The organism is Lederbergia panacisoli, assembly GCF_024626525.1.
GTDB lineage: Bacteria > Bacillota > Bacilli > Bacillales > Bacillaceae_C > Lederbergia > Lederbergia panacisoli.
In genome coordinates, this window is record NZ_JANJGU010000006.1 from 1 (window position 1) to 57,671 (window position 57,671).

The following is a 57,671-nucleotide window of genomic DNA, read 5'->3' on the forward strand; positions in this document are numbered from 1 at the left end:
ATCTTTCAACCTCTCCTCATGCGAGAAAAGAAGTTATCCGGTATTAGCTCCGGTTTCCCGAAGTTATCCCAGTCTTACAGGCAGGTTGCCCACGTGTTACTCACCCGTCCGCCGCTAACTTTTGGGAGCAAGCTCCCAAAAGTCCGCTCGACTTGCATGTATTAGGCACGCCGCCAGCGTTCGTCCTGAGCCAGGATCAAACTCTCATTAAAGTAGTTTTGAAGTACAGGATGTACTAACAAAGGCGTTGCCACAGGACGTGGCGTTCTTAGCCTTTGTTCCTTAACTCTAGCTGGTCTTGCAAAATTATTTTTAACGCTTCGTTTCGTTCAGTTTTCAAAGATCAAACTTGGTCGCTTTCTGACAGCGACCTTTTTATAATATCACTTTGCGATATTAAAGTCAACCATTATTTTTTTATCGCATTTCGCTAAAATGTTTATGTCCTAGCAGCGACGTTTACTACTATAACAAGATTAATTAAACTCGTCAATAGGAAAGTTAATAAAAAATAATAAAGAATAGAATTATATTTTTATTCGATAGCATCTATGAAATAATCCATGCCCCTTTGTCTCTACTTCTACTACCTGTATGAAGTCCTTTTCAATTAAATATTCAAGTAAAAGACTAAAGTCCACTCCATAATGAACTATTTCAGGATGTTTAAATATTTCATCTATACTCCATTGATCTTGGGTTCCCATTACTTCAAGCAAATGAGCCGCTCCGTCTGATGTTCTTGAAAATATTAAGAATTCACTTGCCAAAAATAAAAGTTCTAATCTTTTTTCAATAGGCTCCTCACTTTTAATTAATTCTTCGTACAGTTTGAATATTTCCGGCTCTATTTGCTTTACTTGATTCCAAACTGTAAGTTCTGGATGAAATCCATTTTCAATTATAGAAAGTCTGCCTAAATGGTGTAATGAATGAACAATATGATTGAAGGCATCCAAATATTGACCCGTTTCGAAAAAGGCTTTCCCATCCATATATCTTCTTATTAACTTTGCAAATTCTAAACCAATTTTAATTTTCCTTCCATAGAAAGGGAAATCTTCAAGTTCGATTTTAAGTTTTTCCAAATAATCATTTCTATCGAATAAAATTTTGCCTTCATATATCCATTCAACAATTTTACGATTAGAACCAAGTAGCAGCCACTCATTAAGTTGTTGTTCAGTAACTATATGCAGTGCAGCCTTTTTGTCTTCATATTGATAATGTTTATTGTAGACCGGTTGTTCTTGTTCTTCGACAATCATCAATAAAATTACATCGAACGTATCTGTTAAGGTAGCAGCTTTATGTTTTTTTTCAATTTTAACTATACCTAGAGTGTTGTCTTGGCTTGCTCTTTCCTGATATATAGGTCTTAGGATGTCTTCCATTTTCAATTCCTCCAATGCATTTTCCTTTTTCATTTCGACAGTCATTTAAGGATTTCCTGCATGTTCAATTAATCGCCTTAATATTGCAAGATGTTTTTAGCTGATTATGATATAGTTTATTTTCGGGAGGGCTTATAGATGGGAAAAAAATATTCAAGTAAAATTAATAAAATACGTACATTCGCATTATCTCTTGTATTTATTGGATTTATTATTATGTATTTTGGGATATTCTTTAAAAATCACGTCGTAATTATGACAATTTTTATGATTTTAGGGCTTTTGGCAATAATAGCAAGTACACTTGTTTACTTTTGGATCGGGATGCTGTCCACTAAAGCTTTACAAGTTGTATGTCCTAACTGCGGTAAGCCTACAAAAATCTTAGGGCGGGTTGATATGTGCATGCATTGCCGCGAACCGCTTACAGTTGACCCTAACCTAGAAGGAAAAGAATTTGATGAAGATTATAATAAGAAAAGAATCGAAAAAGAATAATCTATATTATTGGTGAGATAAATGAACATTTTAAATAGTAGATTATATAGCATACTTGAAGTTTTATCATTTTTCTTCTTATTAAACATTCTGTGGTTTACGATGTGCCTACCAATCGTCACCATTTTTCCAGCTACGGCTGCAATGGTCGCAGTAATCAGGCAATGGGTAATGAAAAAAGATACTGCTATATTAATACCCTTTTTCCGTTTTTTCAAAGAAAATTTCAAGCAGAGTTTTATATTAGGAATCATTTTCTTTGTTTTTGCTAGTATTTTTTACATTGATTTTATGTTAGTTAACACATTCAATCCAAAATTACATATTTTTTTATTTGCATCTTTGTTTTTGTTAGGACTAATCGCCACGTTCACATTAATTTATGTTTTTCCCATGATGGCCCATTATAGGCTATCTATATGGCAGCTTATTAAAAATTCATTTTTCTTTTCGGTTAGGTATATCCTTTCAACTGTTCTATGTATTTTAATTTTAATAACAATGGGCTACTTGCTTTTCCTTATTCCCGTTTTCTTTTTGATTATCTTCAGTTTTACCGCATATCTTATTTTTGCTATTTGTTACGGTAAATTCCGCAAAGAAGAGGAATTGGCTGCAGAATCAAATGGGAAGGAAAAATAAATAAGCAAGCAACCGTATTCCGGTTGCTTGCTTATTTTAATTGTGCTGTGTTAATGACTTCCTTTATCACATTCAGGGCATATACCATATATCTCCATCCGGTGATGCCCCACCTTAAACCCAGTGACGTGGGACGCAAGTTGTTCTACTTCATCTAGTCCTGGATAATGGAAATCAACTATTTTCCCACAATTATCGCATATAATATGATAGTGATCTGAAGTTACAAAATCAAATCTGCTGGAAGCATCTCCATAAGTAAGTTCCTTAACTAATCCGGCTTCGCGAAATACACGCAAGTTATTATAGACAGTGGCCACGCTCATGTTTGGAAATTTATCTTCAAGTGATTTATATATGTCATCTGCCGTTGGATGCGACATTGAATGAATCAAATATTCCAAAATCGCATGACGTTGAGGTGTAATTCGGACTCCCGTCTCTTTCAATGTATGGATTGCTTCTTTTAATTGAATATCTGACACCGCCATGCACCTCTTTTCTAAAGTAAAATTCATTATCTAATAGTAATTCTTATAAAGAGTGTACTAATAAATCGGTTTCTTTGTCAATGATTTCTCCTTATTCATGGAGCTTTAATTCTACCACACCAAGCTTTTGATTAATAAATCGGGCAGCTACAAAAAGGAAGTCCGAAAGTCTGTTCAAATATGAGAGCACTAAATGATTAACATTGTCAATTGAGACAGTAATTCTTTCGGCCCTTCTGATAATAGTTCTCGCTAAGTGAAGAGAAGCTCCCGCTGGATGACCGCCCGGAAGGATAAAATTTCTCAAAGGGGGTAAACCCCCATCTAATTGATCAATCATTTTTTCCAAATCTTCAATTTCTGTTGCTTGCAGCATCCATTTCACTTCTTTTCCAGCTGGTGTAGATAATTCATTTCCAACATGAAAAAGGGTTGTTTGGACTTTATGTAAAAATGAATATAATTCTTTAATTTCGGAGTTTTCGATATCGGTTAAATGGCTTAGAGCAAGACCTATCATAGAATTTGCTTCATCACAAGTTCCATAAGCATCCACCCGAATATCACTTTTTGATACCCTTTCACCATAGACTAATGAAGTTGTACCTTTATCACCTGATTTAGTATATATTTTCAAAATAGCCCCTCCATTACAATCAAGTATATGTATATATATTATCATTAATGAAGATTTAATTCTCAATTATGATTTTTGCATAAAAAAATAGGGCTGTTATTAACAACCCACAATTTTTTTCCTATTGAGGAGGTATGCCCTAATATACATTATGCAGGTAGCCATTTTTAGAATGGACAACAGCCAAGATCTGAAAGAAATAGGCAAATATTTTTTATGCCAATTCCTCTTTCACAAACTGAAGTGCCTCTTCAACATGTCCCTGTACCTTTACTTTTCTCCATTCTTTTACAAGGATGCCTTCTTTATTGATAATAAAGGTTGAGCGTTCAATTCCCATATATTCGTTTCCGAACATTGATTTCAATTTCCATACTCCATATTTTTCAGCAACTTCGTGATTTTCATCAACAAGCAACAAAAATGGCAGATTATATTTATCGATAAACTTCTCATGTTTTGCCAAAGGATCTGGGCTCACCCCTAAAATAACCACATCCAAATCAGAAAAATCTTTATGGAAATCTCTGAAGTCACAAGCTTGTGTCGTACATCCTGGCGTCATATCCTTTGGATAGAAATAAAGAACTACATGACTTTTCCCATGATAGTCTGCAAGCGATACTTGTTCTCCATTACTTGCGGGTAATGTAAAATCCGGAGCTAGGTCGTTTAATTTATACGTCATGATTTTCACCTCCGATTCATACTTATTATATCTAGCCTATCAGATTCCTTCATTTATTTCCGACTCCGAGGTTCATATTCTATAAAAGAACGCACAACAAAAGCAGCGGGGATAGTATATCCGAGAAGAGCTTCAACCATGACAAGCAAACGCCCCAATCCTACCGGAACAACGTCACCATACCCAACTGAAAAAAGTGTAATCGCACTTAAATACAATGATGTACCAAGCCGTTCATTCCAACTTTTATATTGAACAATGGTCGAATCAATAATGATTGTCATCCCTTTAAGCTCAAGCAATAAAAAAAGGAGACCAAAGCCTATCATAATAATTGCATATGTGCACCCGAGGAAGGCAAAGTTTTCAAAAGATACTTGTTTGAATTTAAATCGATCAGGCAAAAACAATATTCTTAGCGCCATAAGTATACAAATAATGACTGCAAAAAAGATGATGTACCAAATAAGAAATCACCTCTTTATTTCTTGTCCATTTATTTTACGTAAAGCAGTTTGCACATAGACCAAGCATGCCAATAATTGCACAGAATTCGTTGAACGACTACAATGAATAGAAGCTTATAGTATAAGGAGAGGCAGTTATGAAATTTTCACAGTCAGATGAATTACATAAGGAAGCATTAGAACATATTGTCGGGGGCGTAAATAGCCCATCGCGGTCTTATAAAGCAGTGGGAGGCGGCTCCCCCGTAACGATGGAAAAGGGAAAAGGCGCCTATTTATACGATGTTGATGGAAATCGCTATATAGATTATTTAGCAGCTTATGGCCCAATTATTACCGGTCATGCGCATCCACATATTACTGAAGCAATTAAGCAGGCAGCCGAAACAGGGGTATTATACGGAACACCAACTCCACATGAGGTAAAATTCGCCAAAATGATTAAAGAAGCAATCCCTTCTCTCGATAAGGTGCGTTTCGTCAATTCCGGAACCGAAGCTGTTATGACAACCATTCGCGTAGCAAGAGCTTATACAGGCAGAGATAAAATCCTGAAATTTGCTGGATGTTATCATGGACATTCAGATTTGGTATTGGTCGCCGCCGGTTCTGGTCCTTCTCAGCTTGGCATGCCCGATTCTGCCGGTGTGCCTGAAAGTATTGCAAAGGAAGTCATTACGGTTCCTTTTAATGATTTCGAAACTTTCGAAGAAGCAATGAATAAATGGGGTAGTGAAATTGCGGCAGTTTTAGCAGAACCTATTGTAGGGAATTTCGGAATTGTTGAACCTCTTCCAGGTTATCTTGAAAAGGTTAAGGAAATGACACACGCAAAAGGAGCATTGCTCATATTTGACGAAGTCATTACCGCATTCCGTTTTATGTACGGAGGAGCACAAAATTTACTTGGGATTACACCTGATTTAACAGCTCTCGGAAAAATTATTGGAGGCGGACTTCCAATCGGTGCTTACGGAGGCCGTAAAGAAGTTATGGAAAAGGTAGCTCCTCTCGGACCCGCTTACCAAGCTGGAACAATGGCGGGCAATCCAGCATCGATGCTTTCTGGTATTGCTTGCCTTGAAGTTCTTCAGGAACCAGGAATATATGAAAGACTTGATAAATTAGGAGCCATGTTGGAAGAAGGAATATTGAATGCAGCTAAAAAATATAATGCCCCGATTACGATTAACCGCTTAAAAGGAGCATTAACCATTTATTTTACAAAAGAAAAAGTGATAAACTACGAACAAGCTGAAGCAACTGATGGAGAATTATTTGCGTCATTTTTCAAAAAGATGCTACATCAAGGCATTAACTTAGCTCCTTCAAAATACGAAGCTTGGTTTATTACAACCGCCCATTCTGAAGAAGACATTATAGAAACAATACAAGCAGTTGAACATGCCTTGAAAGAAATGAAATAGGTTTTAGGAAAGGAATTTATAATCATGAAGCTTGGTGCCCGCATGCTTAAAACGGGAATAGCCATTATTTTAGCGCTTTATGTTGCAGAGCTTCTCCATATCCCGGCGCCAGTATTTGCCGGGATTGCAGCTATTTTTGCTATACAACCGACTATCTATCGTTCATATTTATCCGTATTGGAACAAATACAAGGCAATATTATTGGGGCGATCCTTGCCATTGTTTTTGTATTAACATTTGGAAATCACTTTTTAATTATTGGTTTTGCTGCTATCATCGCCATTATCATTATGGTTAAATTAAAATTGGAGAACGCAATACGACTTGCTCTTGTTACCATTATTGCCGTCATGTCGGCTCCTACTGAAGATTTCCTTCAATTTTCGGTTATTCGGTCATCTACTATTTTACTTGGAATCTTGTCTTCTTTTGCAGTCAATCTCGTCTTTTTGCCTCCAAAATATGAAACGAAGCTTTTTCAAGGAATTTCTGACGTTTCTGAAGATATTATTAAATGGATGCGGCTTTCAACAAGATTTGCGTCAGAAGATCGACTCCTAAAAAAAGAGCTTGGTACAATGAAGGATAGAATTGGCGGCAATAATCAATTATATTCCATGTATAAAGAAGAACGCAGATATTTTAAAAAAAGTGAGTATTCCAATGCTCGTAAGCTTGTCATATATAGACAGATGATCCAAGTCAATCAAAAAAGCTTTGATCTTTTAAAGCTTCAACATCGTTATAAAAATATTTTGTTTGAACTTCCTAGCGCTTTACAAAACAGCACACGTGAAAAACTTGATTATTTATTAAGTTATCATGAACAACTGCTGCAAAAATTCATAGGGCGAGTCCCTCAAGAATTTGAACTTTTTAATGAAAATATTTTTAACAGAGAACAATTGATGAATGCATTTTTAAAAGAAATTAAAAATAATGAAGTGGAAGATGAATTTCAACCTTTTCATTTAATGCATATTCTTTCGGCGATTGTTGAATATGAGGAACAACTTGAGCATTTAGATAAAGTGATTCGCATATATCAAAAATATCATCATAATAATAAAAAGCTCTGAGGCAGACATTCTCCTCAGAGCTTTCCTATTAATCTCTAATTATCTAATTGCTGCACTTGGAATAGCTGATAATATTTTCCTTGCTTTACCATTAATTCCTCATGTGTTCCTACTTCAGCAATTTCCCCATGTTCAATTAAGACTATTCTATCTGCATGGGTAATGGTCGAAAGTCTATGGGCGATGATTAATGTTGTCCTATCTTTGGCAAGCTTCTCTAGCGCACCTTGGATAAGGTGCTCACTTTCCAGATCAAGAGCAGATGTAGCTTCGTCCAAAATGAGGATCGGCGGGTTTTTCAAAAACACGCGTGCAATCGCTACTCGTTGTTTCTGTCCTCCCGATAGCTTCACCCCACGCTCACCGACTTTAGTGTCATAGCCATAAGGCAAATCCATAATGAAATCATGCGCATTTGCCGCATCAGCCGCCAAACGGACTTCCTCATCAGAACCGTCGGGTTTTCCAAGCAGTATATTTGATTTGACTGAGTCGCTAAATAAAATATTATCTTGAAGAACCATACCAATTTTATCGCGGAGACTGCGAACTTTAAATTTCCGAATATCGATCCCATCCAAAAGTACTCGTCCGTCGCTCACATCATAAAATCTTGGGATAAGACTAACGAGTGAGGATTTCCCGCCTCCACTCATACCAACAAATGCGATCGTTTCCCCAGCTTTTACATCAAGATTGATATTACGTAAAATCGGTGCCTCTTTTTCATCGTAAGCAAATGATACATTTTCTAACTTAATATTTCCTACAACATTTTTTAATTCAATGGCATCAGGAGCATCGTCAATATCATACTTCTCATCTATTAGCCCAAATACCCGATCCATTGATGCAATTGATTGTGTAAGTGTTGTAGATGAATTTACGAGTCGCCTCAATGGATTATATAATCGTTCCACATAACCCATAAATGCAACTAACGTACCAATCGAAAGATTTCCGTATATAACTTGATATCCTGCATACGTAATGACGATAAGCGGTGCGACGTCCGTAATCGTATTGACGACGGAAAAAGCCTTCGCCGTCCAACTAGTATGGGTCAATGCTTTATCGAGGAAATTTGCATTGTTTTTATCAAATTGTTTTTGCTCGTGATCCTCAATCGCAAAGCTTTTAATGATTGACATTCCTGCCACACGTTCATGTAAATAGCTTTGGACTTCTGCAAGAGCTTGTGAACGAGCACGAGTTAATTTTCGCAAGTTCCCGAAAAAATAACGAACTGAAAGCATATATAGTGGAAATACAGCGAGTGATACGAATGTAAGTGGTACATCAAGTGTAATCATGATGGCAATGGCAATAATGACAGTTGCAACATCAAGCCATAAATTCATCAAACCTGTAATGACAAAATCCTTCGTCTGCTCTACATCGTTTATAATTCTGGATATTACTTCACCAGCACGAGTATTTGAATAAAACTTAAAACTTAATTTTTGTATATGTGTAAACATCCGATCGCGTATATCGTACAAAATTTTGCTTGCTGTCCACTGGGCAAAATATTGGCGGTAATATTCAACGGGAGGTCTCACCACTACGAACAATAAAAGCATCGCACCCATTGTCATTAATAATTTTGATGTTTTTTCATCCGCCGATAATTCATTCGCGCCAATCACATCGTCAATCACATATTTCATTAATAATGGAATTAAGAGAGGTATCGCAAATTTAATGATCCCTATCATTAATGTTCCAACAATTCTCCATTTATATGGTTTTACAAAATGCAAGTATCTTCTAATAATACCCAAATTAAAAAATCCTCCTTAAACAATAAATAAAACCTGTTGAAATTGATCAACAGGCCATTAGCTGCGATACATCAAATATCGATCATACCACGTATCAATAAAATCCGGAGAAAACGGACCTTTCCGCTGTCTAATCCACCTTACTAATTTATCCACATTTCTTTTTAAAATATGATCAATTACATCTGGATATCCCATTTGCATCCTATGGTATTCGTATTCATCTTCATCAAGAAGAGTAAACGTCATATCCGGGTAAACTTTTACATCCAAATCATAATCTATATATTTTAAGGCCTCATGATCATATACATACGGGGATCCAAGGTTGCAATAGTAATAAATGCCGTCTTCCCGAATCATCGCGATAATATTAAACCAAATATCGGTATGGAAATAACAAATCGCGGGTTCCCGTGTAATCCACGTTCTGCCATCTGACTCAGTCACTAAAGTGCGATCATTTGCACCAATGACGAGATGCTTTGTCGCTTTTAAAATTTTTGTTTCATCCCAAATCCGGTGTATATGTCCATTATGCTTATAACTATGGATTTGTATGTTATCGCCTTCAATGGGAATACCCATCTTTTCCCCTACTTTCTACAGAAAAGCGCAAGCGCCCGTTTAGCGATGTACAAACTTTTTAAGCTTTTGACAAAATAAAGGAAAGTTTGCTAGTCGCTGGGGCTAGACACAATTGTAATCCGAACACCCTTTTAATGACTTTTTATTATTATAACGTTCTTTACCCGTTTTTAAAACAAATGAGTTTCAACCCATAAAAAAATAAGGATCCAACCTTCACCATTAGAAAGTTAGATCCTTATTATTTCATTACTGTTGGCCGAAATTGCCTGAGTTTTGGGATTTTTTTGCTTCCGCTTGTTGGTTTTGCTTTCTTACTTGTTGTGCATCAGTTTCGCTTCCAAACTCAGTACCAAAATTACCCTGTCCAGTAGCTGATTGTGCGTTTTGTTGTCTTACTTTTTGAACGTTAGTTCCAGATTGTTGCGGTTTTTTCATTTTTCTCACCTCCACGTTTGTTAATGTAACCAGAGGGTGAGAATGTTATCCAAAAAAAATTATTTTTAATAAAAATCTTACACTAGAATAGAGCGACCACCGTCTACAATGATTGTCTGTCCCCTGATCATGGAAGCATCTTCGGAAACGAGGAACATAATTGTTTTTACAATATCGTCAATTTCCACCATTCGTCCAGCTGGTGTATTCTTTCTTGCATCTTCAAGCAATTCTTCACGATTTGGAAAATGCTTCAACGCATCCGTATCAATAGCCCCGCCAGAAACGGCATTAACAACAATATTTTTCGAAGATAATTCCACAGCTAAATAACGTGTTAAAGCCTCCACAGCCGCTTTGGATACGCCAACTGTTGTATAGTTTTCCAAATAGCGTATGGAACCGAGTGAGCTCAGACTGACAATTTTTCCGCCGCCATTTCTGTCCATAAGCTTTGCCGCCTCTTGAGCGCAAAATAATAATGCCTTGCTATTAATGTTCATTGTCCAATCCCAATGTGATTCTTCGAGCTCCATAGCTGGCCTTAATACTCCGGAAGCTGCATTATTGATAAGGACATCCAGGCGTCCAAATTCGTTGTCAATTTCAGTAAACATATTCTTAATCTTTTCAACATCCCCCACATTTGCACGGACAAGGAATGCCTTTCTTCCAAGCTTCTCAATTTCCTCGACTGTTTCAAGTGCAGCTTTTTTGCTTCGGGCATAATTGACGACAATATCATAACCGTCTTTTGCCAATGCAATTGCGGCAGCTTTCCCTACTCCTCTGCTGCTGCCCGTTACAAGTGCCACTTTATTACTCATTAAAAATCCACCTTTCAAATTCAATATGTCTATTTTACCTTTGTAATGAAGATTGAACAATTTTACAGATTGTTTTTTTCCTTATATGTTTTCCAAATCGTTTGATGAGAAACCGGAAATGCATATTCCTCCAATTCTTCTTTTGTTACAAGAAGATAATTGCTAACATCCTCCATTATATCATCCGCAATCGTTCCAGCATAAACGTTGATAGTCCAAGTTAAATGTGAGAAAACATGATCCACTTTAGCAAATGAGCCCGTTTCGAGCCGGGCTTTAATTTTCAATTCATTTTTCAAATAAGTAGATAAAGTAGATCTCATTGGTGAAAAGCTCCCATCCTCAATTGTTGGAAACTCCCATAAATTTGCGAGCAATCCTTTACTAGGTCGCTTACGAATTAAATATCGTCGTCCATTATTAGTTTTTAAAACAGCCGTTAGCAAATCCACATGCTTCGTAGACTTTTTACGTGTTTTTACAGGCAAATCTTTTTCAACTCCTGCCGAAAAAGCTTGGCAATGCTCCCTCACAGGGCATAATAAACATGAGGGAGAAGTTGGGGTGCATATAAGCGCTCCAAGCTCCATTAATGCTTGATTAAAATACGATGGATGTTCACGATCGATAATTTCCCTGACGGCCTCTTCAAAAATTTTACGTGTTGCTGGTTTGGCAATGTCATTATAAATGAGCAAAATTCTAGAAAGAACCCGCATGACATTTCCGTCTACAGCTGGTTCTGGCACGCCATATGCTATGCTTAATACAGCCCCAGCTGTATATGGGCCGACACCTTTTAATTTTGATATATCCCTTAATGAATCTGGAACCTTTCCACCGTAATGATTGACAACTTCTTTTACTGCCGAATGTAGATTTCTTACTCGTGAATAATATCCGAGTCCTTCCCAAATTTTAAGTACAGATTCATCATCTGCATCAGCAAATGCCTCAATAGTAGGAAACTTTTTGAGAAATCGTTCATAATAAGGTATAACGGTGTCAACTCTCGTTTGCTGAAGCATGATTTCCGAAACCCAAACCTTGTAGGGATCGGAATCTTTTCTCCACGGGAGGTCACGCTGCTCACGGATAAACCATTGTATTAAATCCTTTTGAAATTTATTTATTTCCATTTCTTTTAAATTGCGTTGAATTTGTTCATTCATTTCATATCACCCTGATGTTAATCAATAAGAATTTTAGGGAATAACTAATATAATCTTAATAATTGCAAATGAAACATTTAAAAAATATGATGGTAAATATACTATTTACAGCCATCCCTTCTCGAGGAGGATTTAGATTGGATACAGCTACTCACGTCGTTATGGGAATCGCGATCGGCGGACTCGCCACTCTTGATCCAGTAGTGGCTGAAAGTACAGTTAATAGTAACAGTGTACTTGTTGCGGCCATTATTGGATCACAGATACCTGATATTGATACTTTTTTAAAATTGCGCAATAATGCGGTTTATTTACGAAATCATAGAGGGGTTACACACTCGATACCCGCTGTTTTACTTTGGCCGATTGTTGTGACTGCCTTTGTCAGCTTATTTTTCCCGGAAGCCAATATGCTCCATTTATGGATTTGGTCTTTCATTGCCGTCTTCCTACACGTTTTTGTCGATATCTTTAATGCGTATGGAACACAAGCGCTTAGACCATTCTCCGCTAAATGGGTAGCGTTTGGAATTATTAATACGTTTGATCCGATTATTTTCAGTATACACGTTCTTGGTATTATCCTTTGGATATTTGGAGCACCTCCAGGATATACCTTTTTAAGCATGTATATTGTGATCATTCTATATTATCTTCTACGATTTATCATGCAAAGAACGGTTCGGTCGGCATTACTCAAAACAATACCTGATGCAGAAGAAATTATTATTGCACCAACGATGAGCTTCAATCAATGGCGACTCGCGATTACATCGAAAGACAGTTTTTATGTAGGGCGTGCATTTAAACGATCGATTACAATTTTTGATAAATTTAAACGAATACCCGTTCCCGATTCCCCAATCATTCAAGCTGCAAGTAAAGATAAAAATATTTCAGCATTTTTGTCCTTCTCGCCGGTCTATCGCTGGGAAATTGGAGAATTTGATCGTTATTATGAAGTTCGATACATTGATTTGCGTTATCGAAGCAATGGACATTATCCGTTTGTAGCAATCGTTCAGCTTGATTTAAATCTAGACGTCATCGCTTCTTATACTGGCTGGATTTATAGTGAGGAAAAATTAAGGAAAAAATTAAATATCGTGACAGAATAACTCCATGTAAAGCTCCATGGAGTTTTTCGTTATTTCCTCATAATTTCGGCATATAAAAACCATAATATAAAGGCGGGACGGTTTTTCTCGCTTTGTAAAGGAGGCTTCTCATATGGTACGCAACAAAGCAAAAGATTTCCCTTACAAAAACGATAACAAATTCGAGGGAGAGCCACGTGCAAAACCAGAATTTGCTTCCAAACGTGCGAATGGCACAACGAACACAAATCCTCAAGAAAGAATGCGTGCTTCCGGCGCTCGGGAAGATGAAGACCCAAGCTAATCCCATGATGGGACTACAATGAAGGGGGATAATCATGAATAACAATGAGAATTCTCACCTAAATAGACAACTTAGTCCATTTAATCGTGCCCATTATAATCCAAAAAGAATGTTCAACCAGGTTAATGGGCAAACAGAACAATCTCAACAACAAATTATCCTTGAGAATATGGTAGTCCAATATCAAAAAAGATAGCAGTCATAATTGGTCGGCGGAGAATTTTCCCGCTGACCTTTTTATAAAAATATGGACTCTTGGACCTCATCTATTTTAATAAAGAAATGGGAAGAGCTTCTTCTTTTCCTGATCCATTTAATCGATATCCCCATGCAAAAACGCCTTTTAAATAATCAACTTTGAAGTATGTACCAGGAGCCCCTTCAACTGCATATATTTCGCCAGGTTTAAAATCAGCAGGATCCAATAAATACGCCTGCGCCATAACAGCCTTTCTTTCCATCACCGCAAACTCATTTACAATCCCTAATTGCTCAGCTTTACGAGCCTTCTCTTTTAATTGAGCAATCTCTTGTTTAAGCTCTATTTCCGTCATTTGACTGTATCTTTTTTCTTTTTCCATGATCGTTACCACCTTGTGTTCAATGTTGTAAAGTTTTCTTTAGTAGGATTGTTTTCTAATCGTGAATTTTTCTTGTATAAAGCATTTCAATGGGACTGTGAGTGTGCTTTTTTCATTGGCCCGGGCACTTTAAACTGTTCAATCGGACAGAACAAGTGCTTTTTTCGTTGACATGGGCACATTGAAGTCGCCATCGTGACTTGCCCGATGCTTTTTTCACTTACACGGGCACATTGAAGTCGCCATCGTGACCTGCCCGATGCTTTTTTCGCTTACACGGGCACATTGAAGCCGTCATCGTGACCTGGCCGATGCTTTTTTCGTTGACATGGGCACAATGAAGTCGCCATCGTGACCTGGCCGATGCTTTTTTCGCTTACACGGGCACATTGAAACCTCTATCTTGACCTGGCTGACGACTTTTTCTTGGACACGCACATTGAGAATGTAAAGACTCTTCTTGATAATTTCATAAAAATTCCCTAATCATGTTCATTCAAGTATCGTTCAATTAGTTCAATCGGAAAACCCTTACGATATAAGGCTTGTTTCATTTTTTGCTTATATTCAAAGCCGGTGAATTTTTTATATCTCCTATGTGCCTTATCACCTTGTGCTTGCAGGGCATTCCATTCATCATCGTCGTCCTTTTCATATTCAATTTCTTCTATTGCAACTGAAATAATGTTAAAAGGGAAACCTTTTGTCATTAAAAACTGTTCAATCTTTTGTTTAAGAAATGTTTCCGAAAGATTGTTATTTTGACTGGCAAGTTTATTTCCAAGCTGGATGGCATGCTCAATTTGTTTCTCCTCACTATACTCATCCATTGCCTTTTCAATAAACAACTCTTTTATTCCCTTTTGCTTCAATTCCTGCTTAATAGTTAAAGGACCTTTTTTTCCTCCATTTACTTGAGTACGAACATAAGCAGCTGCGAATTCTAAATCGTCAACGTATTTCCGTTCGACTAATTTCATTAAAACGGCTTGAATGACAGGCTCGTCCCATTCCTTTTTCTTTAAATGCTGACGGATTTCATCTTCTGACCTCATTCTGTATGATAAAAAGTTGATTGCTGCATTCAATGCTTTCCTTATTTCGTCTTCATATTGAATTTGGGTAATATCGAACTCGGTCAATTCCTTACCCTTCACCAAATGATAGCGAATCAGAACTTCCTCATCGACGCCAAATGCAAACTTTTCATCTAAATAAATATTATAACGATCAGGACTATTTTTTTGCGTAGTAATTTTCGTGATGATAGGCATTATACATCATCCTCTTATAAACAGGTATTAAAGTCATTTTATCATATTATCTTCTTTGTATGTTTGAGCAGTGAATGGGCAAAACATAAAGGGAGGAGGTGAGTGGGATGAGTAAGCGAAAAGAAATGGAAACGAAAAGTACACTTTCGGCCACGCAGGAAGTGCTTTATAGTAGAGAATTTAAGCGGGCGGATAAAGCTGGCGGATACGCGAATGAGCGAAAATAAAATAAAATAAAAAATACATAGCCATTAAAGGAGGACAAATTACATGGGACGTGACGATAGACGAAGTGCTCGAGATAAGAATAAGCAAAAATTACCGCAAGTTCCGCAAAACATGAAATCTGATGGTCTCGATGTTGAGTTTTCAGAAGAACTTGCTGATCATGATGATAAGGTTGCTCAGGAAAGATCAAAAGCTGCTGATAAGAGGGCGAAACGAAAATAAAAACAACACTGGGAGGGGGAGAAATTCTGCCCTCCCGATTTTTAAAAACGTATCACCTTTTTACAAATAATTGCCTGATATCCTCTGTTCCAGCTACTCCTTTTAATTAATCCAAAACAACCTGTTTATAAGGATTTTTTAAAAATTCAAACAGCATTTTTATCTGCGATTCCGTATTTCTATTCAATGAAAGCGGCGGTAAGTCATTATCTAAAAAAAATTGGACATCATTCGTTTCAAGACCATTGTTTGCTTCCCCACCTATGATTTCACAATGGATAAATATTTTATAATAATGGTATGGTTGTGGCGGATGGGGATGTTGATTGGAATCTAACAATGCGAGCAGCCTCACAACTCGGACATCAAAACCGGATTCTTCCTTTATCTCTTTTACAATATTTTCTGATGGAGAGAATCCAATATCACAAAACCCACCCGGCAACGACCATTTATCGTCGTAATTTTCCCTTACCATCAAAATTTTTCCATCTTTGAATACAGCGCCGCGTATATCAACTTTTGGAGTTTGATAACCGGTTTCGTTTGTAAATAATTCTTTTATTTTATCCAACTCTAAATTAGTATGTACTGCCATAATTTCGGCACTAATATTTCGTAATTCTTCAAAACGTTCAATATCATAAATATCCTTTGAAAATTCCAGTCCTGCTTGGGCTAAAGCTTGTATCCTCTTGGCCCAAGCGAGCCATTGATAATTCATTTATAACACCCTTTACAGACAAGTTTATTCTTACCTTGCTCCCATCATAACACAATGTGCATTTTCCCTTTCCATAAAAAAACAAAAACAGGAGAGCGTTTTTTACGCCCTCCCAATTTTTTATCTCACTTAGTGTGCTGCTGCACCTCGAATTTTTTTAAAGAAGTTTGTGTCTTTAAATTTATTAATTGTTTCTTTTGTTAAGAAGTGGTCAACCCCATAATATCTAGTTCCTTTGATGACGAAGAGAAGGATGACAGCTAATGCTAGTAAAATTGGGTTAGTGCTGATTGTACCTGCAAGGAGGAAGTTCAAGTTCATGAATGCTCCTGCGATCAGTGCTGGTAATGTTAGTGCACCGACGATAAGACCTAAGCCAACTAGAATTTCTCCCCATGGGATCAAGACGTTAATAATTTTTACGTTTGGCAATGCTACATTTTGTAAAAAGTCTGCGTACCAACCTTGAACTGCTGGAAATTCTCCCCCTGCTTTTGCAATGGCTCCTTGAAGGAATCCACCTGCATCAAAAGCTCCTAACTTATGCCAACCTGCTTCTATCCATTGTACCCCTAGCCATATTCTTAATGCTGCCCAAACGATTGCGACTAAACGATTTTCATACCATCTTTTCATTGTTCTCACTCCTAAAGTTTTTGTGAAATACTTGTGAATTTATTCACACATGTTATTAAAAAAATATAAGTTTTTTGTTTGAGAAAATTTATTTATGCCTATTGCTTTTAACTCGCTTAATGCGCTGCCGCACCTCGTATTTTTTTAAAGAAGTTTGTGTCTTTAAATTTATTTATAGTTTCTTTTGTTAAGAAGTGGTCAACCCCATAATATCTAGTTCTTTTGATGACGAAGAGAAGGATGACAGCTAATGCTAGTAATATTGGGTTAGTGCTGATTGTCCCTGCTAGGAGGAAGTTCAAGTTCATGAATGCTCCTGCGATTAGTGCTGGTAATGTTAGTACACCGACGATAAGGCCTAAGCCAACTAGAATTTCTCCCCATGGGATCAAGACGTTAATAATTTTTACGTTTGGCAGTGCTACATTTTGTAAAAAGTCTGCGTACCAACCTTGAACCGCTGGAAATTCTCCCCCTGCTTTTGCGATTGCTCCTTGAAGGAATCCACCTGCATCAAATGCTCCTAACTTATGCCAACCTGCTTCTATCCATTGTACCCCTAGCCATATTCTTAATGCTGCCCAAACGATTGCAACTAAACGATTTTCATACCATTTTTTCATTGTTCTCACTCCTTGTTATATTTGTGTAAGCTCTTTGTGAAATCCCTCACATTCCATCTTAAAAAAATATAATTTCTTTGATCAGCTGATTTTTGTTATTTCCACTTGTGAACAATTTCACATTTTCTTTACACTCTTAATATACAACGCTTTTTCTCTTTTTACAATCCCCTTTGGCGTAATGTCACTAAATTGCCATAAAAGGAGATTTAGCTATTTTCCTTGACGTAATATCCCCTTCGTTGGCGGTTGAAAATCTTATATTCCATTTTTCCCATTCCAATCTTCTAGCCATGTATAGCCAATATATGAATGAGTAATACTTTGTTTTTATCATGGCATTAAAGCAAATTTCCTTTACAGTCAGGAACTTACCTATAGACTATTCCTTGCTAGACATACCAAAAAACAGGAATGCGATTTTCGCCCTCCTGTTTTTATTTAACTCAATGCGCTGGTCGTATTTTTTTGAAGATGTTAGTGTCTTTAAATTTATTAATATTTTCTTTTGTTAATAAGTGATCAATTCCATAGTATCTTGTGCCTTTGATGACGAAGAGAAGGATGACAGCTAATGCTAGTAAAATTGGGTTAGTGCTGATTGTCCCTGCAAGCAGGAAGTTCAAGTTCATGAATGCCCCTGCAATTAGTGCTGGCAATGTTAGTGCCCCAACTATAAGGCCTAAACCAACTAATATTTCTCCCCAAGGGATAAGGACGTTGAAAATTTTAACGTTTGGCAATGCTACATTTTGTAAAAAGTCTGCGTACCAACCTTGAACTGCTGGAAATTCTCCACCTGCTTTTGCGATTGCTCCTTGTATGAATCCACCTGCATCAAAAGCTCCTAGCTTATGCCAACCTGCTTCTATCCATTGTACCCCTAACCAAATTCTTAATGCTGCCCAAACGATTGCGACAAAACGATTTTCATACCACTTTTTCATCTTTCTCACTCCTTGAGTTTTTTTGAATTAATGTGAGGTAATTCACATTCTAGTATAAAAAAATATAGTACTTTAATCAGCTGATTGATTATTTGTATTCCCTTTGTGAAATTATTCACATTTTCTTTACACTCTTAATATACAACGCATTTACCTTTTACACAATCCCTTTTCTTGCATTGTCACTAAATTGCCATAAAGGGAGATTTAGCCTTATTTACACTCTAAATATCCCATTCGCTGACGGTTAAAAACCTCATATCCCATTTTTCCATACCATTCTTCTAGCCATGTATAGCCAATATACGAATGGTTATATCCTTGACTTTTTAATTCCTCATTTATTGCATAAACTAATGAAGCGCCTATTCCATGTTCCCTATATTTTGTCATTACTCCTAGGCAGCCCACTCCTCCTACTTTCCCCTCAATCATATCCTTCCATCTAATATCTTCTTCAGTTAAAATCATTGCACATCCTACAATCAAGTGATTAAAACGCGCTACAATAATGTGATTGAAAGCAAAGTCGTCTATTATGTTTTTATAATATTCGATCCATCCAGACAACTCATCTTCACTTTTAAGTAAACTAATTAAATCATTGCTTTCATGGGGCATAAGTTTTCCTATGTTTACAGGGGCTGTTGGTTCAGAATTCTGCCAATTATTCAAGTTCATCACCATATCAATACTATCCCATGCCCACTGAAAACCTTTTTTCTCTAAAAATTGATCACCGGACCCTATTGGAACCCCTTGCCACCAATATCCTGAACCGATACCGGCAGTCCATTGTTTACCCACATTTTTCATGGCCATTTCAAAAAGCATTCCGCCAATCCCCTTATTGCGATATTGCTCTATAACATGTAATAACCATAGCGCACTTGAATTCCCTTCTTCATTAACAAGGATTCCACAGCATTCACCATCGTTATAAGCAATGTAAAGCCATAAATGTTCCGCTGCATCTTTTGAAAAAGATAATATACTTTTTTCATCTATTATCCAATCAGAAATATGTTTACACCAATACTTGGTTAAAACCTTCTCATTCCCACGAAAAGGATATCGTTTTATATATACATTCATCTTTTTCATCCTCAACATATCATTTTAGTCAGGTTTGTCCTAACTACTGCATACAGTCTTAATATAGGGATTATTGGGAGGTGTAAAAAGTAGCAACTACTCACAAATTAATCCGATATGTAATAGCTTATGTGTTTATCATATCTGGTTTAATGAAACTCGTAAATGAAGATCTTGGAAGCGTGTTTATTCAATTGGGATTGCCATTCCCACTATATTTAATGTATGCTGTTGCCGCCATCGAGGTCGTTTGTGGCATCCTTATTTTAGCTAATAAAATGGTTCACCATGCTGTCATTCCGTTGATTGGAATCATGATAGCTGCCATTTTATTAACAAAAGTTCCTTCGTTACATTCAGGATTTATGCCATTTGCTTTTAATGCGAGACTGGATATTGTGATGTTGGTTTTGTTGTGGGTTCTGTATAAATGGAGGTAGATTAATTTGGTATCTTCTTTAATATAGAACCAATTTTTGAATTCTTCTTTTTAAAGTATGATCGATGGATGATTAGCCAAATTACAAAAACTCCTAAAAAGTTCTTTACTAAATCTATGATCGAAAAGGATCTGAATGGAACAAAATATTGATGAATTTCATCGAACAGCCCATATAAAACAGCAAAGGTAAAACTAATAGCTTCCATTTTATTATCTAGTGGCCGATAGGTAAGAATCGCTAAAATAAGCAGTAAATATAAAATGCCAAATTCAATTAAATGGGCGAGTTCAAAACAAATGCCGATAAATAAAATGATATTATAACTAATATTGCTCAAAAGATTATGTACGGATTCAGGGTCAAACGAGCTTGATTGTATCCAAATAAATATTATGTATAAAACAGGAAGAATTCTTAAAATTGGCTTCACTATGGGCACCTTCTAATCAAAAAAGAGAAGGCGGTTAACCTTCTCTTTTTATATTTTGGCATTTTGCAGTATATTGATCATTGCTTCGGCATTAGGATAGGCAGAATCGTTGTATTGCTGCATAACCTTTTCAGTATCAAACGGCACCCTGACAATGGAAGCTTGAAATCCGTTATCCGTAATATCTATTAATGCATATGAAGATTTTTTCATCCCATCAAAAGGAAGTCCTACACTTCCGATGTTCATTACACATTTACCGTTAATGTACCGAATGTATGGCTTATGGATATGAGCGTAAATATAAAGATCAGCTTCATTTACCATCAATTTATTGGTAATCAGGTCATCACTTTCAAATGGCGGTACAATTTCGAACAAACTATTAGGAGTAGCGTGGAATGCGTGAATCTTCATTCCTGCTTCTTCTATCGTTAAATCCATCGGCAACTGTTCCAAATAGGCAATACTTTTTTCGTCTAACTGTGAATAAATCCAATCCCGCTCTTTATTCATCATATCCAGAGCTTGGTATGGAACCTCTCCTTGTCGCACACCGCGAACAACCCATTCGTCCGCATTTCCTTTGATGACATCACAATTTAAGGAAAGAACTAATTCTAATGATCGCTGGGGTTCTGGGCCGCGGTAGCAAATATCACCTAGAACGTAAATTTTGTCTACATTTTTTGCTTGGATATCCTGAAGTACGGCATCTAGCGCGATGGCGTTGCCGTGGATATCGGATAGGAAGGCTAGTTTCATGGTAAGACCTCGTTTCATTTGTTTACCAATTATCTTAACTGTAATTTCAATTTGTTGTCTACTGAAGACATTTCAGATTGGCTGGAATTAAGGATAATAAAATGATCATATTTTACTAGTATCGTTCCTTCCCCATAAGGCTCTTCATTTATTGAATTAAGTTTACCCATCAAATTATTAATGATATTTTCCACGAAATTTTGTCCCATTTCATGTGCATGGAGATAGCCTCCACCAAATCTTGGGTTAATTTCAGATACGACAAAGCCTTCTCCCGTCTTAAAGCAATCGACATCAATAGGTCCTGCGGGTTTAAGAGCGGAAATAAGTTTTTGAATCAATTGTTTTAATTCCTGGTCATTTATAGCTACCGACTTATCCGTTTCACCAGCCCTCATAGCTACTTTTCTTTTGGTGAAAATATTCGTTGTCACACCAGATATTAGATCTATAAAACAATCAACCCCATATTCTTCTGCATTGATGAAGGGTTGCACAACTAATTCTTCATTGTTATTCCAAAAAAATTCGAGCTCTTTTACCGTGTTTACCTTGGATATCCCTAAACTTGCACTACCATTTCTTGGTTTTATAATTAATGGGAAGTTTAATGTTCCATCCATTAAATCTTCCATCACCTTTTCTCTCTCAACATAGGTTTTTACACTAGGAATATCATGCTCCTTTAAAAATTGATACGTCGAATATTTATCGAAGCAAATATCGACCACATCCTTATTTGATACAACAATCGTTATGCCTTCTTTTTTAAACTCCTTCTTATATCTGGCTAGTAATGATAATTCCGGATCTATGAGTGAAAGAATAGCTTTAATATCGTATTTGGCACATATTTCCTTTATATGTTGAATGTAATTAGGATGCGAAATTCTGGGAACGACTTCAAAACTATCGGCATAGGACAATGCCGGTGCTGTTACATCACAATCTACCGCAATGATCCTTCCATTGATTTTCTGTAGTTCTTCTTTAAAATATTGAACTAATCTTACTCGACGCCCAGCACTGCATATTAATATATTCATTAATTCGTTCCTCTCATTATGATTTTTATGGAAAACTAAAAGAATAAAGGTCCTCATTAAAGAATTGATTGATTGTTTCCTTTTTTCTAACCTCAAAAAAAGAAGCATTATCCATTGCGATAATACTAGGACGTTCTTTAATAAATGGGGGATTAAAAACAATCGTATACGCTCCTACATTCTCAAAAACAACAAAGTCGTCCCTCTCTGGTAGTGCATCGTGCACATGATGAGCTAAATAATCTTTCTCCATACACGTATAACCGACTATATGAAAATATTCATTGTCAGAAACATTTTCGTTTTTCCTAACGATTTGCATTGGAAGATTATTTTTATGCATTGTTGGTTTAACGTTATGAACACTACCATTCACTAATACGAAGTTGTTATCCCTAACCTTTTTCACTTCAATTACTTTAGAAATAAAAATAAAGGTATTTGCGACCATCGAAATACCTGGCTCCAAAATTAGATTTGGTTTCTTGGAAAAATGCTTAAATTCCCTATTCATCACTTCACATATTGTCCCTGCATAGTCATCAAATGTTGGTGTGATGATATTAAATGAATCCGGCATTTCACCATAAATTCCACCACCGACATCGATGTATTCCAAAGTATCTATTAAATTTTCTTTCGCTAAATCACAGAGAGTTTGAGTAATTACTTTGTATGCATGCAAACTTCTATTTCTGGTAGAAAAATGACCATGCAATCCAATTATATTTATATTTTGCATAGTTCTAAGCTCATTTAAAGCAAGATGAAAATTTCCATTTTCCACACAAATTCCAAATCTGCTAATCGCATAACCTTCCTGTAAAATGCTGACTCCATCTTGGGAAATATCAAAATTCACCCTTAATCCCAATTTAATTTCTTTATCTTCATTGTTTAACGCATACTCTTTAACAAATTCGATCTCATACATTGAATCAATATTAAGCAGACTTTCATTGTCTAATGCATAAAATACATCTTCTTTGCTTTTTAAAGGTCCGTTAAATATGATCCTTTTTGGATCTTCACCGATTTTAATAGCTAAATCGTATTCCAATCTTGAGACCACCTCTGCATATGCACCTAACTTTGATAATTCTTTGCATAAATAAGGAAGATAATTCGTTTTATAAGAGTAACCAATAATGAAGTTTGCATATATGCTCTTAAAAGCATCATTGATTTTTTGATAATTTTCTTTTAGTTTATTTACATCTAATAAATAAAAAGATGAACCATACGATTTTTCTAATTCCTTGAATGAATCATAAGTTAACTCCGCTTGAATAACAGAGTTCATAAGACATTCCTCCATTAAAAAAGACATCTTGGTATAGAATTAACCTGACCAGATGTCTAATTATATAACTATTAAATTCTCTTTCTTTTCATCCATTTGCTTAGCGTTAAACCTAACCTTAGTAGCAAAATAATCTATTACGGATTTATCTACTGTTTCATCAAATTTTCTAGCAAAAAAACAATCGGATTCTTCAATTACTGGAATATGGTTTCTAGCTATTTCTATTGGAGAATTCCTGTTAGACATCTGTTTTCCCCATTTAATAAAAAGATGATTATTGTTAACCACATGACTTTTATATGGAGAATTCATAATAATTGTATGGAAGAACCATTCATCTGGAACTAATGTGTTTTTAAAATATGGATAATACCATTCATTTTCATTTAAAAATTCAATAATATACTCTGCAACCTCATAAGGTACAGAAAACCACTGTGAACCACTGTATAATGTAAAATTTCCGGGTAATCGGTTTGGGTTTGGATGTAAATTAAAACCCTTTCGATATAAAGCTTGAATAAACCCTCTATACATTCTAGCGGGATGAAAAGTTGTGTATCTTCCGCGAGTCGCTTTAGGAAAATTGATTTCCATTAATCCTTTATTTACTTCGTTTCTATGTGTCATAAAAATTTTGCCTTTGTTATTGATTAAAAGTTCTTTATAATCATTCTTCACAAGTAAATCTTGCCCACTTCTTAGACAAACAAAATCGTATTTCTTCCCAGAAGTAAGTACTTCTTTAAACAATAGTATTGTCGTATCTACTTGGCTGATATCCCCCCATTCACACATAATACTGTGTTTAAGCACTTTAACATTTGGACTTTTAATAATTTGTCCTTTTAAATTTTCAAAGTTCCTTTTGTCAATATGAACATATACATCGGCAAAGTCGTTCACAATAAGCTGTTTTAAAAACTTATTTACTTGTTCAGGGTTTTTGTGTATTTGTAAAATAAACGCTGTCCGAGAAGTTGGATTCATATTCATTTCTCCTTAAAAAAAGGCACTAGTGTTAAACTTCACTAGGCCTCTTCTCATCAATTATTCTTTAACTGATTATTTCTATTAACATCATTTTTTCTCAAGTTAAGTTTTGCTTTTAATAGGGTATTATCCTCAATAATATAGGGAGAAGATCCAATTCCACCATTCATTGTGTCTATCCCAATCAGGCTATACTTTGAATTGATTGTATTTCCCTTAATAGTGGTATTAAAAACTTTGGTAGGCACATGCTCAGATGCATCTCTTCCAATTTGAATGATAGGTGTAGGTTCTACTGCAGTATCGACTTTAAAAGTATTATTAAGTACATTTACTGTTTTAGCTTCAAGAGCTAGAATGATTGGTCCGTCAATTATATCGTTTTCAAAAGATGAATGTTGAAAAATTGCTACTGTTTCTGTGTTATACGTATAAAAGGTTGTATTAACGAATTTACAATTATTCATTTCAATCTTTCCCGGATTATTCAGCGAAAAATGACCACTTTTTACTAAACAACTTTTATATATTCCAGAAGCTAGATTCATTTCTGGTGTCTGATTAAATGTAATATTTTCGTATATATTATAACTATTTCCATCGCCGCTTATTTCGTTAGATCCATTTAATTTAATATTGTTCATTTGAATAGGTTCGCCATATACATATATCCCACTGGTTATATCTCTTTTTCCTGAAGAATTTAGAGTAATATCCTTTACTTTTATCCCATCTATAACAGTTTGATTTAAATCCAAATTTGAATCTAAAGCATCAATACTTTCTATGGTAACTTCGTCACCACCTTCAAAAGTGGCTGAACTTGCAACTAGTTTATTATTGCTAAAATGGGTATTACCCCAAGTACTAAAATCACTATGATCAAACTGATTATTTTTTATTATAGCACCGTAATAGGCTGGATTAATCGCGAAGCCAATACCATCCTGAACATTTGGTCCAAAATAGTTATCTTCCACTACTGCCTTACCACCGTATGCAAAAACCATATGAATTGTATTATTTAAAAATTGATTTCCTTTTATATTCGTATTAATAGCAGGGTAAAAACCAGGCTCTATATCTATTCCGCTTTCCGGTGCTATCCCGTTTGTATGATGAATTCTATTATTGAGAATATTTACGCCATCGGAAGCCCCGACTGTAATACCTTGTCTCCTGTTATATCCAATATCACAATTTTGTATTGTAATATTTTTAGTGATCGCAACTGTCATTTTATTCACTTCAATATTCTCAGTAGAATTACTATTGAATACTGCCTTAAAATAATCTGCATCATCGGGAATTTCAGAGTATCCCCAAGTCGAATTAAAACGAAGATTACTGTCAGCGCGAATGAAACTTTGATCCTTTCGATAAAAGAAAATATCATAATTTCCTTCTACACCTTCAGGAATCCACATCATAATATTTCGATAGTGAGGATTTTCATATACGGGATGATTAAAATTTGTTACATCGTAATTTTTTGTTCTTACTTTCCCTTTCTCGTGAATTAATTTACCATTCTCATTTATTCCACCAATTTCTATATCTTCTCCCGTTATATAGTCTCCGTATATTGTAGAGCCTCCAATCTCTATCCCGTCACCAGTGAACTTCTCAATCTTAACTCCATCAATAATAACATTTTGAGCACCTTTAGTATCGATACCGTTTCCCCATTCATGTGTTCCACCTGTATACTCGCCTTTTTGGGAATAATCATGTGTTTCTCGGTCTCCTCTAATGGTACCGCCTTTTATCGTTACGTTTTCAATTTCTGAATCTATATACAAAGTGGAATATATTTCAAACCCATTTGATTCTTTTTGAATGATAGCTTTATCGTCTAAAAGAAAAGTTATATTTGACACTATATTGATTCTTGAGTCGGGATCGTCCACCCCTTCTCCTTTTGATATCAAATATGTTCCTGCTGGAACATAAAACGTAGTGTACCCTTCTTGTTGTGTCCATTCAAGCGCTGCATTTAGACCTTTTGTTGTTTCAATAGGATGGGTTCCGTCATTAAAAATTCCCCATTTTCGAAGATCAAGTTCATATACATTCTGATTGTCACCTTTTGAAGAAGTTTGAATTATTCCACTATCTGAATCATTTCCCTTATGAAGGGGGAGTGATATCGATACACCATCCCTACCACCTTCGACATTTTGAATTCTTTGCAAGTTAAAAAGTGAAAATAACACAAAAATGATGGCACCAGTTAAAATAATTATCTTCCATCTTTTCACCAGATTTTCATTCCCTTTATTTTTAAACTTCTATTTTACATTAACTTTTAAATGACCTTCGCATTTATCTCGGAATAATTATTGGCTATATTTAAATGTTTCAGCCTCTGTAGTTTCTTTAATAGACTAAAATCAGAAATAGCATTGTTGCTTATATCCAACTTTTCAACATTTAAGAAATACTGTATACCATCTAAATTTTTTATTCCTTTATTACTCAAATCCAGTTCCTTAATATTGATTAAATCTTTAATGAGTAACCATTTACCAGCTTGCAATGAAATTTTTTCCCTTACAGCACTTTCTAAATATATATCCGAAAAAGTAGCAACACCAGCGATTTCAGATGTTGTATAAAACTCCAAACCGAGTCTTTTAGATACTTTTATTATCTTTTCAATTGTATTAGGAGAAACTCTCCAGTTCCCCCACCTTTTATGCTGTTCACCTTTATTTCCCTCTATATCTTGAGGCAAAATCGAATGACCTGTTAATATCAAATTTTCACCTGACCTTTTTACAAGTTTTAAGATTTTCTTCAGATAAAAAAAATTACAGGAATAATAGCTATCTAAACAAATGGATGGCGCAAATCCAAAATGATTAAAAGAAGATAGGTTGTCCTTATTCAAGTGGCCTCGCGCAATATTAAAGTGATTAGGGATAATTCCAGCTATTGTTTTTTCGTCTGCAAGAAAATGAGGAAAGGCAAATGAAGCTGGCTTTTTAAATTTAGCTCCTGTTTTAGAGTGTGATTGTTTGCTTAACCAATTATTTAACAACACTATTTCATCATCAATCCATTTATTTACGGAATTTATTTTCGAATAATCGGTTGCTTTACGGTGTTTAAAACCATGGTTAGCTATTTCATGCCCATCTGATTGTAGTTCAAGTAATAAATCAATTTCTTCTTGGATATGTATTCTATTATTTTTTAAAGGATGGACTCCATTAACATTAAAAGTTACCTTTATATCATTATTATCAAATATAGGCTTCCCATACTTATACCAATCGTAAACCCGATAACTATCGTCAAAAGATAGAGCAATACCTGGTTTATTTATATAGCGTATATTATTTTCTTTTCCAAATTGATTCGTACGCTTAACCTGATCGGCCATATTTCTATACAACGTACCCCAATATCTCCACTCAAAATATTTCTTTACGAGGGATTTTAGTATGAACATAGTAATTCCTCCATCATTACCTCCAAGCATTGGTATTTATTTTGCATCTCATTTGTATTCTTTTAAATAATATCCACTTTATTGCTAACTGTGTTTAGAAATCTGGTGAAATAATTAGACTAAAAAACATAATTAAAGTTAGAAATAAATTGAAAGTAAAATATAAATTGCAATCAGCAATACCATACCCAATCATTAATATTGAGTGGGTATTTAAATTAAGAAATAAATGATCTCTATGCTCTAATAAACCAAGTTATGCTTATTTATCTTAAACTTTTGAAACACTTTGATTTAATTCTGTAGTTATTTTCTGCACCTTTTGTTTGTAAGAGATTGTTTTGCCTAGCTTCATAGAAGGTACTTCCACGAAATAATATGCTATTGTCGAGATAAAGATTGAGACTAAAATAGTTAAGGTGCTAATAATTCCTATCGGAACAAAATTATATAATAGGTAAAATAAACTTAACAGAACTATTAGATGATATAGATATAAGCTATAAGAAATTTTCCCTATAAAATTTATTGGTTTTATCATCAATATTTTTGTTATCTTATGGGAACCTAACGCAATAATAATAAACAAGACAGCACCCAAACATGCAATATAATCCATAAGAACCCTTGCTGGATAAAAAAAGTCAATAAAGTTTAAAATTCTTATCCCTATACCAGGATAATTATAAAAAATAAAAGCCGCTATTAATAATAACCATTTATAAGTCCTTGTAAGTTTATGATACATACCAAGTATATCCTTTAAGTGTTTTGCAATTACGCCTCCAAATATAAACATGGAAGTATAGTGTAATGTATCCCAATAGGAAGTGTAATAACCATTACTCACCTGAAAGCCCAAAGTGTCATTAAGAATCGAAAATAAAGATAAAAAGAAACCAATAATAATGCTAAATTTCCAATTGAATTTTATAACAACCAAATAAACTAATGGGAACAGTAAAGATATCCTCATTTCATGAACTAGTGACCAAATAACATTATTGAAAGCATCTGAATGAACATTGCCAATTAAAAGAAAATGTTCAAATAATAATGAAGCGCTAAATTTAGTAGTCCAGGTAAGATTAAACCAATAACTTAACTCATTGATTCCACCTCTCGATAATAATAATGACAACAATATTGCTATGATAATAGAAACTAAGTATGGCACATAGATTCTTAAAATTCTTCTAATTACAAATACTGGGTAATTCATTTCTCTTCCATTTACTAATGGTAGTGATAATACAAATCCGCTTAAAATAAAAAAAAGAAGTACTGCTGATGATCCATTTATCAGTACTTTTAAAGGCGATCCAGTTATTAGTACAGAAAACAAGTAAGTAGCTGATACATTGCCTATATGAGATAACATGACTGTTACCGCAGCCAATCCTCTAATTGAATCAAGTTGATCAAATCTGGAATTCAAACTTTTCCCTCCTCAAAAATCCTCTAAGTAAAAAGAGCTATTTAAATTGATAATTAAGTGTATTACTTACTTCAATTCTTTTAATTTGGCATGGGCTGCATAGCTGATGAATATATCTTTTTTTGCTATTAACATATTACATATTATCCCTAAAAAGGCTGAGAGTAACATTTATAATCGTGCAAGTTATTTTTACTTCATTCAAAAAATTAGCTACTGAGTTGCAAAATTGATTAACCAATGATGCTCCTTCGATAGAGTACTTTTCCTCTTTATGAATATAAGTAAATCGATATATGAAAAATTTAGTCATACAAATTTTCAATTTAACTTATTCTTGTAATAATTTCACTTTCATATCTAGAGTCATTTATTGCATAAACATTTGTCCCGTTTTGTACCTCGCCGACAAATTTATTTTTAACTGGTGCCTTATCTATAGCTTTGTTTAAAAACCACTCGTATTCGATATCTATATGACCAATATCTATAGCACGACGACCATTAACAGCTAAATCATAAGCTAATACTGTAGCAGTTGGACCAAGTGAAATTAATATTATTTTTGATTTATCTTGCTTTTTTACCTCTTCTAATATTAGATCATACTTAGAAAACGCATTTTTAGCTGGGCATAGTATTCTTTTGATAGATTTTGCATTATCAAATAAGTTATTTCCTATGCCTAACCTACTTTGTTCACCTTCTACAATAACTATTTCTTTTTTATCCCATAACTTTTTAAATAACTCGAATCGTTCATGTGTCTTGCTTTTGTCTTTATGATCTATGTATAATCGCGTCACCAAAGAATCATAATATATTTTATTTTTCTCAAGCATTTTATAAATTTTATACCGATTTCGATTTAAATACCAAGTCCAATATTTTTTTGATTTATCCGTACACCAATTTATATCTTCGAAAATATTTGGAATAAAAACTTCATGATTTTGCTGTTTGCTTCTAATGATTTCCTTTAATCGGATACTTAAATCCATAGAATATGGCTGAAATCGTAGACCCCCACCTTCCATTATAATGAACTCCCCATCACCAAACCTGCTAACCGAACAATTATTATTAATTATTATGTTTAGGCTTTCATCAGTCGATTTAACAGAAGGAGGCGGAAAAACTAAAAAAATCATTCTATTAAATAGAATGATCACATTATCTTTTATTTTTTTTATTACAGAAACTTTATAATAAAGTTTTAATAAATATCTTTTCAAAGTTTTCTCCCCTTGCAAAAACATTAATTTTTATATTCTAATCAGATATTCCTCTCAAATTTAAAGTGAATTCACTTATTCAGCTTCTTCAGGATAACTGAATATTGACCCAAAATTAGCCTTATTAACATAAATCTAAAGTAAATCCTTCCTTTTATTCTAAACCCTTTGGTAGTTAAATATTTTGAACTTTCTTTATTAAAAATAGTTTTAATTGAATAGACTTTGAATGCCTTACTCTGAGTTAGATCTCTTAAACAATTTTCCACATAATACTTATCGTTCGTATGAAAAAAGTAATCTAAAGATGTAGTAACTTGCTCACAAAAAATTGAGGGAATTGTTAACTTCACGATATCTTTAGCGTCATTACTTTTTAAATATACTTCAAATCTTTTTACCATATTAGTTAATCTATAGAGTAAGGTATTGGGAAATGAACTTAAGGAGTTTGGGCGTTGGAAGTAATTCACCAATACTTCAGGTGTTGTACTAATTAATTTTGTATGACATAAATAGTACAAATTAAATAATAAATCTTCGGCAAAGATCTCTTGATTAGGTTCAAACCTTATGTTGTGTAATCTTATTAAATCATGTTTATATAACTTATTCCAAACACTATATGCATGTTTAAATGGCAAAAAAAAGTCCAGAATATATCGTGATATTCCTAACTTATTTACCTCTATTAGTCCTTCATCCAGTGATAGACAAGCTTTTGAGTTTTGTATTTTTTCAACAGAATAAACACTTCTATAATTGCAAACAACAAGGTCACTGTTATGTTTAATTGAGTTCTTAACTAAAACTTCAAACATCCCTCTTTCAACCCAATCATCCGCATCAATAAATGCAATATATTTACCACTAGCAATACCCAGACCTGAATTTCTTGCTGAAGATAACCCACCATTCTGCTTATGGATTACTTTTATTCTTGGCTCTTCTCTTGCATATTTCTCACAAATTTCTCCACACCTGTCTTTAGAACCGTCATTAACAAGAATAATCTCAATATCCTGGAGAGACTGATTAATTAAAGAATCTATACATCTTTCCAAATACGTTTCAACGTTATAGATCGGAACAATAATACTAACAGTAGGCATTATTTTTTCCTTTCTTTCAAGAATTGAATGATATTTACAAGTCAAAATTTAAGGATATTTTATTAAAATGCAAATTTTTTAAAGTCTCAATCTCATTTATCATTTGGTTAGCAGTTTTTTATGTTCTGTTTGAAATATTTTTCAGTAAAAAATATTTCTGTTAATGCTATATGTTACTTTTATACTAAATTAATCTCACAATCATTTAACCTATGTATACTATTCATCTTCCCACCCGAAATATCTTTATTTAATAAAAGTCAGGAACACTTAACCATTTATTTGATATTTTGATTTTTTCCTAACATACAATTCAAATAAATAAGGATGAATAATAAATAGAATCCATAATGTTTTTTCCTTTTTGTTAAAATAGGGATTAAATAATAAAACATGAATCGATTTGCTAAAGTCATTTTTAAGTTTATTTAATTCAAAATAAGAATTATTATATTCTTTTTTTACTTTAAAGTAATATGATATCAACTTCACAACATATTTAAACTCCGTTTGATGTCGTAATTCAGGAAGCTTTAACTTCCTACAAAAAGTAATTCTATCTTTCAGTGCATAAACCTCATCCAACATTTTTAAGCTAAAAGGCGAACCCATAATACTATTGTTCCTTTGTCGATAATAATACATTGCTACTGGTATGTGCGTTACCCTATTACTTTCGTAAAATATTCTATGAACTAGAAATTCATCCTCATGGGTTCTTCCTATTTTAAATCTAAGATTATTAAATAATTGTCTTCTAAACAGTTTGTTTGTAGCAACTACAAAGTTTATTCCTTCTGATCGATTATATATTTGTTTTAATGCTTCAATATTTGTATATATTTGAGCTTCAATATTAATGTTATATGCTTCAATTTTATTTTTTTCACTTTCATTTACTTTTAACAGATTACACATTACAATATCTGATTTATATTTTCTCGCGTTTGTATACAACAATTCATACATTCTATTATGAATAAAATCGTCACTATCAACAAATGCAATATATTCACCTGTTGCAATATTAATTCCAGCATTTCTGGCAGAAGATAATCCGCCATTGTTTTGATGTATTACTTTTATTCTTTTATCTTTTTTTGCATATTCATCACATATTTCACCGCATTTATCTGGAGAACCATCGTTCACAAGTATTAATTCAAAATAAATATATGTTTGATTTAAAATAGACTCAATACAAAAGCTTAAATATTTTTCTACATTATATATTGGTACTATAATGCTTATCATTTTTATTATCACCTTTAAATTATTAGTTCCCTATGTCTTTTCAGAAGTTTTATGGTCTCCTAACTGTTCCATTAGTAAATTATCATTATGTTCCTGCGATGTAGTTCTATTATTTTTAAGAAACTTGTTAATTAAACTCCATTCTTCCTTAGTGACTTGAGAATTTGTCTCTATTTCTTCTCTAATATGTTTAGTATCGGCATGTCTGATGATCTCTCCTTGCATATAAAATTCATCAACATGTTGTGATTGATGAAAATTTAACATTTCTTTTTTCCTTAAACGTTCATTATCAGTTAACTCAATGATATCTTCTTTAGCATTTTGATATTTTTGAGGAGTTATAAACTTCATTTTTTCTGTACCTAACGGATATAAAGAACTATATTCGGCCCATTCATATATACTTTGGAAATTTAAATTACTACATACAAATTTAGCCACTAAACTTACAGTATCGTGATCAGTATGCCCCCCCTCAATACAGTGAACATATATTTTTTTGGGCTTTAACTTTTTTATTAACGAATGAATATCTTTTGCAATTTCTTTTAAATAACGGTGTGTTCCCCCGTCGGGAAAGCCTAGACATATTACATTTTCCGAAGGAATATTTAATATCGATAATGCTTGAATGCCTTCTTTAAATCTTATTTCAGCAATTTTTTGAGATAACTCCCTTCTTTTTGTCCAACTTTCGCCATCTCCTCCTGTACCATTGGTAATATACACAACTGTTACCTTTTCACCTTTTTCCCTGTGTCTACCCATCGTGGCGCTCAAACCTAAAACCTCATCATCAGGATGTGCAGAAAAAACCAATATATCTGTAAGATTCATTGGTTTAAATGATATATTTCTTCCAATCATATTTCTTGGATATCTATAGAATCCTTTCATATATTCTTTAAGTTTAATTGTTCTCTGTTCACCAATAAATGATTGCGAGAGCTCCGTCAAAAACATCTTTATTTTTTTCATATCTTACACCACCTTAGCCTTAGTTAATTATTGGTTTGAAGATTACCTGAGTATTGCAGACTTTCACTATGTTCAGGCATCATTTTCACTAAAATTTTAATTTTTATCAAATAAATTTCTTCCTGGGAACATCCCTTAATAGAAAACAAGTAACGATTTTATTGATCTATCTTGATTTCGCATTCAAGGTATTCTTTAAGTAACAGTTCATAGTTATGTTGTTTAGATAAGACATAATCGATTGCTTCACGCACCGCACCTTCCCCCCCTTTATATTGACTTACAAAACTTACGGAATTCTTAACAATTTCAACAGAATCTTTGGGTGCTGCGGAAAAAGCAACAGATTGAATAACTGATAAATCATTAATATCATCGCCAATATAAAATACATTTTGCATCTGTAAATTAAGAGAGTTAACTAGTGTCGTTAAAGCTTCCTTTTTGTTTCTTATCCCTTCAAATAAAAAATCAACATTCAATTCTTTTGATCGAATGTTAACAGATTCTGATTTCCTACCAGTTATAATGGCAATCTTGATTCCAGTAAATCGTGCTAAACTAATACCCATTCCATCTTTTACATTAAAACTTTTATATTCCACACCGTTAGATCCAATTAATAATTTTCCATCAGTTAAAACTCCGTCAACATCTATTGCAATTAATTTAATATCCATTAAAAACCCAGCCTCGTTATATCATGTAGATGAATCATTGAAATAGGTTCATTTAAGTCATTTACAACAGGAAGGACATCAATTTTTTTCGTCTCCATTATATTTAATGCTTCAACTGCAAGGGCCTCCTTTTTAACTGTAATTGGATTTTTATTAAATAAATTAGAAACTGAAATATCTAAAAAACTTTGTTGTTTTCCTAGTGCTCTACGAATATCTCCATCTGTAATAATGCCAATTAATCTTCCATTTTCATCAACGATGCTTATTGCACCCAACCCTGACTTAGTCATACTAAATATGGCTTCTTTAATAGATTTTTTATACAATAAAACGGGATTCTTATTTGTAATTTCAATAATATTGTTGACTGTTAGTAATAATTTTTTTCCTAATGTTCCTCCTGGATGGTATATTGCAAAGTCTTCAGATGAAAAATTGCGGGCTTTTAATAAAGCGATAGCAATGGCATCCCCTAAAGTAAGCATTAAAGTTGTGCTTGTGGTTGGAGCTAGTCCAAGAGGACATGCTTCCTTTACATCGCCAATGCAGAGAATTTCATCTGCCTTAATTGCCAAGGTGGAAGATGCATTGCTAACAAAGGCAATTAGTTTTGCTCCAATACGTTTAATTGAAGGAATAATATTTTTTATTTCTTCTGTTTCTCCACTTTTCGATAAAGCAATTACTATATCAGAATTTGTCACCATTCCCAAATCCCCATGAAGCCCTTCAGATGGATGCAAGAATAAAGATGGAGTTCCTGTGCTTGCCAAGGTAGCAGTTATTTTTCTGGCAATAATTCCGGATTTGCCAACTCCAGTCACAATGACTCTTCCTTTACATTCCAATATCATATCAACCACATTTTCCATGTCTTGATTAACAAATTTTACTAGGTTTATGATTGCTTGAGATTCCATGGTCAAAACTTCTTTAATAGTAGTTTGATGATCTTTTTCTGTAGCAATAAATGGCACTTTTCATCCCTCACTTTACATTCCTTTTATCAATGCATCTATTTCAATAATAGGCTTCAATAAATCTTCAAGTTCGGAAAGCTTAATCATATTAGGCCCATCTGATAATCCCTTATCAGGATTTGGATGTACCTCTAAAAATAAAGCATCGATTCCAACTGCAGCAGCTGCTCTTGACAGAAAAGGGACAAATTCTCGTTTACCACCTGTACTAGTTCCGTGACCACCTGGTATTTGAACACTATGTGTTGCATCAAAAACAATAGGGATATTGAATTCTCTCATTTGAATTAAGGACCGCATATCAACTACTAAATTGTTATACCCAAATGTTGTACCTCTTTCGGTCAATAAAATTTGACCATTGCCTGATTCTCTTATCTTTACAACTACATTTTCCATATCCCATGGAGCTAAAAATTGACCCTTTTTAACATTTACAATTTTGTTTGTGTTGGCAGCAGCAACTAATAGATCCGTTTGTCTACATAAAAAAGCCGGAATCTGTATAATATCCACAACTCCGGCTATAATCTCCGCTTGACTAGGTTCGTGAATATCAGTCGTTACAGGTATATTAAATTGGCTTTTTACTTTATCTAATATCTCTATTCCTCTTTGAACCCCTGGCCCTCTTTCAGAATAGATTGAAGAACGATTTGCTTTATCAAAAGAAGCTTTAAAAACAAATGGTATTTTAAGCCTATGTGTAATTTCTTTTAGAATGGCAGCTGTTTCCATAATAAGACATTCACTTTCAATCATACATGGACCCGCTATTAACACAAATGGCTTACCGCCACCAAAAGTAATATTCTCCTGTATTTTAATTTCTTGAAACATTTAGTCCATCCCCATGAATAAATTAGATTTTTAAAGATAACCGGTTGTTGACTTCCATAATTTTCAATGCAAATTCATAATCATCTTTTGTATCAATATCGATTGCTTCAATGTCGTCGAGTTCCTGAAAATAAGGATTGAAACCAATTCTTCTTCTATTTTCAGTAAAATGGTGTTTTTGAAACATATAAAACCCGCTAGTTTCAATATAAATGGGCTCGATATCTTGTGTTCTCGGAATATCTTTCATTTCATAATTTAACGTTTGACCTTGATACCATACAAAGGTCTGTTTTTTTTGAACACTAAGAGCTGAATCGTAACTTCCACTTAAGACATTATCTAATGCATTTGCGACTGAATCTTGTGAGATAAACGGTGACGTTGTATGTGCCAATATATAAATATCGCTGTCTACTTTTTCAATAAAAGATTCGTATATTTCATTTCCTTTTACTAGATCTCCATCAAAATATTGATCTCGTTGTATGAATGTTACATTTGGTGGTAAGTAAGACATAACTTTTTCATCACTGCAATAAACACAGACTTCATCAATTTTATTTATTTTTAATAAAGTATCAAACACATACCAGCATAATGAATGATAGCCCAAGGGAAGGATATTCTTCTTGGGCAATCTTTGACTATTTAATTTTATTGGGACAAAAGCTATTACCTTCTTTTGCATTTTAGCCCTCCTAAACATAGCTATTTAATTCTTAATAAAGAACACTTAGTATAAAAAAAGAAATGAAAGTAAATTACATTACCTTGAAAACTTGAGATACTTATATTCAACTTCCTTTTTAAATTCAATTAGCTATTCAAAAAGAAACAATAATATAAATCATCTTTTTATTATTGTAAATGTCAACCAAGTATATTTCTAATAAAAATAAATAATTTAATACATTAATAACTAAGACTTAAATAACCTCTGAGCTTTTACCCAGACTTAAAATTCTCTGCTCTAAAATTTCGGCTTGCTCGATAGCAGGCTTTAAGTAAAGATCATGTTGATTATTAAATTCATCTTTACTTAACACATTAAACCAGACTAAAATTAATGTATAAATAAAAAATAACTTTTCTATAGGATCATTGATAATGGATAAATGAAAAGTGTTTATCTTATCGAAAGACCATTTTGACTGGCCCAAAAAACCAGCAATATCATACCAACTTGGACCTATTCCTACCTGCCCCCAGTCTAAAAATAGGAGTTTTTCGCTATCCCTCTCCAAAATCATGTTCCTTTGTGTTAAATCCCCGTGCCTTAGTGAAAAGTGGTTAGTGGGGATTATTTTTTTAAACATATAATTTTCGATAATTACCGTTCTTAAACGTTTAATTAATTTTATAGAATCCTTTGAGTAATTTAATTCATCCATTTGATTTAATAGAGTCGCAAAAAGTTCTTTATTTGGCTTTTCCTTATGTATTTCGTTAAAATATCTTAATACACCAAATGTAGGAGACTTTTTATTAGGTACATCCAATTCATTAATATCTGGATAATAGGAAGTCGGGAATAAATTGCAAATTTCTCCATATTTTATTGAACTTACAATATGAGTCATATGAATTACTTTCTTAATTACATCATCAGTAAATAAAGGGTATGCTCCCTCAATTTTTTCCGACGTGATATAATACATATTTGATTTTCCAGATTCTATAAAACTTACCATTAAGGGAGTAATATCTCTAATACGCGGATATCGTTTATAGATTTCCAAATAAAATATTCTTTCCCTCCAAGACCAGTATGAGCATAATTTAGATAAATATTTTTTATTTTCAACAAGATGAACCATAAAACCATTGTTTTGATATCCACCGAACCATTTATATTCTGAACTAATGGGTTGATTAGAACTTATTTGAGTTTCTATTTCTTCAATTTCCCTGCTAAAGCCATTGAACTTTAAATCAATATATTTTCCTAATATTTGATTTGCACGTCTTTCTTCATTTATATTTTGATAGCATTCAATTAGCTTTGGATAAAACCAAATCTCTTCAGGGTAATTGGCAATTATTCTTTCCCCGATATAACTAGCTTGATTCCATTTTTTTTCACGTGATAACTTATTAAAATAATACATATTTAACCTTTTAATTAACTTATAATATAAAATGATAAAATCATTTCTCCTCAAAATCATATAAATTTTCCGCAAAAAAAACATTTCAACACTCCTTGCCACATATTATCCTTCCTATAGTTATTCCTAGCATTTATTAGAAATGTTCAACTTGTTATCTATTGTTCAACTTTATTTGAAACTACCATATCAAATACTTTTTTCTAGCCAAAGTGTCTGACAGAGTGAGCAACCTATTGTACTTGTTATCCAATATCTTTTTTTGTTATCAATCTATTAATGTAAAAATAAATATGCTTCCTCTTCATCTGTTAATAGTATTAAAATTAACTTGTAACTTTGAAAAGGCTATCAAAATCTACCCTATCGAATACTTCCAACACCCCACCCCTAGTTGCATTAAAAATTTTTATATTATTTTGATCAGCATAAGTTTTCGCTACCTTATAAGCACTTATCATTTTATCTCTTGATGATAAAAACGTAGGGTCCACATGACCATAATCCTTAAAATGGTGGTTCATATCACTTGAATAATTACAATCTGCACCAAGTAAGTAAATTTCCTTAACCCCCATGTAAACAGCTATCTGAATTAACGAATAAGTTATCGTATATCCATCGTATATTTCCGCAAAGGCATTATCGCTAAATTTTGTATTATATTTTTTATGTGAAAAACTATGATTAAGCAAATTCAAGGGAAAAATATAGTAATCTTTTGGGATATTATTATGAATTGATATTGAATCACCAATAAACTTACATTCCGCATTAAAATTTTTAATATAAGATTCTAGCTTTTTATAGACGCCTTTATCCTGAATACCATAATACGTTGGTCTCCACTCAGTTTCATCAAATGCTAAGCAAACAGAATTCATACTAAATGTAACCTCTTTATGCAACTTTTCTAAATCCTGAATTTTTAAACTTGGACCAGTTGCAACTATAAAACATCTTTCTCCCTTATGTTTATCTTTAATTAGCTTTAACTTCTCATATGGACTTTTTTGAGTAACATGATATAGCCTTAAAAACTTCTTAACATTAAAAAGAAAACCAAAAATAACGGAAGGAATTATTTGATACTGTAATTCCCTTACCTTTCCAATTAAAAATGATGTGTATTTGTTATGCTGCAACGTTTTTTTTATCGACATAGATAGCCTCACCACATTTTATACAATTGAATAGATGATAAAAAACATGAAAATAATATTATTTACCTAAATTACCCTGCAATAAAGGTATTCTTATTTGAAACTAATTATTACCTTAACTAACTAGCTACTGCCAACTATTATCATAATAATGCTTTAAAAAACAATAAATTCTTTATTTTTCTCGGTAAACTTTTCCCATTTAATAAAAAATTAGATATTTCTATACCCTAAGTATCAGTGCATTCAATATATGCTCTCTAATTTATCTGTAATCAACTTATTCGTTTTATTTCGGAATCACTTTTTAACCTATAATTTCTGTTCCCGTCTATAAATTGTTCTATTTCATATTCCAAACTATAAGTATCAGCTTTTCTTATAGCTTCCCCTTGCATGTAAAACTGCTCAACATCTTGGGAATCGTGACTTGCTAACATTCTTCTTTTAAGACTGCGTTCATCGTCAGTAATTTCTATTTTTATCTCTTTTGAATTTATTAAATTTGACGTTAAAAATCTCACTTGGTTTGTCCCTAAAGGCTGTTTAGGATTATATTCAGTCCATTCAAAAACATTAAAATACTTTAATTTATTACAAACATTCTTTACAACGTAACTTGTAAAATCATGATCTTTATGTCCCCCTTCAATACAATGAACATATATTCTTTTAGGTTTTAGTTTTTGAATACACAACATCACATCTTTTGATATACTTTTCAAATAACGTTGTGTACCCCCGTCTGGAAAACCTAAACAATAAATATCTTTTTCTTGTATATTAATTAGAGACAGAGCACGGACAGCTTCCCAAAATCTAATGTCGGCTTTGTTTCTTGCCACGGCTTTTCGAATGTACCAGCTCTCTCCATCCCTTCCTGTACCATTTGTTACAAATACAATCTTTACGGATTCACCTCTCGCCCTATGACGATATAACGTTGTAGCAAGACCTAAAACATCATCATCGGGGTGTGCTGCAAAGACAAGCACATCAGTTTTACTATAATCAGGAGAAAATCTACGCCCCAACATTTTTATAGGGTAAAGGTATAGCCCTCTTATTAGTTCCAAAATTTTTATAAGATTTTCATATTTTTTACTAAATTGGATTACTTTTATCATGATAAATTTTATTATTTTATTTTTTATCAACATATGATAAATACTCCTTTCCTTTATACAAAACAATCAAATAATTTACTTATTTCATAGGAAGTACTTATTTCAGTACTTTTCAAATTCCTCTCAAACTTTTTACAAAGATCATAATTATTCACTAATGTTTTAATAGCATGATATAACTGATTCTCATCAAAGTTTATAATTACACCAGTTTCCCCGTCTATGATTTGTTCTCGAGCTCCGACAAAATTGGTAGTGATTATAGGTTTATTGAACGCTCTTGCCTCAGCTAATGAAATACAATATCCTTCATGTCTCGATGGTTGAACATAAATATCACATTGTTTAATAAAACTGTATGGATTTTTTTTGGTGCCAAGAAGTATGAGATTTTCCTTTAACTCATAATTCTCGATTAATTTTTTAAGTTCCCCACTAAACGATCCGTCGCCAATACAATACCATCTGATATTAAATCCCTCTTCTTTTAGTCTCTTCAGTGTTCCAGGAATGATATCTTGGCCCTTTTCTCGACTTAACCTTCCAATTGTTAAAATTCTAATCCCTTTAAATTCATCTATAAATCCATTATCATGATTGGCCATTAATATCATTTGCTTTTCGTCAAACATGTTATAGAATAATGCGGTTTTGTTTTTTAAATGAGGATATTGTTCATTAAATATTTTCATTCCATATTCAGAAACACAAAAGATTTTATCAAAGTTTTCATATAAAGGTAGGTAAGGAATTAGCTCTTTTTGATATTGAGATACATCCGAATGTATCCAAGCTATTTTCATTTTTGCCTTGATATTATTCATTACCACTTGAACAGGAAAGGAGGCAGGAACATGGTAAGCTATTGCTATATCATAATCCTTTGAAAATTCCCCTATTCTTTTCGAATATAGTAATTCTTGTTCATAAATACTCTTAGCAAATCTTGCTTTGATTGTATAAAATCCTGTTTTAAAAGCTTGAATGAACCTTCCTCTTAGACAATAATTCCATATCTTTTCTATTATTGAGTTCTCGTAGCCGAATAAAGGTTCAACTATAACATGTTCGGGTATATCTTCCTCTAGTTCACCACCCATGCCCATAAGTAAAACAGTAACTTCATATTGATCCTTTGGAATAGAATTCAACATAGCAATTAGTGCTTTTTCTACTCCCCCCATTATCATTCTTCTGGTTACAATGACAATTTTTTTCATAATATCAACCTCTATCATTCCTAATTCTTAAATAACGGATCGTCCGAATTTCTTTTCAACTCCAACCAATCTCCCTTTATTTATCTTGAAAACTAAATCACAGTTTTCAATTGTTGTTAACCTATGTGCAATAATAATTAATGTCTTTTCCCCTTTTAAACCGTCAATTGCTCTCATAATTCCTTTTTCTGTTTCATTATCTAAAGCTGATGTGGCCTCATCCATAAATAATATTTCTGGGTTGTGATAAAGAGCCCTTGCAATTCCAATTCTTTGACGCTGTCCACCTGACAATCTAACTCCTCGTTCACCAACAGTTGCATCTAATTTCCCTGGCAATCCATCTACAAATTCTTTTATTTGAGCTTGCTCTAATGCTCTCCACACTTCCTTATCATCAATTTGTTTATCTTCTATTCCAAAAGCAACATTTCTTCGGATAGTATCGTCAGATAAATAAATCGATTGTGGGATATAACCTATTTTTTTCTGCCATATTTCTTTTTGCTCTTCTAAATTTTTTCCATCTACTAATATACGACCTTTTTCTGGTCGAAAAAGCCCTAGCATAATATCAATTAAGGTAGTTTTACCAGCGCCTGATTCACCTATAAATGCTACTGATTTTCCAATAGGAATTGTTAAGGATACATCTTTGACTGATAATTCGTTTTGATTAGGATACCTAAAAGTAACATTTTCCAATTCAATGGAATCATTGAAGGTCTTTTTCCCTTTATAAATCGCATAAATGTCTTTTTTTATAATTGAAATTTCATCCTTATCTTCAAATAGATCTTTATAAACAACTTTTAAAGCAGGTTGGCTATAACGTATCGTAGTAATTAACGAGATAATTCGATTAATTGAAGGCATTAATCTGAAGGCAGCCATTGCAAATAATGCCATAGTAGATACAAGATAAGCGGTATCTGTATCTTGAAATACAATGATTAACATTGTTAATAGCACAATTGAAACTAATAACGTTTCAACAAATAGTCTTGGTATCAAATCTAATACACTCATATATCTACTATTATTGGCGCTTACCTGACTTTGTTCAGTATAAGCATTTATAAAAAAGTCTTCCTTTCCAGAAACTTTCACTTCTTTACTTGCGCCCAATCCTTGATTCACCCATTTAATCATGGAGGCACTTAGTTTTTGCTGTTCAGCACCAATTTGGCTAATTTTATTTCGAAAAATCTTAAAAAATATAAAAATGCTTCCACCTAATAAAATGGAAGCTGTAATAGTAGCCATTGGTGCGGTTACAAGTAGCAACGTTAATATAAATACGGTTACGAGAATTTCTGTCAATAGAAGAAAACCCGAAACAACAATCCCATTAAAAACCCTTGAAACTTCAGTGTTTACATTTCTTAGCAATTCAGATGTATTTCTTTGTAAATGAAAGGTATATGGTTTTGTTAAATATTCTTTAAACATTCTTCGAGATTGCTTTACTTGCTGATTTAAAATTACTTTAATTTGAGTATAATGGAAAAACATTAAATAAAGATTTTTCAATAAAAATACCAATAATAAAGATATTACAGCAAAAACAATAAAAGATATTGTTGATTGAAAGTTAAATTGATTATATAAGTATGATAATATTGCTTGTTCATGAATCATATTTGGATTTGTTAGGATTCCAACAAGCGGAACAATTAACCCTATACCTACCGTTTCTGAAATAGCTGCAAAAATCATCATAAAAAATAAGACAATTAACATTTTCTTTTCCTTTTTATTGAATAATTTCATAAGCTTTTGAATTGCTTGATACACTTTAGACACTTCCTTTAAATATTTGTACTCTTAGTTGCTGTCTTTATTGTTAGCCTATTTTCCTTCTTCCTCATCGCTATTATTCTTTCCATCTTCCAAAAAAAGTAGTTTTTATGTTCTAGCCGATGGCCATCCACTACAGTAAGCCACTCAGAATTATTTACTTTTAATTGATCAATCGAGTGCATCCCATCTCTATTCCAATCCTTGGCATTTTTAGTGCCACATAAAATTAGGTTTACTTCTTCTTCATCATATTCTTCTTCGGTAAGATGAGTTATTTTAAAGACCCTTATAGCACTTCCGTAATTCGGTTTGCAATCCTGGGTGTACCGAAAAATTAAATCATTATCTACAATTACTCTTCCTCCAGGTCTTGTTATATGTTCATTATTTGATATCAATGGGCTTTTTGGATGTTCAATCCATTCCCCTTCGGGCTCTTCGGAAAAAAAGAGATGTAATTTTCTACTTTTTGCTGCCAACATCCACCATTTATCTTCATATTGAAATATACTTGAGTCTACATAATTTCCATGTAATAGAGTATGTGCTACTTCCCATTCAAAAGGAAAGAGACTCGCTTTATACAGCAATACTTTACCTGCTTCACTTGTCTCAGGAATCATATAAAAGTTATCATTATTTTTAAAAACATATGGGTAGGACAAATGAAAATTTTCTTTTAAAACTACCTTCTCGTATTTCCACTTTTCTCCGTCCTTACTCGTCGCTAACCCAATAACACCTTTACCTATAGACTTATCAAGAATTTCAAAGAACATAAACAATTTGCAATCATGGTGAATAATAAAAGGATCAGCGACAAATTCAGCTGGTACATCAGAAACGTCTGATGCCTTTAATGTAGGTTCTTTTAATAAACTTTCAGTCGGACGCTTAAATACTATTGAATTTGATTTAAATACTTTTATAGACCAAATACCCACAGTAATTTTTTTTCTAATCATCCAAATGAAAAGAAATGCAAAGGGCAACAAAATTGCTAATACTAAGTAATTCATTAAATCACCTTTCAATTTGGAATAAGATTTTTCTAGACGACCGAATCAAAAACTTCTTCCAAATCCCCGTTATTCTCATAGGTTTCTTTTGCAAGATTAAAGCTAAACTTAGTCCTTAGGTCAAAGTTTTTCAATAATTCTTTTAATCCTTCGTAAATTGCATCCTCGTTAATATCTACAATTAGTCCCGTTTCTCCATGTTTAATCTGTTCTTTTGCTCCAGTAAAATTGGTCGTTACAATTGGTTTTCTAAAGTACTTGGCTTCCAACAATGTAATACAAAATCCTTCATGCTTTGACGGTTGAACATATATATCGCATTGATCAAAATATGGATAGGGGTTTGGATTTGAACCTAGTAAAATGAAATTTTCTTCTAAATTGTATTCGAATATTCGTTGTTTCAATTTACTTTTTGATGGCCCATCTCCTACACAATACCACTTCACTTTATATCCATCTTTTAATAGTCGATCAAGAACATAGATAGCTATATCCTGACCTTTTTCTGATGATAATCTGCCAACGGTCAATATTCGTATACCATCAAACGAATCATTAAAGCCCTCTCCCAATTTGGATTGATATTTTAAAATTTGTGGTGACGACTTATTTATTAATACTTCTGTTTTGTTTTTTATTGTAGGTACGATTTTTATTAATTTTCCTTTTGCTTCTTCTGATACCACAAATACCTTGTCAAATTTACTGTAAACTTTTTCCGCAAATTTCGGATTGAACCCAATCTTTGTAATATCAAAGTGAATCCATTGAATTTTCTTTTTAGCTTTTATCTTTTTCAATACAAAATAGCTTATGAAGTCCATCGGACCATCATAAGCTACGGCAAGATCATATTCATTTTCTAGAGGAGAGTATTTTCTTACAAGATACTGGAAGTAAATACTTCGATTACCTAATACTTTTGAAATAATATATAGAAAAAATATAATGAATGCTACTATTATTTTGCCATTTTTGAATAGCTGTAACGACATAAGATGAGGTGGTTGATTTATAAGACTTTTAATTGTGTCGTATTCGTTAAAATATTTTACTTTTACTCTAGGAGGAATATACTCTAAAAAGCCTCCATACTCCTCTAACATAAAGATTGTAATATCATATTTATGAGATGACATTTCATTAATCATGTTAAGTAATGCCTTTTCAGTACCACCAATATTCATATTAATTAACATAAAGATTATTTTTTTTTTCATTTCGACTTACTCGCTTTCAAGAGAATTATCCTATTAATTGATAGAACTTGTTCAGTTCTTCTACATTCCCTTTCTTCTCAAGTCTTAAATAATTCACAATTGACTTATTCAAATTTTTATCTTGAATAAGCCTTATTATACCTTCACAAACTGCTTCACCATTCATCCCTACGACTAACCCGTTTTTCCCATCTTTCATTTGATTAAATACAGAATCAAACATTGTTGTGACAACAGGCCTATTGAGCATCCGTGCTTCCGCTATAGCCAGGCCAAAACCTTCAAACCTTGATGTTTGCACATAAATATCGCATTTTTTTATATACGAATAAGGGTTATCTGTAACACCGAGTAATTTAAAATGGTCCGATAAATCATTTCCCTTTATAAAATCTTGTATTTCTTCTAATAACGGGCCTTTGCCTAACACATACCATTTAAATTTTATTCCTTTTTTCTTCAATTTTTTACAAGCATCTAGAGCAATATCATAACCCTTTTGATATGCCAATCTTCCAATCGTAAGAATTCTTATCCCATCAAAATCATCTTGAAAATCCTCACCTATATTTGCCATGTTAGAAATGAAATCCGGATCATTAATATCATAAATTACGTTTACCTTTTCTTTATAAAAAGGGAATGTATCCAAAAAAACTTCTTTCGTTACATCTGAAACAGCAACGATTTGATTGTATTGGTCATAGAATTGTTTTTGATATTCTGCTTCTTTTTGATCTAAGCGATATGTGATATTTACCCAGGCAAATTTTTTCTTTGCTTTGATTTTTTCTGCAACATAAAAGGTTGGCACACCTTGTGCATAACTGATCGCAATATCATATAATGTAGAATTTTCCTCTATCACATTTGATATATGGCTCCAATACAATCTTGCTTTTTGTGGATTATTGTATTGTTTTAATCTTAAATGCATTGAGTATTTTACTCTTGAACTTAACATTTCAAAATTCCTTTTTTTAAACGAATAAAAAAAAGCATTTTTCAAAGTTAAAGTAGTAAAATCCGTATATTTTAATGGTCTCAGGATATTTACTTCTTTTGGAACTAGTTTTTCAAGAAGTTCACCATGTGCAAATAACATTAAATCAACAGAGAAGCGTTTATAATCCAATAATGATAACAAAGTAATCAAACTTTTTTCCGCACCGGCAGCCACTAAAGAATCTATAACAAACAATAATCTTTTTTTCATTTATTCCTCTCCAACTATAGATCTTACAAATTATTTTTATTTATTTGATAAATTGAAGGGTTAATTACAAATAGAGTGATAAAAACTTTCTGCTTCCATCCGATTAGTGGGTTTTTTAATATATTTATAAGGTTTTGATTTAAAATTCTTTTCAAGTTTTTTAAATCTTTATTAATACCATGTAATTCGAATTTTGCTTTTGCATAGTACCAAAAGAAAACATCAATAAAGTGTTTTAAAGCTTTATCATGAAGAGATTGTTGATTTATCATTTTAAAATAATTTACTCTATCTATAAGTGCATATATGCGATCAAATTTTTTCCTAGAAAACTTTGATCCAATATAACTGCCAGATCTTTGGAGATAATAGTAAAAGGGCATATCAATATACGTTAATATTTGACAGCTATATAAAATTTTATGTGCAACCAATTCATCTTCATAAATTTTTCCATCTGGAAATTTAACGTCATTAAATAAATTTCTTTTGTACAATTTATTCCAAAGAAATACCCATTTTTGTGCATTTTTATAATTATTTGTATATAGTTCGTTTAAAGCTTGAATATTTGTAAAGTGTTTAATATTGTACCCAGCATTATGTAGGCTAACATTTTCGTTTTGAACTTTTAAAAAGTCACAAACTACAACATCTGATGAATAATTACTTGCTATTTGATATAGGATTTCATACATTTTTTGATGGATAAAATCATCACTATCGATAAAAGCTAAATATTCTCCTTTTGCTGCATCAATACCTACATTCCTTGCCGAAGAAACACCTCCATTTTCTTTATGTATAACTATTATTCTAGAATCCTTTTTTGAGTATTCATCGCAAATATTTCCTGAGTTATCCGTAGATCCATCATTTATTAGAAGAAGTTCAAAATCAGAAAACGTTTGATCCAAAATTGAATTAATACACCTAGGTAAATAAGACTGAACATTATAAACAGGTACTATAATACTTATTATTGGATTCATAAAAATACCTTCTTACTTAATGTTTAATTTTTTTATCATTTCTTTTGATTGGTTAAAATGAAGCAATGATACTACATTATAATTTAGCAAACTTAAAATAAATTTATCTTTTAACGAAAGTAGTTCATTAAAAATTATTTTTTTATAATATGATCTTACAATTTGTCGGATAACTAACAATAAACGAATTTTTATTTTATTATCCATAACCTCATGAAGAATACTATAGACATTATCCAAACATCCGTAAGCAAAACACGAAATATACTCTCTTGATAAATTTGGGTAATTTTTAGTCATAAAAGGAATAATTTCATCCCAACCTAAAAAAGCATCCAACCTCTTTTCATTAAACTTAGAAGTTAAAATGCTGCCATCACGTTTTACATATATATAACCAATCTCACTTGTGTACACTACCTTTTTTGCGTTAGTGAAAAACTTGTAGCTTGTAGATAAATCCTCATGAATTCTACCTTCAGGAAACATTATATTTTCGAAACATGGTTTTTTAAATAATTTGTTACATACTGAGAACCTATATAATTCCCCTCTGAAAAGTTGCCTCATAGCCTTTATATTATCCAATTCAATAACCATTTTCTCTTGGAACTCAGTTGCCATATTTCCATTGATTTCTCTTCCAAACCTGCATACACCTATATCACTATCAGTTTTTTGGCAAAGCTCATATAGATTTTTATACATATTAGGGTTTATATAATCATCACTATCAACAAAACCTAAATAAAATCCACTAGCTATTTTAATCCCGGCATTTCTCGCAGAGCTAAGCCCTCCATTTTCCTTATGAATAACTTTAATCCTTTGATCTACAATAGCGTATTTATCACAAATTTGTCCGCTTTTGTCAGTGGAGCCATCGTTTACTAAGATTATTTCAATATTTTTTATAGTTTGTGAGATAATGCTTTCTATGCATCTCACCAAATAATCTTCAACATTAAAAACTGGCACTATAATACTAACCTCAGGCTTCATCGTTTATATAACCTTTTCTTTATACTTAATTTTCTCTTTCAAAGCAGTCGATGAAACACCTTTTGTATATGGAAAATAGACGATATCGACTCCAACTTCCCGGAATTTATTTTCCACTTCACTAAAAAGAGGATCACCTTTCCAGTCATCCCCGACAAACATTGCATTGAATAATAATTTTTGCCATGCTGAAAATTTATCACGATTTGTTTGCGGAACTACTTGATCAACGAACTTTATACCTTCAACTATCTCTACCCTTTCGTGATACGGAATGACTGGCACTTTAAATTTGTATTTCTGGACCAGTTCATCCGTACTTACTCCGACAATAAGATATTCACATTGTTCTTTAGCTCTTCTTAAGATGTTTAAATGTCCTACATGAAATAAATCAAAAACGCCAGTCGTGTACCCAATTTTATACGGCTTCATTCATAATCTCCCTACTTTCACCAAAGCAGATATTATTAATTCGGCGAACTAAATTCTCACTTGCTTTTCCATCTTCATAGGTTCCAATTTTAAAAAAGAACTGATCTAAATTCTTTGAGTAAGTTTTAGTTTCAAAATGAATAATTTTATGCAAAAGCTCTTCATTATTCATGGCTACTTTAAACGGTAATTCCAAAACATTAAAATATAGGTTTCTATCTTTCGCAGTATATTCCTCATAATCGGGAACATATAAAAAACAAGGTTTTCTCGTCATGGCAAAATCAAACATTAAGGAAGAATAGTCGGAAATCAAGATATCTGAGACACTTAGTAATTCTTGAATGTCGTCATAATTTGTTACATCCAAAACATTTTTTCCTCGAATGATGTTATTCGATATGGAGAGAAGATGCGGATGTAATTTGACTAAAAAAATCCACTTCCCACCAAATGTGTTTTCAACCGTCTGAATGATTTTTTCAAATTCTAATTCATAAATCGTATGATCCTGATGATTTCTAAAAGTCGGTGCATATAAAACAATCTTGTAATCGCTGGGTATGTTTAATAAAGAAAAGACATTCCTTTTAAGGTTAACGTTTTGATTTAAGAGAAAATCATTCCTTGGGGTTCCGTGTTCAAAAATTTCCCCATTATACCAAAAAGACCTCTTAAAAGTATCTGTAGAAAATTTACATCCAGACAGTAAGAGGTCACACTTTTTGGAATCCTTTTTGGCCATCTCAACATAAGATTTTGGGAGTCTATCCTCCGCATCTTTTTCAATTTGTTTTAACCTTAGTGAACTATGCCATGTTTGGATATAATATTGTTCTTTTCTTTTTACAAACAAATCCGTCGTTCTAAAATTTGTAATTACAATTTTTGAGGTGCATAGCTCATAAAAATACTTCAGGGACATGTTTTTTACTTTCCTAATGTATGGAATATGTTTATGCTGTATTACATCATTGAAAGCCCAAACAATATCAAAATGATCCTGCGGCATATTTCGAACGATGTATTCCGTAATATATTTGGGGTTGCATCCATACTGACTTCCATAGTAACTCGTCATAAAGATTTTATTATTTTTAATAGGAAAACAATTGAATAAGTGAATAATGAAGAGGCTTATTATTTTTATTAGTTTTTCGATTAGCCGATTCATTTATATAATCCCCTTTTTACACTTTAAAACTAAGATTTTTTCTCTCAAATCCATCTGGTTGAGGCAGAACTTTTAGCTTTCTCGAAATTTTTCTTACTGCTAGAAAGCTTAAATTCACTAATGGATGGATATGAAATAATAGAAGCTGAGTTTTCATTTCTTTATTTCCTTTTACAGCTGCTAGAAATTCCTTGTAATGCATCTTGATGTATGATCGTATTCTTTTCCTACAAATCCCATTTTCATCAATTCCACGATTCATCATCAAAAGATTATAATTGATTAAGCAATTTGTTAAGATAACAGTAAAAGATTCGTCAATTAAGTTATCATAATACTGTTCAATAAATTTATGCCTTTCTTTTAACCCTTCAATGATGTCCAAGTTTCTCAATGAATAATTTGCTACGATGCTTTCATCTCGTTGTAAGTAATAATACATTGGTCTGTGTGAAATGACATATGTATTCACACGATGCATCACTAGATGTGCCCAGAATACATCTTCAAAAAGTACTCCTTTTTTAAAAGGAAGGTCCTTTATGAGATTCGTTTTAAATAACTTTCCCCATGCAAAGTTTTTTACTTTTTCATTGTGAACCAATTCGTACATCAGCTCTTTTTTATTCAATAAAACATGTGGATCATTCTGGGAAAAATATCGATTGTCATAAAGCAAATGATCGTTATAAGCATAATAAAAAGCCGATTGAACAACATCAGCTTGATGCTCCAAACTTATTTTTGCTAACACTTCAACCATGTTCCTTTCTAACCAATCATCACTATCCACAAAAAGCGTGTAATCACCTGTTGCATATTCCATCCCTTTATTCCTCGCATCCGATAATCCACCATTTTCTTTGTGAACTACCTGGATCCTTTTATCATTCCTGGCATATTCATCTATTATTTTTCCACAATTATCAGGAGAACCGTCATTTACCAAAATTATATCCAAATTTGTATATGTTTGTTCTAAAATGCTTGCGATACATCTATGAATATACTTTTCAACTTTATATATCGGTACAACAACGCTTACTTTTGGAAACATATAATCCCCTTCAACCTATTGATTTTCATCATTCCTATTTTTCCACTTTATAAATTCCAACAACGTTTTATACTCTTCGAATTGATCTTTTTCGACTCCTGACTCCTTAAGCTCACGAGCAAAATCAACCCATTCTTCATCCAACTGGATTTGATCTTGCTCCATACTTGAATTTAGTAATATCCGAACGTCAATATCTAAGACTTTCGCTATTTTTTCTACTACATTAATAGAAGGATTTTTATTAACACTTCTTTCAATATTACTTAAATACGATTTTGCGATTCCTGCTCTGTCTGCTAACTCAGTTAATGTAAGGCCCTTTCTTTTTCTAATTTCAAAAATATTTTTTCCGATCATTGATTTTTCCCTCTCATCCTGAAATAGGATGGGTCATCTTAGCTCTTTGTAATATTACCATTTTAAGACTTTCGATCACCCTCATTTGTTCATCATTTTCCATGTTAGAGCCAGAAGGAAGACATATGCCTGTCATGAATAATGTCTCGGATATACTTTTATGTTCTCCATGTGAATAATACTTTTGACCTTTAAAAAGTGGTTGTAAATGCAATGGTTTCCAAACATGGCGAGCCTCTATATGATCATCAGCTAAAGATTGAATTAGCTGAGCGGCCGCAATACCCGTTATTTTTTCATCAATGGTCAAAGTCGTTAACCATCGATTGGATAATGTTCCTTCCAGTTCAGGCATAAATTGAACGCCCGGTAGCTTTGACAATTCTTTATAATACTTTAAGAAATTAAATCTTTTTGCGTTAACCCTTTCCTCTAATACCTCTAATTGAGCCCTGCCAATCCCAGCTAATACATTGCTCATGCGGTAGTTGTACCCCTTTTTACTATGTTGGTAATATGGAGCAGAATCCTTTGCTTGTGTGGCTAAAAAGCGTGCTTTCTGTATAGCATCCAAATCATCAGATACAAGCATTCCTCCACCTGAAGTGGTCACAATTTTGTTCCCATTAAAAGAAAAAATACCGAATTTTCCGAAGGTGCCACTTTTCTTACCTTTATATTGTGAACCAAGTGATTCTGCAGCATCTTCAATCATTGGTACCTCATATCTATTACAAATTGCTAGAATCTCTTCCATCTTTGCACTTTGGCCGTATAAATTAACCACGATTACGGCTTTGGGCAATTTTCCTGCTAGCATGGCATCTTCAAAAGCCTTTTCCAATGCTTCAGATGACATATTCCATGTTTCCGGTTCGGAATCAATAAAGACTGGAACAGCATCTTGGTAAAGAATCGGATTTGCGCTCGCCACAAATGTGAGAGTCGAACAAAATACGGTATCACCCTTTTTAACATCCAATAAAGAAAGAGCCAAATGAATGGCTGCTGTACCTGAACTAACCGCAACAGCATCTTTTACTCCCAAATAGCTGGCCATTTCTTTTTCAAATGCATCAACATTTGGCCCTAGTGGAGCAATCCAATTTGTATCAATTGCCTCCTGTATATACTTCCATTCATTACCAGACAAATGTGGTGGTGAAAGTAGAATTTTTTTATTCTTGTCGTGATTCACTAATACCTCCTCCATTTTATGTTTTTCTTTTACCTTTGCTGGAACACCGACTGCAGTACTATTTGGAGGTATAGGGTTGATGACAGCTGATCCTGCTCCAATTACGGACCATTGCCCAATTTCTATGTTTGGTATAACCGTTGCTCCAGCTCCGATATGCACTCCTTCCCGAATTTTAACTGCACCTGTCAAAGTTGCACTTGGAGACAGATGCACAAAGTCTCCAACAATATTATCGTGTTCCACGACTGAGCTCGTATTAATGATTACATGATCACCGATCTGGCTATCTGAATCAATGACTGCATGTGCCATAATAACAGAGCCATGACCAATCGTAGCACTGGGACTTATAGTTGCTGTTGGATGAATGAGAGTTGCATAACATATATGTGGTAGGTTTAACTTATTAATGATTTTCTTTCTTACTTTGTTATCACCTATCGTAATGACAAATTTCACGTCTTGAAACATACTCATAATTGTCTGTGCAAAAGAAATAGGTCCAACAATTAAATTGCCTTTCTTATATACTTCTTTATGTTTATCATCTAGAAAAGCAACAAGCCTAGTATTTTTATGCAACATAACGATGTCTTGAACGACTTTACCGTGCCCGCCATCACCGATTAATACAATATTCATCCATGTCCCTCTTTCAATACTGACGTTGACCCTTTAAAATCTTCCATTGTGACTTGATCACTTTGATTAATACCTTCAGAAAATAAAACTTTTTTTATCGTGAAAAGTAATATCTTCATATCCAGAAGTAATGATTGATTGTTCACATACCATATATCTAATTCAAATTTCTCTTCCCAGCTAATCGCATTACGTCCATTTACTTGGGCCCATCCTGTAATCCCAGGTTTTACCAAATGACGCTTTGTCTGTTCCTCTGTGTATAATGGCAAATATTCCATCAAAAGGGGACGAGGTCCCACTAAACTTAATTCACCTTTAACTACATTAATAAGTTGAGGGGCCTCATCAATACTATATTTCCTTAGAAACCTTCCGAAAGGTGTTAACCTTATTTCATCCGGGCACAATTCCCCCAATTGATCCCTTTCATCTGTCATTGTACGGAACTTATATAGATAAAAAGGTTCTCCATTTAAGCCAGGACGTTGCTGTTTAAAAAAAATAGGACTACCTAGTTTATGTTTGACTAGTAGTCCAATGCAGATCAAAAAGGGAAAAGAAATAATTAGAATTAATATAGAACAAAAGAAATCTAAGAGTCTCTTCATCTCTTTACAACTCCTAGTTGTTAATTTGTTATTTCTAATAACGTAATCAGTTTCATTTGAATTTCATTCATCACATCTTCAAGTTGTATATAATCCGTTTCCTGCCCCTTCATGTATATGTCCTCCAACAATTTCTTAAATTGTTTTTGGAACTCCCCTTCATTCAAACTCATCTTTATATCTTCCTCACTTTGCGTCTATTGCTTGACTATATTAAAAAACTCACTGTAAAACTATAGAATCTTCAACATAGCCATTTGGATTGCGTGATTGCCATCGCCAAGAATCCATACACATTTCCTCAATTTCTTTTTCTGCAGTCCATCCAAGTTCTCGCCTTGCTTTAGATGGATCAGCATAGCATATGGCAATATCGCCTTTACGTGGTTCTACTATTCTATAAGGTATTTTTATATTCGCTGCTTTTTCAAATGCTTCTACTATTTCCAATACACTGTAACCCTTGCCAGTCCCCAGATTATATGCTTCCACACCAGTTGCGCTTGAGACTTTTTCCAAAGCTTTTAAATGGCCTTTTGCTAGGTCGACTACATGGATATAATCTCTAACACCCGTACCATCTTTCGTTGGATATTTATTTCCGAAAATATTGAGCACTTTTAGTTTTCCGATTGCTACTTGAGTAATATAAGGCATCAAATTATTCGGGATTCCGTTAGGAGCCTCCCCAATTAATCCACTTTCGTGAGCTCCTATTGGATTAAAATATCGTAATAAGGCAATACTCCATTCTTGGTCAGATACGTAAAGATCACGCAATATTTCTTCAATCATTTGTTTCGTTCGACCGTAAGGACTCTGTGCTTCTAAGGCTGCATCTTCAGAAATTGGAATACGTTCTGGCACCCCATACACAGTTGCGGAAGAACTGAATACTAGATTCTTAACATTGTATTTTTTCATTACATTACATAATTTAATAGTGCCATTAATATTGCATTCATAATACATAAGTGGAATTTGTACAGATTCTCCTACTGCCTTTAACCCTGCAAAATGGATGACAGCTTCAATATTATTCTCAATAAATACTTTTTCAATTGACTTTTCATCTAGTAAATCGCCACGATATACTTTGAAACCTCGACCAGTAATTTGCTCGACACGCTTTAATGATTCAGGATGACTATTCCTATAATTATCGAGGACGATAATTTCATATCCCGCTTGCAATAATTCCACACAAGTATGACTGCCAATGTAGCCGGCTCCTCCTGTAATGAGTACTACCATCTCGCTCTCCCCCCTTTACTTAGCTCTCGATTATTTGATACAATTTTTCAACTTCCTTTTCATTCCCATAAAAATTTTCACTTACATTAGAAATGAGCTGCTCCCTTAATTGCTCATCATCTATGAGTCTTTGCACCCCTGTTACAATCCCTTCGATATTCATGGGCGTGATTAAGGCATCATATTCATCTAATGCTTGGCTTCGTGCAGTAGGAAAATTCGTGATCACTACTGGTTTCCTCAAAATTTGTGCTTCGCGGACTGTTACAGCCTTTCCTTCGTATCTAGATGGCTGCACGTATATGTCGCATGCTTTAATATATGGATATGGATTAATCTTTTTGCCTAATAAAAAAAATCTCCCATTCAAACCTAATTCATCAATTAAGTTTTGAAGATCATGTTCTAGCGGCCCATATCCAACAACGTACCATTCTATGTCATACCCCTTGTTTAACAATTCTCTACAGGCTTTAATCGCCCGATCAATCCCTTTAGCGTGTGATAGTCGACCTACTGTCACTAAAATTGTTCTCCCTGGGGATTTCTTTATTTCTATCGGTTCTTCACTAATCGCTTGTTCATGAATGATTTCAGGAGAAAGAATATTTTCTATAACAGTTGTTTTTTCTTTAAAATTCGGGAAAAATTTCAAAAAGGTTTTGGAACAATCCTCAGACACTGCCACAATCCTATCCACTTTATTCCACATTCGAGTTTCTAATTTTTTATTTACAAAAATATTGGAGTAATCTGTATGGATCCATCCAATTCTTTTCTTTGCATTAACTTTCTCTCCTATAAAATGATGTGGCCATAGGAATCCTATGGCCACATCGTATTCTTTATGTAATTTTGGTAGAAATGGCTGGGACATTTCCCAACCGTATTGGATGGTCAAATAACCAGGTTCATCAATCTTTTTTATATGTCCTTGGAAAGAGCTTAACGTTTTAGCAAGTAATCTGGAAATCCCTATTTGATAGTGACCTTCCTTTATAATTTGTTTGATCGATTTTCTAAATGTAGAATAATGAGGATCTTCATCTAGTAAGTTTGGTCCAGAAGGCAAAAGTGAGAAAAATTCTCCTTCATGTTTAAAAAGCATTAGATCCACATCATATTTCTTGTAATCAATTGTTTGTAATAAGCCGATCAGACTTCTTTCCACCCCGCCTACTGCCAAGTCAAAGGAAGAAATGAGAATTTTTTTCTTCATTATATAAAACCTCTC

The 57,671-nt window shown here is 33.3% G+C and carries 63 protein-coding genes, 1 rRNA gene and 1 pseudogene (1 of these 65 running past the window's edge); 10 read left to right on the plus strand and 55 right to left on the minus strand.

Features of this window, described 5'->3' with window-relative positions; genetic code table 11:
* A 16S ribosomal RNA gene (locus NQ185_RS10030) occupies positions 1–212 on the minus strand; the annotation flags it as partial.
* Between the two features lie 315 nt (positions 213–527).
* On the minus strand, positions 528–1,394 hold the full coding sequence (locus tag NQ185_RS10035; RefSeq protein WP_257581829.1) for a nucleotidyltransferase-like protein: 867 nt from the start codon (positions 1,392–1,394) through the stop codon (positions 528–530).
* A 138-nt stretch (positions 1,395–1,532) separates the two neighbouring features.
* On the opposite strand from NQ185_RS10035, the gene NQ185_RS10040 reads away from it, so the two are divergent.
* Together NQ185_RS10040 and NQ185_RS10045 are read left to right on the plus strand one after the other, a co-directional pair.
* Complete coding sequence (locus NQ185_RS10040) at positions 1,533–1,892, plus strand: YgzB family protein (protein ID WP_257581551.1); 360 nt, start codon at positions 1,533–1,535, stop codon at positions 1,890–1,892.
* A 21-nt stretch (positions 1,893–1,913) separates the two neighbouring features.
* Positions 1,914–2,534, plus strand: coding sequence for a YesL family protein (locus tag NQ185_RS10045; RefSeq protein WP_257581553.1), 621 nt, complete (start codon positions 1,914–1,916; stop codon positions 2,532–2,534).
* Positions 2,535–2,584: 50 nt separating this feature from the next.
* Here the strand turns inward: NQ185_RS10045 and perR are convergent, their stop codons facing one another.
* The 4 genes from perR to NQ185_RS10065 all read right to left on the minus strand — a co-directional run bounded on the left by perR (position 2,585) and on the right by NQ185_RS10065 (position 4,754).
* On the minus strand, positions 2,585–3,025 hold the full coding sequence (gene perR, locus NQ185_RS10050) for a peroxide-responsive transcriptional repressor PerR (RefSeq protein ID WP_307000669.1): 441 nt from the start codon (positions 3,023–3,025) through the stop codon (positions 2,585–2,587).
* Positions 3,026–3,116: 91 nt separating this feature from the next.
* Positions 3,117–3,662, minus strand: a complete 546-nt coding sequence (locus NQ185_RS10055) for a cob(I)yrinic acid a,c-diamide adenosyltransferase (protein ID WP_257581560.1) — start codon at positions 3,660–3,662, stop codon at positions 3,117–3,119.
* Positions 3,663–3,876: 214 nt separating this feature from the next.
* Entirely contained in the window at positions 3,877–4,350 is a 474-nt protein-coding gene (bcp, locus tag NQ185_RS10060; RefSeq protein WP_257581561.1) for a thioredoxin-dependent thiol peroxidase, read from the minus strand.
* A 53-nt stretch (positions 4,351–4,403) separates the two neighbouring features.
* On the minus strand, positions 4,404–4,754 hold the full coding sequence (locus tag NQ185_RS10065) for a potassium channel family protein (RefSeq protein WP_307000673.1): 351 nt from the start codon (positions 4,752–4,754) through the stop codon (positions 4,404–4,406).
* 200 nt (positions 4,755–4,954) lie between these two features.
* Between NQ185_RS10065 and NQ185_RS10070 the strand changes: the two genes are divergently transcribed.
* Together NQ185_RS10070 and NQ185_RS10075 are read left to right on the plus strand one after the other, a co-directional pair.
* On the plus strand, positions 4,955–6,244 hold the full coding sequence (locus NQ185_RS10070) for a glutamate-1-semialdehyde 2,1-aminomutase (protein ID WP_257581563.1): 1,290 nt from the start codon (positions 4,955–4,957) through the stop codon (positions 6,242–6,244).
* 24 nt (positions 6,245–6,268) lie between these two features.
* Positions 6,269–7,324 carry an FUSC family protein gene (locus NQ185_RS10075; protein ID WP_257581565.1) on the plus strand — a complete coding sequence of 352 codons (1,056 nt, stop codon included), beginning with the start codon at positions 6,269–6,271 and terminating at the stop codon, positions 7,322–7,324.
* Positions 7,325–7,359: 35 nt separating this feature from the next.
* Here NQ185_RS10075 and NQ185_RS10080 read toward each other — a convergent pair whose 3' ends face one another.
* From NQ185_RS10080 to mutY, 5 genes are all read right to left on the minus strand, one after another.
* Positions 7,360–9,108 carry an ABC transporter ATP-binding protein gene (locus NQ185_RS10080; RefSeq protein ID WP_307000676.1) on the minus strand — a complete coding sequence of 583 codons (1,749 nt, stop codon included), beginning with the start codon at positions 9,106–9,108 and terminating at the stop codon, positions 7,360–7,362.
* Positions 9,109–9,165: 57 nt separating this feature from the next.
* Positions 9,166–9,696: a nucleoside tri-diphosphate phosphatase gene (gene ntdP, locus NQ185_RS10085; RefSeq protein ID WP_257581566.1), complete on the minus strand. Its 531-nt coding sequence runs from the start codon at positions 9,694–9,696 to the stop codon at positions 9,166–9,168.
* Positions 9,697–9,945: 249 nt separating this feature from the next.
* A complete protein-coding gene (locus NQ185_RS10090; RefSeq protein ID WP_257581569.1) occupies positions 9,946–10,134 on the minus strand; it encodes a gamma-type small acid-soluble spore protein in 189 nt (62 codons plus the stop codon).
* A gap of 77 nt (positions 10,135–10,211) precedes the next feature.
* The gene (gene fabL, locus NQ185_RS10095) at positions 10,212–10,961 is read right to left on the minus strand and encodes an enoyl-[acyl-carrier-protein] reductase FabL (protein WP_257581570.1); all 750 of its coding nucleotides are present in this window, start codon (positions 10,959–10,961) and stop codon (positions 10,212–10,214) included.
* 62 nt (positions 10,962–11,023) lie between these two features.
* On the minus strand, positions 11,024–12,133 hold the full coding sequence (gene mutY, locus NQ185_RS10100) for an A/G-specific adenine glycosylase (RefSeq protein ID WP_257581571.1): 1,110 nt from the start codon (positions 12,131–12,133) through the stop codon (positions 11,024–11,026).
* A gap of 137 nt (positions 12,134–12,270) precedes the next feature.
* On the opposite strand from mutY, the gene NQ185_RS10105 reads away from it, so the two are divergent.
* From NQ185_RS10105 to NQ185_RS10115, 3 genes are all read left to right on the plus strand, one after another.
* Positions 12,271–13,251: a metal-dependent hydrolase gene (locus NQ185_RS10105; RefSeq protein ID WP_257581575.1), complete on the plus strand. Its 981-nt coding sequence runs from the start codon at positions 12,271–12,273 to the stop codon at positions 13,249–13,251.
* A gap of 112 nt (positions 13,252–13,363) precedes the next feature.
* Positions 13,364–13,534 carry a small, acid-soluble spore protein K gene (locus NQ185_RS10110; RefSeq protein ID WP_257581576.1) on the plus strand — a complete coding sequence of 57 codons (171 nt, stop codon included), beginning with the start codon at positions 13,364–13,366 and terminating at the stop codon, positions 13,532–13,534.
* Positions 13,535–13,568: 34 nt separating this feature from the next.
* A complete protein-coding gene (locus tag NQ185_RS10115; RefSeq protein WP_257581577.1) occupies positions 13,569–13,730 on the plus strand; it encodes a YpzG family protein in 162 nt (53 codons plus the stop codon).
* 70 nt (positions 13,731–13,800) lie between these two features.
* Here the strand turns inward: NQ185_RS10115 and NQ185_RS10120 are convergent, their stop codons facing one another.
* Together NQ185_RS10120 and recX are read right to left on the minus strand one after the other, a co-directional pair.
* Complete coding sequence (locus tag NQ185_RS10120; protein WP_257581578.1) at positions 13,801–14,115, minus strand: YfhH family protein; 315 nt, start codon at positions 14,113–14,115, stop codon at positions 13,801–13,803.
* Positions 14,116–14,597: 482 nt separating this feature from the next.
* Complete coding sequence (gene recX, locus NQ185_RS10125; RefSeq protein ID WP_257581579.1) at positions 14,598–15,389, minus strand: recombination regulator RecX; 792 nt, start codon at positions 15,387–15,389, stop codon at positions 14,598–14,600.
* A gap of 107 nt (positions 15,390–15,496) precedes the next feature.
* Here recX and NQ185_RS10130 point away from each other — a divergent pair, with 107 nt between their 5' ends.
* On the plus strand, positions 15,497–15,616 hold the full coding sequence (locus NQ185_RS10130) for a YfhE family protein (RefSeq protein WP_257581580.1): 120 nt from the start codon (positions 15,497–15,499) through the stop codon (positions 15,614–15,616).
* Positions 15,617–15,659: 43 nt separating this feature from the next.
* Positions 15,660–15,839 (plus strand): YfhD family protein, encoded by a 180-nt coding sequence (locus NQ185_RS10135; RefSeq protein ID WP_257581581.1) that lies wholly within the window; start codon positions 15,660–15,662, stop codon positions 15,837–15,839.
* Between the two features lie 106 nt (positions 15,840–15,945).
* On the opposite strand, the gene NQ185_RS10140 is transcribed toward NQ185_RS10135, so the two are convergent.
* The 5 genes from NQ185_RS10140 to NQ185_RS10160 form a co-directional block, all read right to left on the minus strand.
* The gene (locus tag NQ185_RS10140; protein WP_257581582.1) at positions 15,946–16,563 is read right to left on the minus strand and encodes an NUDIX hydrolase; all 618 of its coding nucleotides are present in this window, start codon (positions 16,561–16,563) and stop codon (positions 15,946–15,948) included.
* Positions 16,564–16,692: 129 nt separating this feature from the next.
* Positions 16,693–17,199: a DoxX family membrane protein gene (locus tag NQ185_RS10145; RefSeq protein ID WP_257581583.1), complete on the minus strand. Its 507-nt coding sequence runs from the start codon at positions 17,197–17,199 to the stop codon at positions 16,693–16,695.
* 116 nt (positions 17,200–17,315) lie between these two features.
* Positions 17,316–17,822 (minus strand): DoxX family protein, encoded by a 507-nt coding sequence (locus tag NQ185_RS10150; protein WP_257581584.1) that lies wholly within the window; start codon positions 17,820–17,822, stop codon positions 17,316–17,318.
* Positions 17,823–18,268: 446 nt separating this feature from the next.
* Positions 18,269–18,769, minus strand: a complete 501-nt coding sequence (locus NQ185_RS10155) for a DoxX family protein (RefSeq protein ID WP_257581585.1) — start codon at positions 18,767–18,769, stop codon at positions 18,269–18,271.
* Positions 18,770–18,982: 213 nt separating this feature from the next.
* Entirely contained in the window at positions 18,983–19,864 is an 882-nt protein-coding gene (locus NQ185_RS10160; RefSeq protein WP_257581590.1) for a GNAT family N-acetyltransferase, read from the minus strand.
* Positions 19,865–19,974: 110 nt separating this feature from the next.
* Between NQ185_RS10160 and NQ185_RS10165 the strand changes: the two genes are divergently transcribed.
* The gene (locus NQ185_RS10165) at positions 19,975–20,304 is read left to right on the plus strand and encodes a DoxX family protein (RefSeq protein WP_257581832.1); all 330 of its coding nucleotides are present in this window, start codon (positions 19,975–19,977) and stop codon (positions 20,302–20,304) included.
* Between the two features lies 1 nt (position 20,305).
* On the opposite strand, the gene NQ185_RS10170 is transcribed toward NQ185_RS10165, so the two are convergent.
* The 37 genes and pseudogenes from NQ185_RS10170 to NQ185_RS10350 all read right to left on the minus strand — a co-directional run.
* A complete protein-coding gene (locus NQ185_RS10170) occupies positions 20,306–20,737 on the minus strand; it encodes a VanZ family protein (protein ID WP_257581592.1) in 432 nt (143 codons plus the stop codon).
* A gap of 48 nt (positions 20,738–20,785) precedes the next feature.
* Complete coding sequence (locus NQ185_RS10175) at positions 20,786–21,502, minus strand: metallophosphoesterase family protein (protein WP_257581593.1); 717 nt, start codon at positions 21,500–21,502, stop codon at positions 20,786–20,788.
* A gap of 29 nt (positions 21,503–21,531) precedes the next feature.
* The gene (locus NQ185_RS10180) at positions 21,532–22,548 is read right to left on the minus strand and encodes an ATP-grasp domain-containing protein (RefSeq protein WP_257581594.1); all 1,017 of its coding nucleotides are present in this window, start codon (positions 22,546–22,548) and stop codon (positions 21,532–21,534) included.
* A gap of 25 nt (positions 22,549–22,573) precedes the next feature.
* Complete coding sequence (locus NQ185_RS10185; RefSeq protein ID WP_257581596.1) at positions 22,574–23,851, minus strand: type III PLP-dependent enzyme domain-containing protein; 1,278 nt, start codon at positions 23,849–23,851, stop codon at positions 22,574–22,576.
* 60 nt (positions 23,852–23,911) lie between these two features.
* Positions 23,912–24,844, minus strand: a complete 933-nt coding sequence (locus NQ185_RS10190) for a beta-1,6-N-acetylglucosaminyltransferase (protein ID WP_257581597.1) — start codon at positions 24,842–24,844, stop codon at positions 23,912–23,914.
* A 56-nt stretch (positions 24,845–24,900) separates the two neighbouring features.
* Positions 24,901–27,108, minus strand: a complete 2,208-nt coding sequence (locus NQ185_RS20250; protein ID WP_257581599.1) for a right-handed parallel beta-helix repeat-containing protein — start codon at positions 27,106–27,108, stop codon at positions 24,901–24,903.
* 47 nt (positions 27,109–27,155) lie between these two features.
* Positions 27,156–28,304, minus strand: coding sequence for a polysaccharide deacetylase family protein (locus NQ185_RS10200; protein ID WP_257581600.1), 1,149 nt, complete (start codon positions 28,302–28,304; stop codon positions 27,156–27,158).
* A 271-nt stretch (positions 28,305–28,575) separates the two neighbouring features.
* Positions 28,576–29,742: an acyltransferase family protein gene (locus NQ185_RS10205; RefSeq protein ID WP_257581601.1), complete on the minus strand. Its 1,167-nt coding sequence runs from the start codon at positions 29,740–29,742 to the stop codon at positions 28,576–28,578.
* Between the two features lie 326 nt (positions 29,743–30,068).
* Positions 30,069–30,977, minus strand: a complete 909-nt coding sequence (locus NQ185_RS10210; RefSeq protein ID WP_257581602.1) for an SP_1767 family glycosyltransferase — start codon at positions 30,975–30,977, stop codon at positions 30,069–30,071.
* Positions 30,978–31,048: 71 nt separating this feature from the next.
* Positions 31,049–32,089 (minus strand): glycosyltransferase, encoded by a 1,041-nt coding sequence (locus tag NQ185_RS10215; protein WP_257581603.1) that lies wholly within the window; start codon positions 32,087–32,089, stop codon positions 31,049–31,051.
* 270 nt (positions 32,090–32,359) lie between these two features.
* Positions 32,360–33,352 carry a glycosyltransferase family 2 protein gene (locus tag NQ185_RS10220; RefSeq protein WP_444546877.1) on the minus strand — a complete coding sequence of 331 codons (993 nt, stop codon included), beginning with the start codon at positions 33,350–33,352 and terminating at the stop codon, positions 32,360–32,362.
* 21 nt (positions 33,353–33,373) lie between these two features.
* Positions 33,374–34,324: a PIG-L deacetylase family protein gene (locus NQ185_RS10225; protein WP_257581608.1), complete on the minus strand. Its 951-nt coding sequence runs from the start codon at positions 34,322–34,324 to the stop codon at positions 33,374–33,376.
* Positions 34,325–34,482: 158 nt separating this feature from the next.
* Positions 34,483–35,004: a KdsC family phosphatase gene (locus NQ185_RS10230; protein ID WP_257581609.1), complete on the minus strand. Its 522-nt coding sequence runs from the start codon at positions 35,002–35,004 to the stop codon at positions 34,483–34,485.
* Complete coding sequence (locus tag NQ185_RS10235) at positions 35,004–35,984, minus strand: KpsF/GutQ family sugar-phosphate isomerase (protein WP_257581610.1); 981 nt, start codon at positions 35,982–35,984, stop codon at positions 35,004–35,006. The genes NQ185_RS10230 and NQ185_RS10235 overlap by 1 nt, the downstream gene beginning before the upstream one ends.
* A 15-nt stretch (positions 35,985–35,999) precedes the next feature.
* Positions 36,000–36,827: a 3-deoxy-8-phosphooctulonate synthase gene (kdsA, locus tag NQ185_RS10240; protein WP_257581611.1), complete on the minus strand. Its 828-nt coding sequence runs from the start codon at positions 36,825–36,827 to the stop codon at positions 36,000–36,002.
* 22 nt (positions 36,828–36,849) lie between these two features.
* The gene (locus NQ185_RS10245; protein WP_257581612.1) at positions 36,850–37,518 is read right to left on the minus strand and encodes an acylneuraminate cytidylyltransferase family protein; all 669 of its coding nucleotides are present in this window, start codon (positions 37,516–37,518) and stop codon (positions 36,850–36,852) included.
* A gap of 238 nt (positions 37,519–37,756) precedes the next feature.
* The gene (locus NQ185_RS10250) at positions 37,757–38,938 is read right to left on the minus strand and encodes a phosphotransferase (protein ID WP_257581613.1); all 1,182 of its coding nucleotides are present in this window, start codon (positions 38,936–38,938) and stop codon (positions 37,757–37,759) included.
* Between the two features lie 326 nt (positions 38,939–39,264).
* Complete coding sequence (locus tag NQ185_RS10255) at positions 39,265–40,101, minus strand: 6-hydroxymethylpterin diphosphokinase MptE-like protein (protein WP_257581614.1); 837 nt, start codon at positions 40,099–40,101, stop codon at positions 39,265–39,267.
* A gap of 275 nt (positions 40,102–40,376) precedes the next feature.
* Positions 40,377–41,261, minus strand: coding sequence for a PIG-L deacetylase family protein (locus NQ185_RS10260; protein WP_257581615.1), 885 nt, complete (start codon positions 41,259–41,261; stop codon positions 40,377–40,379).
* Between the two features lie 20 nt (positions 41,262–41,281).
* Positions 41,282–42,448, minus strand: coding sequence for a glycosyltransferase (locus NQ185_RS10265; RefSeq protein WP_257581617.1), 1,167 nt, complete (start codon positions 42,446–42,448; stop codon positions 41,282–41,284).
* 27 nt (positions 42,449–42,475) lie between these two features.
* Positions 42,476–44,245, minus strand: a complete 1,770-nt coding sequence (locus NQ185_RS10270) for an ABC transporter ATP-binding protein (protein ID WP_257581619.1) — start codon at positions 44,243–44,245, stop codon at positions 42,476–42,478.
* Between the two features lie 14 nt (positions 44,246–44,259).
* A complete protein-coding gene (locus NQ185_RS10275) occupies positions 44,260–45,285 on the minus strand; it encodes a glucosamine inositolphosphorylceramide transferase family protein (protein WP_257581620.1) in 1,026 nt (341 codons plus the stop codon).
* Positions 45,286–45,302: 17 nt separating this feature from the next.
* Positions 45,303–46,493, minus strand: coding sequence for a glycosyltransferase (locus NQ185_RS10280; protein WP_257581621.1), 1,191 nt, complete (start codon positions 46,491–46,493; stop codon positions 45,303–45,305).
* 25 nt (positions 46,494–46,518) lie between these two features.
* Complete coding sequence (locus NQ185_RS10285) at positions 46,519–47,709, minus strand: glycosyltransferase (protein ID WP_257581623.1); 1,191 nt, start codon at positions 47,707–47,709, stop codon at positions 46,519–46,521.
* Positions 47,710–47,732: 23 nt separating this feature from the next.
* A complete protein-coding gene (locus NQ185_RS10290) occupies positions 47,733–48,701 on the minus strand; it encodes a glycosyltransferase family 2 protein (RefSeq protein ID WP_257581625.1) in 969 nt (322 codons plus the stop codon).
* A 12-nt stretch (positions 48,702–48,713) separates the two neighbouring features.
* On the minus strand, positions 48,714–49,703 hold the full coding sequence (locus tag NQ185_RS10295) for a glycosyltransferase (protein ID WP_257581626.1): 990 nt from the start codon (positions 49,701–49,703) through the stop codon (positions 48,714–48,716).
* Between the two features lie 3 nt (positions 49,704–49,706).
* On the minus strand, positions 49,707–50,138 hold the full coding sequence (locus NQ185_RS10300) for an FAD synthase family protein (RefSeq protein WP_257581629.1): 432 nt from the start codon (positions 50,136–50,138) through the stop codon (positions 49,707–49,709).
* Positions 50,125–51,312 (minus strand): CDP-glycerol glycerophosphotransferase family protein, encoded by a 1,188-nt coding sequence (locus tag NQ185_RS10305; protein WP_257581630.1) that lies wholly within the window; start codon positions 51,310–51,312, stop codon positions 50,125–50,127. Before NQ185_RS10305 ends, NQ185_RS10300 begins: the two co-directional genes overlap by 14 nt.
* A gap of 16 nt (positions 51,313–51,328) precedes the next feature.
* Positions 51,329–52,369, minus strand: coding sequence for a glycosyltransferase family 2 protein (locus tag NQ185_RS10310; RefSeq protein WP_257581631.1), 1,041 nt, complete (start codon positions 52,367–52,369; stop codon positions 51,329–51,331).
* A gap of 15 nt (positions 52,370–52,384) precedes the next feature.
* Entirely contained in the window at positions 52,385–52,729 is a 345-nt protein-coding gene (locus tag NQ185_RS10315; RefSeq protein WP_257581632.1) for an XRE family transcriptional regulator, read from the minus strand.
* A gap of 13 nt (positions 52,730–52,742) precedes the next feature.
* On the minus strand, positions 52,743–53,942 hold the full coding sequence (locus tag NQ185_RS10320; RefSeq protein ID WP_257581833.1) for a DegT/DnrJ/EryC1/StrS family aminotransferase: 1,200 nt from the start codon (positions 53,940–53,942) through the stop codon (positions 52,743–52,745).
* Between the two features lie 30 nt (positions 53,943–53,972).
* Positions 53,973–54,572 (minus strand): annotated as a pseudogene (locus NQ185_RS10325) (acetyltransferase); the annotation flags it as partial.
* Positions 54,569–55,183 (minus strand): sugar transferase, encoded by a 615-nt coding sequence (locus NQ185_RS10330; RefSeq protein ID WP_257581635.1) that lies wholly within the window; start codon positions 55,181–55,183, stop codon positions 54,569–54,571. The gene NQ185_RS10330 and the pseudogene NQ185_RS10325, both read right to left, overlap by 4 nt.
* A gap of 20 nt (positions 55,184–55,203) precedes the next feature.
* Entirely contained in the window at positions 55,204–55,356 is a 153-nt protein-coding gene (locus NQ185_RS10335) for a YwzD family small protein (RefSeq protein WP_257581637.1), read from the minus strand.
* A 49-nt stretch (positions 55,357–55,405) separates the two neighbouring features.
* Positions 55,406–56,437, minus strand: a complete 1,032-nt coding sequence (gene galE, locus NQ185_RS10340) for a UDP-glucose 4-epimerase GalE (protein WP_257581642.1) — start codon at positions 56,435–56,437, stop codon at positions 55,406–55,408.
* A gap of 19 nt (positions 56,438–56,456) precedes the next feature.
* The gene (locus NQ185_RS10345; protein WP_257581834.1) at positions 56,457–57,659 is read right to left on the minus strand and encodes a glycosyltransferase; all 1,203 of its coding nucleotides are present in this window, start codon (positions 57,657–57,659) and stop codon (positions 56,457–56,459) included.
* Positions 57,660–57,669: 10 nt separating this feature from the next.
* Positions 57,670–57,671: a 2-nt sliver of a glycosyltransferase family 1 protein gene (locus tag NQ185_RS10350; RefSeq protein ID WP_257581643.1), read on the minus strand. Its footprint extends 1,117 nt past the window's final position; only 2 of the gene's 1,119 nt are visible here; its start codon lies off the right edge, out of view; its stop codon straddles the right edge of the window (only 2 of its three bases are visible, at positions 57,670–57,671).

What these genes read in the sequence shown, in the direction of transcription:
- NQ185_RS10290 (WP_257581625.1), bottom strand. Translation starts at nt 48,701, where the DNA reads ATGAATCCAATAATAAGTATTATAGTACCTGTTTATAATGTTCAGTCT.
- NQ185_RS10300 (WP_257581629.1), bottom strand. Translation starts at nt 50,138, where the DNA reads ATGAAGCCGTATAAAATTGGGTACACGACTGGCGTTTTTGATTTATTT.
- NQ185_RS10045 (WP_257581553.1), top strand. Translation starts at nt 1,914, where the DNA reads ATGAACATTTTAAATAGTAGATTATATAGCATACTTGAAGTTTTATCA.
- NQ185_RS10145 (WP_257581583.1), bottom strand. Translation starts at nt 17,199, where the DNA reads ATGAAAAGATGGTATGAAAATCGTTTAGTCGCAATCGTTTGGGCAGCA.
- NQ185_RS10180 (WP_257581594.1), bottom strand. Translation starts at nt 22,548, where the DNA reads ATGAATATATTAATATGCAGTGCTGGGCGTCGAGTAAGATTAGTTCAA.
- perR (WP_307000669.1), bottom strand. Translation starts at nt 3,025, where the DNA reads ATGGCGGTGTCAGATATTCAATTAAAAGAAGCAATCCATACATTGAAA.
- NQ185_RS10295 (WP_257581626.1), bottom strand. Translation starts at nt 49,703, where the DNA reads ATGAAGCCTGAGGTTAGTATTATAGTGCCAGTTTTTAATGTTGAAGAT.
- NQ185_RS10135 (WP_257581581.1), top strand. Translation starts at nt 15,660, where the DNA reads ATGGGACGTGACGATAGACGAAGTGCTCGAGATAAGAATAAGCAAAAA.
- bcp (WP_257581561.1), bottom strand. Translation starts at nt 4,350, where the DNA reads ATGACGTATAAATTAAACGACCTAGCTCCGGATTTTACATTACCCGCA.
- NQ185_RS10190 (WP_257581597.1), bottom strand. Translation starts at nt 24,844, where the DNA reads ATGAATCCAACTTCTCGGACAGCGTTTATTTTACAAATACACAAAAAC.
- NQ185_RS10330 (WP_257581635.1), bottom strand. Translation starts at nt 55,183, where the DNA reads ATGAAGAGACTCTTAGATTTCTTTTGTTCTATATTAATTCTAATTATT.
- NQ185_RS10185 (WP_257581596.1), bottom strand. Translation starts at nt 23,851, where the DNA reads ATGAACTCTGTTATTCAAGCGGAGTTAACTTATGATTCATTCAAGGAA.
- NQ185_RS10110 (WP_257581576.1), top strand. Translation starts at nt 13,364, where the DNA reads ATGGTACGCAACAAAGCAAAAGATTTCCCTTACAAAAACGATAACAAA.
- NQ185_RS10230 (WP_257581609.1), bottom strand. Translation starts at nt 35,004, where the DNA reads ATGGATATTAAATTAATTGCAATAGATGTTGACGGAGTTTTAACTGAT.
- NQ185_RS10260 (WP_257581615.1), bottom strand. Translation starts at nt 41,261, where the DNA reads ATGTTGATAAAAAATAAAATAATAAAATTTATCATGATAAAAGTAATC.
- NQ185_RS10075 (WP_257581565.1), top strand. Translation starts at nt 6,269, where the DNA reads ATGAAGCTTGGTGCCCGCATGCTTAAAACGGGAATAGCCATTATTTTA.
- NQ185_RS10150 (WP_257581584.1), bottom strand. Translation starts at nt 17,822, where the DNA reads ATGAAAAAATGGTATGAAAATCGTTTAGTTGCAATCGTTTGGGCAGCA.
- NQ185_RS10215 (WP_257581603.1), bottom strand. Translation starts at nt 32,089, where the DNA reads ATGCCTACTGTTAGTATTATTGTTCCGATCTATAACGTTGAAACGTAT.
- fabL (WP_257581570.1), bottom strand. Translation starts at nt 10,961, where the DNA reads ATGAGTAATAAAGTGGCACTTGTAACGGGCAGCAGCAGAGGAGTAGGG.
- NQ185_RS10225 (WP_257581608.1), bottom strand. Translation starts at nt 34,324, where the DNA reads ATGAAAAAAATAAAGATGTTTTTGACGGAGCTCTCGCAATCATTTATT.
- NQ185_RS10320 (WP_257581833.1), bottom strand. Translation starts at nt 53,942, where the DNA reads ATGGAGGAGGTATTAGTGAATCACGACAAGAATAAAAAAATTCTACTT.
- NQ185_RS10305 (WP_257581630.1), bottom strand. Translation starts at nt 51,312, where the DNA reads ATGAATCGGCTAATCGAAAAACTAATAAAAATAATAAGCCTCTTCATT.
- NQ185_RS10115 (WP_257581577.1), top strand. Translation starts at nt 13,569, where the DNA reads ATGAATAACAATGAGAATTCTCACCTAAATAGACAACTTAGTCCATTT.
- NQ185_RS10315 (WP_257581632.1), bottom strand. Translation starts at nt 52,729, where the DNA reads ATGATCGGAAAAAATATTTTTGAAATTAGAAAAAGAAAGGGCCTTACA.
- ntdP (WP_257581566.1), bottom strand. Translation starts at nt 9,696, where the DNA reads ATGGGTATTCCCATTGAAGGCGATAACATACAAATCCATAGTTATAAG.
- galE (WP_257581642.1), bottom strand. Translation starts at nt 56,437, where the DNA reads ATGGTAGTACTCATTACAGGAGGAGCCGGCTACATTGGCAGTCATACT.
- recX (WP_257581579.1), bottom strand. Translation starts at nt 15,389, where the DNA reads ATGCCTATCATCACGAAAATTACTACGCAAAAAAATAGTCCTGATCGT.
- NQ185_RS10090 (WP_257581569.1), bottom strand. Translation starts at nt 10,134, where the DNA reads ATGAAAAAACCGCAACAATCTGGAACTAACGTTCAAAAAGTAAGACAA.
- NQ185_RS10200 (WP_257581600.1), bottom strand. Translation starts at nt 28,304, where the DNA reads ATGTTCATACTAAAATCCCTCGTAAAGAAATATTTTGAGTGGAGATAT.
- NQ185_RS10280 (WP_257581621.1), bottom strand. Translation starts at nt 46,493, where the DNA reads ATGAAAAAAAAAATAATCTTTATGTTAATTAATATGAATATTGGTGGT.
- kdsA (WP_257581611.1), bottom strand. Translation starts at nt 36,827, where the DNA reads ATGTTTCAAGAAATTAAAATACAGGAGAATATTACTTTTGGTGGCGGT.
- NQ185_RS10130 (WP_257581580.1), top strand. Translation starts at nt 15,497, where the DNA reads ATGAGTAAGCGAAAAGAAATGGAAACGAAAAGTACACTTTCGGCCACG.
- NQ185_RS10335 (WP_257581637.1), bottom strand. Translation starts at nt 55,356, where the DNA reads ATGAGTTTGAATGAAGGGGAGTTCCAAAAACAATTTAAGAAATTGTTG.
- NQ185_RS10160 (WP_257581590.1), bottom strand. Translation starts at nt 19,864, where the DNA reads ATGAATGTATATATAAAACGATATCCTTTTCGTGGGAATGAGAAGGTT.
- mutY (WP_257581571.1), bottom strand. Translation starts at nt 12,133, where the DNA reads ATGAATGAACAAATTCAACGCAATTTAAAAGAAATGGAAATAAATAAA.
- NQ185_RS10035 (WP_257581829.1), bottom strand. Translation starts at nt 1,394, where the DNA reads ATGGAAGACATCCTAAGACCTATATATCAGGAAAGAGCAAGCCAAGAC.
- NQ185_RS10310 (WP_257581631.1), bottom strand. Translation starts at nt 52,369, where the DNA reads ATGTTTCCAAAAGTAAGCGTTGTTGTACCGATATATAAAGTTGAAAAG.
- NQ185_RS10285 (WP_257581623.1), bottom strand. Translation starts at nt 47,709, where the DNA reads ATGAAAAAAAGATTATTGTTTGTTATAGATTCTTTAGTGGCTGCCGGT.
- NQ185_RS10255 (WP_257581614.1), bottom strand. Translation starts at nt 40,101, where the DNA reads ATGTCGATAAAAAAAACGTTGCAGCATAACAAATACACATCATTTTTA.
- NQ185_RS10250 (WP_257581613.1), bottom strand. Translation starts at nt 38,938, where the DNA reads ATGTATTATTTTAATAAGTTATCACGTGAAAAAAAATGGAATCAAGCT.
- NQ185_RS10070 (WP_257581563.1), top strand. Translation starts at nt 4,955, where the DNA reads ATGAAATTTTCACAGTCAGATGAATTACATAAGGAAGCATTAGAACAT.
- NQ185_RS10245 (WP_257581612.1), bottom strand. Translation starts at nt 37,518, where the DNA reads ATGCAAAAGAAGGTAATAGCTTTTGTCCCAATAAAATTAAATAGTCAA.
- NQ185_RS10265 (WP_257581617.1), bottom strand. Translation starts at nt 42,448, where the DNA reads ATGAAAAAAATTGTCATTGTAACCAGAAGAATGATAATGGGGGGAGTA.
- NQ185_RS10140 (WP_257581582.1), bottom strand. Translation starts at nt 16,563, where the DNA reads ATGAATTATCAATGGCTCGCTTGGGCCAAGAGGATACAAGCTTTAGCC.
- NQ185_RS10175 (WP_257581593.1), bottom strand. Translation starts at nt 21,502, where the DNA reads ATGAAACTAGCCTTCCTATCCGATATCCACGGCAACGCCATCGCGCTA.
- NQ185_RS10120 (WP_257581578.1), bottom strand. Translation starts at nt 14,115, where the DNA reads ATGGAAAAAGAAAAAAGATACAGTCAAATGACGGAAATAGAGCTTAAA.
- NQ185_RS10040 (WP_257581551.1), top strand. Translation starts at nt 1,533, where the DNA reads ATGGGAAAAAAATATTCAAGTAAAATTAATAAAATACGTACATTCGCA.
- NQ185_RS10155 (WP_257581585.1), bottom strand. Translation starts at nt 18,769, where the DNA reads ATGAAAAAGTGGTATGAAAATCGTTTTGTCGCAATCGTTTGGGCAGCA.